This is a genomic window from Plantactinospora solaniradicis, assembly GCF_042658085.1.
Lineage (GTDB): Bacteria > Actinomycetota > Actinomycetes > Mycobacteriales > Micromonosporaceae > Plantactinospora > Plantactinospora solaniradicis.
In genome coordinates this window covers 385096-442766 of sequence record NZ_JBHSPR010000007.1, presented here as the reverse complement: position 1 = coordinate 442766, position 57671 = coordinate 385096, and the positions used below count along the sequence as shown (strand labels likewise).

General features: G+C 71.3%; 47 protein-coding genes and 1 riboswitch (2 of these 48 only partly in view). Of the genes, 25 read left to right on the top strand and 22 right to left on the bottom strand.

Annotation, left to right across the window (positions count from 1 at the left end):
- From ACFP2T_RS08015 to ACFP2T_RS07980, 8 genes are all read right to left on the bottom strand, one after another.
- Positions 1–844, bottom strand: partial view of a carbohydrate ABC transporter permease gene (locus ACFP2T_RS08015; protein WP_377419246.1) — the 5' portion only. 83 nt of this gene lie to the left of the window's left edge; only the first 844 of its 927 coding nucleotides appear in the window; it begins with the start codon at positions 842–844; its stop codon lies off the left edge, out of view.
- 28 nt (positions 845–872) lie between these two features.
- Positions 873–1577, bottom strand: a complete 705-nt coding sequence (locus ACFP2T_RS08010) for a glycerophosphodiester phosphodiesterase (RefSeq protein WP_377419245.1) — start codon at positions 1575–1577, stop codon at positions 873–875.
- A 299-nt stretch (positions 1578–1876) separates the two neighbouring features.
- Complete coding sequence (locus tag ACFP2T_RS08005; protein ID WP_377419243.1) at positions 1877–2683, bottom strand: inositol monophosphatase family protein; 807 nt, start codon at positions 2681–2683, stop codon at positions 1877–1879.
- A gap of 14 nt (positions 2684–2697) precedes the next feature.
- A complete protein-coding gene (locus ACFP2T_RS08000; protein WP_377419241.1) occupies positions 2698–3702 on the bottom strand; it encodes a 2-hydroxyacid dehydrogenase in 1005 nt (334 codons plus the stop codon).
- Between the two features lie 4 nt (positions 3703–3706).
- A complete protein-coding gene (locus ACFP2T_RS07995) occupies positions 3707–5176 on the bottom strand; it encodes an FGGY family carbohydrate kinase (RefSeq protein ID WP_377419939.1) in 1470 nt (489 codons plus the stop codon).
- Positions 5151–5939, bottom strand: a complete 789-nt coding sequence (locus ACFP2T_RS07990; protein ID WP_377419239.1) for a DeoR/GlpR family DNA-binding transcription regulator — start codon at positions 5937–5939, stop codon at positions 5151–5153. Before ACFP2T_RS07990 ends, ACFP2T_RS07995 begins: the two co-directional genes overlap by 26 nt.
- A 76-nt stretch (positions 5940–6015) precedes the next feature.
- Positions 6016–6729, bottom strand: coding sequence for a histidine phosphatase family protein (locus tag ACFP2T_RS07985; protein WP_377419237.1), 714 nt, complete (start codon positions 6727–6729; stop codon positions 6016–6018).
- Positions 6726–8225, bottom strand: a complete 1500-nt coding sequence (locus ACFP2T_RS07980; protein ID WP_377419235.1) for an FGGY-family carbohydrate kinase — start codon at positions 8223–8225, stop codon at positions 6726–6728. Before ACFP2T_RS07980 ends, ACFP2T_RS07985 begins: the two co-directional genes overlap by 4 nt.
- Positions 8226–8525: 300 nt before the next feature.
- Positions 8526–8643: riboswitch (guanidine-I (ykkC/yxkD leader) on the top strand.
- 48 nt (positions 8644–8691) lie between these two features.
- Here ACFP2T_RS07980 and ACFP2T_RS07975 point away from each other — a divergent pair.
- The 4 genes from ACFP2T_RS07975 to ACFP2T_RS07960 are packed head-to-tail and all read left to right on the top strand — an operon-like array spanning position 8692 to position 12510.
- Complete coding sequence (locus ACFP2T_RS07975; RefSeq protein ID WP_377419233.1) at positions 8692–9846, top strand: agmatinase family protein; 1155 nt, start codon at positions 8692–8694, stop codon at positions 9844–9846.
- Positions 9843–10850: an ABC transporter substrate-binding protein gene (locus ACFP2T_RS07970; RefSeq protein ID WP_377419231.1), complete on the top strand. Its 1008-nt coding sequence runs from the start codon at positions 9843–9845 to the stop codon at positions 10848–10850. Before ACFP2T_RS07975 ends, ACFP2T_RS07970 begins: the two co-directional genes overlap by 4 nt.
- On the top strand, positions 10850–11740 hold the full coding sequence (locus tag ACFP2T_RS07965; protein ID WP_377419229.1) for an ABC transporter permease: 891 nt from the start codon (positions 10850–10852) through the stop codon (positions 11738–11740). The genes ACFP2T_RS07970 and ACFP2T_RS07965 overlap by 1 nt, the downstream gene beginning before the upstream one ends.
- On the top strand, positions 11737–12510 hold the full coding sequence (locus ACFP2T_RS07960) for an ABC transporter ATP-binding protein (protein WP_377419227.1): 774 nt from the start codon (positions 11737–11739) through the stop codon (positions 12508–12510). The genes ACFP2T_RS07965 and ACFP2T_RS07960 overlap by 4 nt, the downstream gene beginning before the upstream one ends.
- An 18-nt stretch (positions 12511–12528) precedes the next feature.
- Here the strand turns inward: ACFP2T_RS07960 and ACFP2T_RS07955 are convergent, their stop codons facing one another.
- Both ACFP2T_RS07955 and ACFP2T_RS07950 read right to left on the bottom strand, forming a co-directional pair.
- Positions 12529–13020, bottom strand: a complete 492-nt coding sequence (locus ACFP2T_RS07955; protein WP_377419225.1) for a beta-class carbonic anhydrase — start codon at positions 13018–13020, stop codon at positions 12529–12531.
- A gap of 168 nt (positions 13021–13188) precedes the next feature.
- On the bottom strand, positions 13189–14256 hold the full coding sequence (locus ACFP2T_RS07950) for an SMP-30/gluconolactonase/LRE family protein (protein WP_377419223.1): 1068 nt from the start codon (positions 14254–14256) through the stop codon (positions 13189–13191).
- A gap of 254 nt (positions 14257–14510) precedes the next feature.
- On the opposite strand from ACFP2T_RS07950, the gene ACFP2T_RS07945 reads away from it, so the two are divergent.
- A complete protein-coding gene (locus ACFP2T_RS07945; protein WP_377419221.1) occupies positions 14511–15806 on the top strand; it encodes a sulfite oxidase in 1296 nt (431 codons plus the stop codon).
- Positions 15807–15854: 48 nt separating this feature from the next.
- On the opposite strand, the gene ACFP2T_RS07940 is transcribed toward ACFP2T_RS07945, so the two are convergent.
- Positions 15855–17105, bottom strand: a complete 1251-nt coding sequence (locus ACFP2T_RS07940) for an exo-alpha-sialidase (protein WP_377419219.1) — start codon at positions 17103–17105, stop codon at positions 15855–15857.
- A 135-nt stretch (positions 17106–17240) separates the two neighbouring features.
- Positions 17241–18401 (bottom strand): low temperature requirement protein A, encoded by a 1161-nt coding sequence (locus ACFP2T_RS07935; protein ID WP_377419217.1) that lies wholly within the window; start codon positions 18399–18401, stop codon positions 17241–17243.
- A gap of 294 nt (positions 18402–18695) precedes the next feature.
- On the opposite strand from ACFP2T_RS07935, the gene ACFP2T_RS07930 reads away from it, so the two are divergent.
- From ACFP2T_RS07930 to ACFP2T_RS07920, 3 genes are all read left to right on the top strand, one after another.
- Positions 18696–19796 (top strand): cellulose binding domain-containing protein, encoded by a 1101-nt coding sequence (locus ACFP2T_RS07930; protein WP_377419215.1) that lies wholly within the window; start codon positions 18696–18698, stop codon positions 19794–19796.
- A gap of 129 nt (positions 19797–19925) precedes the next feature.
- Positions 19926–21263 (top strand): SWIM zinc finger family protein, encoded by a 1338-nt coding sequence (locus tag ACFP2T_RS07925; RefSeq protein ID WP_377419213.1) that lies wholly within the window; start codon positions 19926–19928, stop codon positions 21261–21263.
- On the top strand, positions 21260–23812 hold the full coding sequence (locus ACFP2T_RS07920) for a DUF6493 family protein (protein ID WP_377419211.1): 2553 nt from the start codon (positions 21260–21262) through the stop codon (positions 23810–23812). Before ACFP2T_RS07925 ends, ACFP2T_RS07920 begins: the two co-directional genes overlap by 4 nt.
- Positions 23813–23848: 36 nt before the next feature.
- Here the strand turns inward: ACFP2T_RS07920 and ACFP2T_RS07915 are convergent, their stop codons facing one another.
- On the bottom strand, positions 23849–25222 hold the full coding sequence (locus tag ACFP2T_RS07915) for a TrpB-like pyridoxal phosphate-dependent enzyme (RefSeq protein WP_377419209.1): 1374 nt from the start codon (positions 25220–25222) through the stop codon (positions 23849–23851).
- A 174-nt stretch (positions 25223–25396) separates the two neighbouring features.
- On the opposite strand from ACFP2T_RS07915, the gene ACFP2T_RS07910 reads away from it, so the two are divergent.
- On the top strand, positions 25397–26533 hold the full coding sequence (locus ACFP2T_RS07910; RefSeq protein ID WP_377419207.1) for an MFS transporter: 1137 nt from the start codon (positions 25397–25399) through the stop codon (positions 26531–26533).
- A 191-nt stretch (positions 26534–26724) separates the two neighbouring features.
- On the top strand, positions 26725–28485 hold the full coding sequence (locus ACFP2T_RS07905) for a substrate-binding domain-containing protein (protein ID WP_377419205.1): 1761 nt from the start codon (positions 26725–26727) through the stop codon (positions 28483–28485).
- Positions 28486–28549: 64 nt separating this feature from the next.
- Here the strand turns inward: ACFP2T_RS07905 and ACFP2T_RS07900 are convergent, their stop codons facing one another.
- Positions 28550–29851 (bottom strand): asparaginase, encoded by a 1302-nt coding sequence (locus ACFP2T_RS07900; protein WP_377419203.1) that lies wholly within the window; start codon positions 29849–29851, stop codon positions 28550–28552.
- Between the two features lie 242 nt (positions 29852–30093).
- On the opposite strand from ACFP2T_RS07900, the gene ACFP2T_RS07895 reads away from it, so the two are divergent.
- The 5 genes from ACFP2T_RS07895 to ACFP2T_RS07875 all read left to right on the top strand — a co-directional run bounded on the left by ACFP2T_RS07895 (position 30094) and on the right by ACFP2T_RS07875 (position 34108).
- Complete coding sequence (locus tag ACFP2T_RS07895) at positions 30094–30669, top strand: RNA polymerase sigma factor (RefSeq protein ID WP_377419201.1); 576 nt, start codon at positions 30094–30096, stop codon at positions 30667–30669.
- Complete coding sequence (locus ACFP2T_RS07890; protein ID WP_377419199.1) at positions 30666–31577, top strand: anti-sigma factor family protein; 912 nt, start codon at positions 30666–30668, stop codon at positions 31575–31577. Before ACFP2T_RS07895 ends, ACFP2T_RS07890 begins: the two co-directional genes overlap by 4 nt.
- A 111-nt stretch (positions 31578–31688) precedes the next feature.
- On the top strand, positions 31689–32384 hold the full coding sequence (locus tag ACFP2T_RS07885; protein ID WP_377419197.1) for a hypothetical protein: 696 nt from the start codon (positions 31689–31691) through the stop codon (positions 32382–32384).
- Positions 32381–33181, top strand: a complete 801-nt coding sequence (locus ACFP2T_RS07880; protein WP_377419196.1) for an ABC transporter permease — start codon at positions 32381–32383, stop codon at positions 33179–33181. The genes ACFP2T_RS07885 and ACFP2T_RS07880 overlap by 4 nt, the downstream gene beginning before the upstream one ends.
- A gap of 30 nt (positions 33182–33211) precedes the next feature.
- Positions 33212–34108 (top strand): ABC transporter ATP-binding protein, encoded by an 897-nt coding sequence (locus ACFP2T_RS07875; RefSeq protein WP_377419194.1) that lies wholly within the window; start codon positions 33212–33214, stop codon positions 34106–34108.
- 21 nt (positions 34109–34129) lie between these two features.
- Here ACFP2T_RS07875 and sigJ read toward each other — a convergent pair whose 3' ends face one another.
- Both sigJ and ACFP2T_RS07865 read right to left on the bottom strand, forming a co-directional pair.
- Positions 34130–35065 (bottom strand): RNA polymerase sigma factor SigJ, encoded by a 936-nt coding sequence (gene sigJ, locus ACFP2T_RS07870; RefSeq protein ID WP_377419192.1) that lies wholly within the window; start codon positions 35063–35065, stop codon positions 34130–34132.
- 10 nt (positions 35066–35075) lie between these two features.
- Positions 35076–36266: an NAD(P)/FAD-dependent oxidoreductase gene (locus ACFP2T_RS07865; protein ID WP_377419937.1), complete on the bottom strand. Its 1191-nt coding sequence runs from the start codon at positions 36264–36266 to the stop codon at positions 35076–35078.
- A gap of 115 nt (positions 36267–36381) precedes the next feature.
- On the opposite strand from ACFP2T_RS07865, the gene ACFP2T_RS07860 reads away from it, so the two are divergent.
- Positions 36382–37317 (top strand): hypothetical protein, encoded by a 936-nt coding sequence (locus ACFP2T_RS07860; protein WP_377419191.1) that lies wholly within the window; start codon positions 36382–36384, stop codon positions 37315–37317.
- Between the two features lie 31 nt (positions 37318–37348).
- Here the strand turns inward: ACFP2T_RS07860 and ACFP2T_RS07855 are convergent, their stop codons facing one another.
- Positions 37349–37567, bottom strand: a complete 219-nt coding sequence (locus ACFP2T_RS07855) for an NUDIX hydrolase (protein WP_465264257.1) — start codon at positions 37565–37567, stop codon at positions 37349–37351.
- A gap of 133 nt (positions 37568–37700) precedes the next feature.
- Positions 37701–38462, bottom strand: a complete 762-nt coding sequence (locus ACFP2T_RS07850; protein WP_377419188.1) for a hypothetical protein — start codon at positions 38460–38462, stop codon at positions 37701–37703.
- 311 nt (positions 38463–38773) lie between these two features.
- On the opposite strand from ACFP2T_RS07850, the gene ACFP2T_RS07845 reads away from it, so the two are divergent.
- The 3 genes from ACFP2T_RS07845 to ACFP2T_RS07835 all read left to right on the top strand — a co-directional run bounded on the left by ACFP2T_RS07845 (position 38774) and on the right by ACFP2T_RS07835 (position 40530).
- On the top strand, positions 38774–39088 hold the full coding sequence (locus ACFP2T_RS07845) for a hypothetical protein (protein ID WP_377419186.1): 315 nt from the start codon (positions 38774–38776) through the stop codon (positions 39086–39088).
- On the top strand, positions 39088–39543 hold the full coding sequence (locus ACFP2T_RS07840) for an Imm1 family immunity protein (protein ID WP_377419184.1): 456 nt from the start codon (positions 39088–39090) through the stop codon (positions 39541–39543). Before ACFP2T_RS07845 ends, ACFP2T_RS07840 begins: the two co-directional genes overlap by 1 nt.
- Positions 39544–39672: 129 nt before the next feature.
- Entirely contained in the window at positions 39673–40530 is an 858-nt protein-coding gene (locus ACFP2T_RS07835; RefSeq protein ID WP_377419182.1) for an SPFH domain-containing protein, read from the top strand.
- A gap of 234 nt (positions 40531–40764) precedes the next feature.
- Here ACFP2T_RS07835 and ACFP2T_RS07830 read toward each other — a convergent pair whose 3' ends face one another.
- A complete protein-coding gene (locus ACFP2T_RS07830; RefSeq protein WP_377419180.1) occupies positions 40765–41511 on the bottom strand; it encodes a TetR/AcrR family transcriptional regulator in 747 nt (248 codons plus the stop codon).
- Here ACFP2T_RS07830 and ACFP2T_RS07825 point away from each other — a divergent pair.
- From ACFP2T_RS07825 to ACFP2T_RS07805, 5 genes are all read left to right on the top strand, one after another.
- Positions 41469–42233, top strand: coding sequence for an SDR family oxidoreductase (locus ACFP2T_RS07825; protein WP_377419179.1), 765 nt, complete (start codon positions 41469–41471; stop codon positions 42231–42233). The two genes, ACFP2T_RS07830 and ACFP2T_RS07825, sit on opposite strands and share 43 nt — an antisense overlap.
- Positions 42234–42512: 279 nt before the next feature.
- Positions 42513–43376, top strand: coding sequence for a DUF4394 domain-containing protein (locus tag ACFP2T_RS07820; protein WP_377419177.1), 864 nt, complete (start codon positions 42513–42515; stop codon positions 43374–43376).
- 140 nt (positions 43377–43516) lie between these two features.
- Positions 43517–51397 carry an SDR family NAD(P)-dependent oxidoreductase gene (locus tag ACFP2T_RS07815; RefSeq protein ID WP_377419175.1) on the top strand — a complete coding sequence of 2627 codons (7881 nt, stop codon included), beginning with the start codon at positions 43517–43519 and terminating at the stop codon, positions 51395–51397.
- Positions 51394–52845: a tryptophan 7-halogenase gene (locus ACFP2T_RS07810; protein ID WP_377419173.1), complete on the top strand. Its 1452-nt coding sequence runs from the start codon at positions 51394–51396 to the stop codon at positions 52843–52845. Before ACFP2T_RS07815 ends, ACFP2T_RS07810 begins: the two co-directional genes overlap by 4 nt.
- Positions 52833–53780 carry an FkbO/Hyg5 family chorismatase gene (locus ACFP2T_RS07805; protein WP_377419171.1) on the top strand — a complete coding sequence of 316 codons (948 nt, stop codon included), beginning with the start codon at positions 52833–52835 and terminating at the stop codon, positions 53778–53780. Before ACFP2T_RS07810 ends, ACFP2T_RS07805 begins: the two co-directional genes overlap by 13 nt.
- Positions 53781–53791: 11 nt before the next feature.
- Here the strand turns inward: ACFP2T_RS07805 and ACFP2T_RS07800 are convergent, their stop codons facing one another.
- From ACFP2T_RS07800 to ACFP2T_RS07790, 3 genes are all read right to left on the bottom strand, one after another.
- The gene (locus ACFP2T_RS07800) at positions 53792–54598 is read right to left on the bottom strand and encodes an SAM-dependent methyltransferase (RefSeq protein WP_377419169.1); all 807 of its coding nucleotides are present in this window, start codon (positions 54596–54598) and stop codon (positions 53792–53794) included.
- Between the two features lie 104 nt (positions 54599–54702).
- Positions 54703–55578 carry an LLM class F420-dependent oxidoreductase gene (locus ACFP2T_RS07795; protein WP_377419167.1) on the bottom strand — a complete coding sequence of 292 codons (876 nt, stop codon included), beginning with the start codon at positions 55576–55578 and terminating at the stop codon, positions 54703–54705.
- The gene (locus tag ACFP2T_RS07790; protein WP_377419165.1) at positions 55575–56936 is read right to left on the bottom strand and encodes a pyridoxal phosphate-dependent decarboxylase family protein; all 1362 of its coding nucleotides are present in this window, start codon (positions 56934–56936) and stop codon (positions 55575–55577) included. The genes ACFP2T_RS07795 and ACFP2T_RS07790 overlap by 4 nt, the downstream gene beginning before the upstream one ends.
- Before the next feature lie 60 nt (positions 56937–56996).
- Here ACFP2T_RS07790 and ACFP2T_RS07785 point away from each other — a divergent pair, with 60 nt between their 5' ends.
- Positions 56997–57671, top strand: partial view of an aminotransferase-like domain-containing protein gene (locus ACFP2T_RS07785; RefSeq protein WP_377419163.1) — the 5' portion only. 669 nt of this gene lie beyond the right edge of the window; 675 of the gene's 1344 nt are visible here — the first part of the coding sequence; the start codon lies at positions 56997–56999; its stop codon lies beyond the right edge, outside the window.

Sequence of the window (57671 nt, the reverse complement as noted above, 5' to 3'; positions counted from 1 at the left end):
CCGCGGCGGCCGGACCGGCCTGGAAGGCGATGAAGCCCTTGTCGTAGACGTACCAGGAGAGGATCGTGGTGGCCCCGCCCGGCCCGCCGTCGGTCATCACCGCGATCACGTCGAAGGCCTGGAACGACGAGATGATCGTCGTCACCACGAGGAAGAACGTCACCGGGGAGAGCAGCGGCAGGGTGATCCGGCGGAAAATCCGCCACGCGCCGGCGCCGTCCAGCGCCGCCGACTCGTAGAGGTCGCGGGGCAGGTTCTGCAGGCCGGCCAGGTAGACGATGGCGCAGAAGCCGACGTTCTTCCACAGGTAGACGATCATGATTGCCGGCAGGGCCCAGTCGGAGTCGGTGAGCCAGGCCGGTGAGGCGGCGCCGACGAGTTCGAACAGGAACCGGGACAGCCCGTAGTTCGGGTCGAAGATGAACAGCCAGGCCAGTCCGATCGCGGCGCCGGAGAGCACGTGTGGCGCGAAGACCACGGTCCGGACCAGTCCCCGGCCGCGCAGCCGCTGGTTCAGCAGCACCGCCACCGCCAGGCCCAGGACCAGACTGCCGCCGACCACCCCGACCATGAAGTACGCCGTGGTGCCGAGCACTCCGACGAACTCGTCACCGGTGAAGAGGTCGACGTAGTTGTCCAGCCCGACGAACCGCTTGACCGGGGCGATCATGTCCCACTCGGTCAGGCTCAGGTAGGCGTTGTAGACCACCGGCCAGTACGAGAAGATCCCGATCAGCAGGAAGTTGGGCGCGACGAAGGCCAGGAAGAGGGCGTACTCCCGCAGTCGCCGGATGCGTCGGGCCCGGGCCACGGATCGCGCGGCGGTGTCGCCAGCAGTCGGCACCGGTCTTCCCTCCCCGGGTGCCGTCGAGTCACTCACCGGCCGGTACGGGTGCGGCGAGCCGGAGCAGGGCGTCGATGTCGTCGCTGACGATGCCGTCCACTCCGTACGCGTACGCCGCGGCCAGGTCTGCCTCGGCGACGAGCGGGCCGACCCACACCTGGTAGCCGCGTTCCCGCATCGCCGGTACCCCGCAGGCGTCGGCGACCCGCCAGCGCGGGCCGAAGTACTGCGGGCGGAGCGCGTCCAGCAGTTCCTGCGGCACAGGCGCGGGTTCGGTCCAGTCCAGTCCGATCAGCGCGTCCGGCTCGGCCGCGCGCAGCCGGGCCAACGCCTCCCGTCCGCCGGACCGGGCCGCCACGAAGATGGCCCGCTCGAAGGCGTCGCCGTGCCGGCGCAGTTCCCGGACCGCCGGCTCGACAACGTCGTCGGTCTTCAGGTCGACCAGGAAGGACGTCCGGGGGAAGGCGACGAGCAGTTCGTCCAGAGTGGGCACCCGGTAGCCGTCGGTGCCGGCCGCCCGCACCTGCGCGAGAGTCAGGTCGGCGATCGCCGCCGGTACGTCCCACAACCGGTCCAGCCGGGCGTCGTGCAGCAGTGCGATGTGGCCGTCGCGGGTCAGTCGCAGGTCGAACTCGAGCGTGTTCGCGCCCTTGTCCACCGCCGACTGGAACGCCGGCATGGTGTTCTCGCGGTGGGCGAGCGGGTCGCCCCGATGCGCGATCGTCAGGAACATCGAGCCTCCTCGGGATGACCGGCGGCAACCCACCGCTCTTAACGCCGTAGAGCGTTGCTATCACGACGTTGTTAACACATACCGTCGGTAGTTAACACGATCGGAACCGGCGGGGCAAGTGCGGGATCGAGGCTGCGGAGCAGGCAAAAACGGAGCGGGTGCGGTCGTGTGCGCAGTGCGACGGGTGGCGGTACAGGACTGGTACCGGCTACCAGTGCACCGAGGAGGATGTTAAGAACCGGCCATCGGCCGTTAAGAGTGGTGCCGGAGGATTCAGTCCGCGAGACCGCGTACCAGGGTCAGGATCTCGTCCAGCACGGTGGCGCGGCGGCGATGGTGGCCGTCGCGGCGAGGCTGTGTTCGCTGCCGTCCCGGTCCACCGTCCGGGCCCCGGCCTCCCGGGCCAGCACCACCCCGGCGGTCACGTCCCACGGGTTGTTGGAGAACATCACCAGCGCGTCCAGCCGGCCCGAGGCCAGCCAGGCGAGGTCCACCGCGGCGGTGCCGAGCATCCGGACCCGCTGGGCCCGGGACACCAGCGCGGCCGTCATCGCCAGCCGCTCGCGGTTACGCCCGGCCGCGCCGCTGCCCACCGCGTAGTCGCCGATCGCCACCAGCGCCTCGTCCAGCCGCGCCGGCCGGTTCGCCGAGATCCGCTTCCCGTCGGCGTACGCGCCCGCACCCTCGACCGCCCAGTAACGCTGGCCGAGCAGTGGCAGGTCGATCACGCCGAGAACCGGCCGCCCGCCCCGGAGCAGTCCCAGCGACACCGCCACCAGCGGCAGGCCGTGGACGAAGTTCACCGTCCCGTCCACCGGGTCGAGTACCCAGACCAGCTCGGCGTCGGGATCCAGCGCACCCTCCTCCTCGCCCACGAACCCGATCTGCGGGGTACGTCGGCGCAGGTACTCCCGGACCGCCCGCTCGACCGCGAAGTCCACCTCGGAGGCCATGTCCCGTTCGCCCTTGGCGGTCAGCGCACCGGGCCGACCGCTCCGGACCAGGTCGGCGGCGAGGTCCACCGCGGCCGTGGCGACGGGCAGCAGCGCGACGAGTCCCCCGCCGGTCCCCGCCTCCGCCCCGATCGTCGATCCAGGGTCGGTCACGGGCTCGGGATCGGTCACCGGTTCCGCTCGGCGAGGTAGTCGGCGACGGCGTCGGCGGCCTGGGCGGCGGCCCGCTCGGCGGTCTGCCGGGTGGCGCCGGCCAGATGCGGGGTGAGCACCACCCGGGGCGCGGTACGCAGCCGCGAGCCGGTCGGCAGCGGCTCCGCGTCGAAGACATCGAACCCGGCCCCGCCCAACTGCCCCGACTCCAGCGCGTCCACCACGGCGTCGTAGTCGAGCAGACCGCCGCGCGCGGTGTTCACCAGTACGGCGCCACGGGGCAGCAGGGCCAGCTCCTTCACCCCGATCATTCCGGCGGTCTCCGGGGTCAACCGGGCGTGCAGGCTCAACACCGCCGAACGTTCCAGCAGCTCGGCCAGCCCGACCGGGCTCGCTCCGTCCAGGGTGGCCGGATCGGCGTACGGGTCGTGGACCAGCACCTCCGCGTCGAAGGCCCGCAGGATCCGACCGACCCGGCGGCCGATCGCGCCGTAGCCGACCAGCCCGACCGTGCTGCCGGCCAGTTCGGAGCCGACCTCGTCCAGCGCGTACAGATCGCTGCGCCAGGCACCGTCCCGGACGCCGGCGTGCCGGTCGGGGATCTGCCGCAGGGCGGCCAGGATCAGCGCCACGGCGTGCTCGGCCGCGGCGATCGCGTTGCGTCCCGGCGTGCTCCGGACCCGCACGCCGGCCTGCGCCGCGGCCGCCAGGTTGACGTTGACCGGGCCGCCCCGACACACCACGACCAGCCGCAGCGCCTCCGCCGCGCCCAGCACCCGGGCGGTGAACGGTCCCATCTGGGTCACCGCCACCTCCACCCCGGCCAGCGCCGCGATCAGCTCGTCCTCGTCACCGGACGCCTCGTCCACCTCGGCGATCCGGCCGAACGGGACGTGTGGCCAGGGCAGCGTCAGCGTGCGGGCGGTGAACACCGGGCCGATCCGCGCCCGCAGCGCGTCGGTGACCAGGTCGGGCGTCACGAAGTGGTCGCCCGCGATCAGGACGGGGGTGGTGGTCATGGGTTCACCTTTCGCTCCACGCGGGACGGGCCTGCGTGATGTGCTCCAGATAGCGGGCGTAGCCGGCCTCGTACCGGTCCCGTGCCGGGTCGTCCGGCTCGTACCGCCGGCCCGGCGGATGCCAGCCGGACGCGTCCGGATCGGCGCCACCGACCACCGACAGCGCCGCCAGTGCCGCGCCGCGTGCCCCGATCTCCTCGCCGGCCAGCACCCGTACCGGTCGGCCCAGCGCGTCCGCGAAGATCTGCGCCCAGCGGGCCGAGCCCACCCCGCCGCCGCAGGCGGTGAGTTCGCCGGTCAGTTCCGCGGCGGTCAGGCAGTGCCGGGCGCTGTACGCGATGGCCTCGCAGGTCGCCCGGACCAGGTCCGCCGGCTCGGTGCCCAGGTGCAGGCCGTCCATCCGGGCCCGGGCCCGGGGCGCCACGAACGGCGCCCGCTCACCGGCCTCGGCGAAGAACGGCAACACGGTCAGCCCGTCGGCCCGGCCCCGGGCCAGCAGCTCCGGCAGGTCGGCGACGGCCGCGCCGACCAGCCGGAGTACCCAGTCCAGCGCGGCCGTGCCGACCATCGCGGGCAGGGCCCGCAGCCACCGGTCGGGCTCCCAGGTGTTCAGCGTCAGGCCGCACGGCTCGCCGGTCGTGTCGACCTCGTCCCGGAGCACCTGGCAGGCGAGGGTGGTGCCGACGATGAGCAGTCCGGCGCCGACCGACCGGACACCCGCGCCCCAGGCCGAGGCAGGCAGGTCGTAGGGCGCGGCGATCACCGGCAGGCCGACCGGCAGGCCGGTCCGCCCGGCCGCCGTCGCGGCCAGCGCGGCGTGCGGGGCGTCGTGCACGGGTGCCAGCAGGTGCCGGCGGTGCGCCAGGCCGCACGCCGTGATCAGGTCCTCGTCGTACCGCCGGGTGCGGGGGTCGAGGAACGGGGCGGAGGCGTCGGACGGGTCCGTGGCCCGCAGCCCGGTGAGCCGCTGCACGACCATGTCCTTGCAGTACGCGGCGGTGGCGGCGCGGTCCAGTGCGGCCGGCTCGTGCGCGTCGAGCCAGGCGAGCAGCGGTCCCGAGGCGCCCGGAAACGGATAGTTGCCGGTACGCCGGTACGCGACCTCCAGCAGCCCGTCCGCCGCCCAGCGGTCCAGGATCGGCGTCGACCGGGCGTCCAGCCAGGAGATCGCCGGCCGGATCGGGTGACCGTCGCCGTCCACCAGCCACAGCCCGTCGCCCTGCGCGGTGACGCCGAGCGCGGCGACCGGCCGTTGTACCCGCTCCCGCAGTTCGCCGAGCACCGCCAGCACGGACTCCAGCACCTGGTCGGCGTCCTGCTCGTACCGGCCGGGGCCAGCCCGGTCGAGTACCGTGGGGCGGGCCGCGCGGGCCAGCGCCGTCCCGTCCGGACCGAAGGCGACCGCCTTGGTGACCGTGGTGCCGACGTCGACGCCGAGCACCACGGGTTCACGCGATGTCGTACCGGACACCATGTTCACGCATCTCCGACAACGTCTCCTCCGGGGCCTTGGCGTCGGTGATCACCAGATCGAAGTCGCGCAGCGGTGCCAGCCGGTGCAGCGCGGCCCGGCCGAGCTTGGTGTGGTCCACCATCAGCACGCTGCGCTGTGCCGCGCGGATCATCGCCCGTTTCACCAGGACGATCTCCTGTTCCTGGTGGTACGCGTACCCGCCGGAGACCGCCGAGGTGGAGGCGAACAGCAGGTCGACCCGGAGGGCCTCGATCGCCTCCACACATGGCACTCCGAGGAACGAGTCGTGCGTCGGGTAGTACTCGCCGCCGAGCGCCAGCAGCCGTACGCCGCGTACCCCGGAGAGCAGCTTGATCGTCTCCAGGAAGTTCGTGATCACGGTGAGCGGCCCGGCGTCGTCCTCCAGCAGCCGGGCCACCTCCAGGGTGGTGGTGGAGTCGTCGAGCATCACCGCCATGCCCGGTTCGATCAGGGCCCGTGCCTGGCGGGCCAGGGCCAGCTTCTCCTCCCGGGCGGCGCGCAGCCGGAACGACACGTTCGACTCGAAGACGCTGGACGGTTGGGCGCTGACGCCGCCGCGGAACTTGCGGACCACGCCCTGACGCTCCAACTCGTCCAGGTCGCGGTGGATGGTCATCAGGCTGACGTGGAACATCTCGGCCAGTTCGGTGGCGGAGACCGAACCGTGCTGGAGCACGTGCTCGGCGATCTCCACCTGCCGTTGGGCGGGCCGGCTGCGCTCGGGCGAGTCAGTAGCACTCATGCCGGCACTCCGCTTCGCTGCGTGCCGTCATGAGGCACCTTCGCCCTGAGCTGGCTGATTCGCTCGCTACGCTCGTTCATGTTGTCCTCTGGTCGGCGTCGTCGTGGTGGTCGGGATCGTCCCATCCTCGACACAACGGCACGTTGTAGGCCAGCACCGCCACCGGCTCGGCGGGCAACCCGGTCGGGCCGGTTGGGCCGGTCGCCGGACCGTCGGCCGGCACCGGGAACCGGAGTGTGGTGGTCGCGACCGGATCGAGCACCGGCAGCCGGCGGCGGTACTCCGCCAGCGGCACTCCGAGCACCGCACACGTCACCAGCCGGATCAGCGTGTTGTGCGCGACCACCAGGATCCGGCCGCCGGGATCGGCCACGGCCAGCGCGGTGAGCGCGTCGAGAGCCCGGGACACGGCCTGGACCGGCGCCTCACCCCCGGGAAAGTGGTCGGCCGCCGGATCGGCCTCGAACCGGGCCACCACCTCGGGGTCGGCGGCGCGCAGCTCGGCCAGGGTGCGGCCCTCGGCAATGCCGAAGTCGAGTTCCCGCAGCCGTGGCTCCACCACCGGAGACAGGCCGGTGGCCTTCGCGGTCGGGGCGGCCGTGTCCCGGGCCCGGCCCAGCGGGGAGCAGACCAGGCCGGTGAACTCCTGCCGCGCCGCCCACCGGGCCAACCGCTCCGCCTGCTGCTCGCCGACGGCGTCGAGCGGTACGTCGCTGCGTCCGGCGTACCGGTTCGGATGGTGCCAGCCGGTCCGGCCGTGCCGGGAGAGCACCAGCGTCGTACGGGTCACGACAGCTCCTTGGCGTAGGTGGCGAACTCCTCGTCGACGTGCCCCCGCACGGCGAGCGCGTCCACGAACCGGGCGTACGGCTCGGCGAACCGCCCCCGGGTGCCCGGCCGGGGTGCCAGCACCCGGGCGACCCGTACCATCCGGCGTGCCGTCGCGGTGAGATTGTCGTCGCCGGCCGCCGCCAGCACGGCCATCCCGAACGCCGGTTCGGCGGTACGCGGCAGGGTCACCTCCCGGCCGAGTACGTCCGCGCGCAGTTGGCACCAGTACCGGCTCCGGGTCGCGCCGCCGGTCAGCGAGAGCGGGCCGGTGACGTCGGCACCGAGTCGGCGGAGGTGGGCGTAGCAGAGCCGTTCCACGTACGCGACGCCCTGGAGCACGGCGGCGTACCGGTCCGCGTCGTCGGCGAAGGTGCCCACCTCGAAGGGCTCGGCGGCGGGCCGGACGAACGGGAACCGCTCGCCGGGGGACCGGAGCGGATAGACCAGCCCGCCGGCCGGTTCGTACCCGGCGGCGGCCCGGTCCATTCCGGCCCGGTCGACGCCGGGAAACCTCGCCTCCAGGGCACCGGCACCCACGTTCGACGCCCCGCCCGGTAGCCAGCCACCGTCCGGGTGCCGGTGCGAGTAGACCGCGCCGACCGGATCGGTGAGCCGGACCGGGGTGACGCCCTTGAGGACCAGCGTGGTGCCGAGCACCGAGTTCCAGCTTCCGGCGTCCAGCGCCCCGGCCGCGATCTGGGCGGCGCAGCCGTCGGTCATGCCGGCCCGGACCGGTACCCCGACGGGCAGCCCGGTGTGGGCGGCGCCGGTCGGATCGAGGGAGCCGATCCGGGTTCCCGGCCGGACCACCCGGGGCAGCGTGTCGGAGGGTATCCCGAGCGTGTCGAGTACGCCGGTCGGCCAGCCGCCGCCGTCGGGGTCGTACCCCGTCTTGAGCGCGGTGCTCCAGTCGGTGGCCACCGGGGACCCGGTCAACCGGGCGGCGAGGTAGTCCCCGCAGTGCCGCAGGGCGAGCCGGCCGGCGGTGAGGTCGGTGCGAAGCTCGGCCGGGCCGTGTCGGAGCAGCCAGAGCAGTTTCGGCAGGGCCCAGGACGGTTGGGTGGCGTACCCGAGCGCGGCCCAGACGTCGGTGCCGGCTTCCGCGACGTCCTCGGCCTCCCGCTGGGCCCGGGCGTCGTCGTACATCAGGGCCGGGGTCCGGGCCGCACCGTCCGGTCCGGCCAGCAGGAAGGTGCCGGAGGTGCCGCAGATCGCCAGCGCGCCGACCCGGGTCGGTTCGACGTCGCGCAGGGCCCGCCGGAACGCGGTGCCGAGCGCGGCCCACCAGTCGGTCGGGTCCTGTTCGTGCCGATCGCCGGTCCGCCGGCTGGTCAGGGCCTGCGATCCGTGCCCGGCGACGGTGCCGGCGCCGTCGACGAGCAGGACACGCAGGCTCTGGGTGCCGACGTCTACGCCCGCCCAGAGTCGCCCGGCGGCCGGCTGGTGTTTTCGCATCGAGGATTACCGCCTCCACGGCCAGAGCAAATGAACAGGCGTAGACGTTAACTTAACATCATGGTTGCCTCGACAGCCACCCCGCCAGGCCCGGCCGAGCCCGCTTTGAGCGGGGAGTCTGGCCCTCGCTGCGGCCCGAGCAGCCGTCATGCTTCCGGTAGAGTCCTTGATAACTTAACGATTAGAGTGTTAACTAACATCGCGCGCGGGGTGACCATTGGACGCGGCCGATACCTGCCGGCAACGGGCGGGCAAAATGCGGGAAACGCCGGCGCCTTACGTTTCGATGCGACTCATCCATTGAGGCGCGCCTAGGGTTCCGCCGCCCCGGCAACGGGACGGGACTGGTCCGAGAGGCGCAGGCGGAGCCGGCGGCGCTGTCGGTGCCGTTCCACGGCGGGACAAAAGCCCGGGAGACAGCCACCACCCGGCTGTTCCCGGCCGGGTGACCTTTCCGGAGGTGCCCATGGGCTTCGCGCACCACCATCACGGTCAGCCGGACGGGCAGACCCCGCCGCTGCACGACAACTACGGCCCCGAGGCCCGCTACGCGGTGCAGCGGGAGGCGGAACTTCCCACCACCAGGTGGGAGGCGGAGGTCGAACGCGGACTGCGACTCGGGCTGCCCGGTGCCGACTCCATCGTGGACCGCCGGATCCCGACGTTCTCCCGCGGCGAGTTGCCGCACTTCGCCGGCATCAACACCTTCCTCAAGGCGCCCTACGTGGAGGACGTCACCACCTGCGGCGAGTACGACGTCGCGGTGCTCGGCGCCCCCTTCGACGGCGGTACGACGTACCGGCCGGGGACCCGGTTCGGCCCGCAGGGCATCCGGAAGATCTCCGCGCTGTACGGGCCCTACAGCTTCGAACTCGGCGTCGACCTGCGGGAGTCGATCACGATCGCCGACCTCGGTGACATCTTCACCATCCCGGCCAACATCGAGAAGACCTTCGACCAGATCTCCAAGGCGGTCGGCCACGTCTACGCCTCCGGCGCCTTCCCGGTCGTGCTCGGCGGCGACCACTCGATCGGCTACCCGACGGTGCGCGGGGTGGCCGAACACCTGTCGGGCAACCTCGGCATCATCCACTTCGACCGGCACGTCGACACCCAGGAGACGGATCTCGACGAGCGGATGCACACCACGCCGTGGTTCCACGCCACGGACATCCCCAACGTCCCGCCGAAGAACCTGGTCCAGATCGGCATCGGCGGCTGGCAGGCGCCCCGGCCCGGCGTGAAGGTCGGCCGGGAACGCGGCACCACGATCATGACCGTCACCGACTGCGTCGAGATGGGAATCGAGGCCGCCGCCGAGAAGGCGCTGGAGGTCGCCTGGGACGGCGCCGAGGCGGTCTGGCTCTCCTTCGACGTCGACTGCCTCGACGCCGCGTTCGTTCCCGGTACCGGCTGGCCCGAACCGGGCGGCTTCCTGCCGCGCGAGGTCCTGAAGTTCATCCAACTGATCGCCGAACGACCGCTCGCCGGCATCGAGGTGGTGGAGTGCTCCCCGCCGTACGACAACGCGGAGATCACCTCGCTCATCGCCACCCGGGTCATCTGCGACACCCTCGGGTGCCTCGTCCGCGCCGGTCATCTGCCTGGGAGAAAGCCATGAGAAGACGCCACCTGACGGAACTCCTGGCGGTCGCGGCGTGCGTCGTCGTACTGGCCGCCGCGGCGGCCTGCGGTGGGGACGGCGGGGCGGGGGCGGGTGGACCGGCCACGGTACGGCTCGGCTTCAGCGCCTGGCCGGGGTGGTTCCCCTGGCAGGTCGCGCAGGAGAAGGGGCTGTTCAAGGAGAACGACGTCACCGTCGAACTGACGTACTTCGACAGCTACACCGACAGCCTCCAGGCGCTGAGCACCGGCAACCTCGACGCCAACAGCCAGACCCTGAACGACACCCTCTCCTCGGTCAGCGGTGGGGCCGGGCAGACGATCGTCCTGGTCAACGACAACTCGACCGGCAACGACCAGATCATCGCGGCTCCCGGCATCAACAGCGTCGCCGACCTGCGTGGCAGGAAGGTCGCCGTCGAGCAGGGCACCGTCGACCACTACCTGCTGCTGCTCGCCCTCGAGAAGGCGGGTCTGACCGAACGGGACATCACGCTCACGCCGCTGCTCACCGATGCCGCGGCGGCGGCGTTCGTGGCCGGACAGGTCGACGCGGTCGGGGTGTTCGCGCCGTTCACCACCACCGCGCTCGGGCGTTCCGGAAGCCGGGCCATCGCGACGTCGAAGGACTTCCCCGGCGCCATCCCCGACCACCTCGCCTTCGACACCGCGTTCGTCTCCGAGCATCCGGACGAGGTGCAGAAGGTCGTGCAGACCTGGTTCGACACCCTTGAATGGATCACCGCGAATCCGGCCGAGGCGGTGACCATCATGGCCCGCCGGGGTGGGGTCAGCGAGGCCGACTACCAGACCTACAACGCCGGGACCACCATCTTCACCCGGGAACAGAACCTCGCCGCGTTCACCCCCGGCAGCGACCCCACCCACCTGAACCACCAGGCCGACCAGATAGCCGAGTTCCTGGTCAAGACCGAACTGGCCCCGGCCAAGCCGTCCCTGGACGGGCTGCTGGAGCCGAAGTTCGTCCAAGCGGTGACCTGATGGCACGCCTCGCCGAGCCGCGTCCGCCCGGGGGAGTGGCGCCGGAACGTCCGCCGACCGCCCGGCAGCTCTTCGGCTCGCTGCCCCGCCGCCGTCCCTCCGGCCCGCCGGGAACCGTACTGGCGCTGCGTACCCCGTTGCCCGGCCGGATCCGCACCGTCCTGGTGCTGGCGTCGGTGGCCGTACCGCTGCTGGCCTGGCTCGCGCTCGGTGCCAGCGGGGCGGTCGACCCGCGGTTCCTGCCGGCACCGGGCGCGGTCTGGACGGCCGGCGTCGAGATGGCCCGCAGCGGCGAACTCGTCACCGACGCCTGGGCCACCGTCCGGCGGATCCTCTACGGGTACGGGCTCGGGGTCGCGGTGGCGGTGCCGCTCGGCGTGGCGATGGGCAGCTTCACCGCCGCCCGTTCGGCGCTCGAACCGGTCAGCGGACTGCTGCGGTACCTGCCCGCCGCCGCGTTCACACCGCTGCTGCTGATCTGGCTGGGCATCGGGGAGTCCCCGAAGATCGCGCTCATCTTCATCGGCACGGTCTTCTTCAACATGCTGATGGTCGCCGACGCGGTCCGGCAGGTGCCGCTGGACCTGGTCAACGTGTCGTACACGCTCGGCGCCCGCCGGGGCGAGGTACTCGGCAAGGTGATCCTGCCGTACGCCCTGCCCGGCATCGTCGACGCGGTACGGGTGAACTTCGCCGCCGCCTGGGGTCTGGTCGTGGTCGCCGAGCTGGTCAACAGTCAGGAGGGGCTCGGCAAGCGGATCCTGCTCGCCCAGCGCTTCACCCAGACTGACAAGATCTTCGCGATCCTCGTGGTGATCGGCCTGATCGGGGTCACCGCCGACGTGGCGCTGCGGATCACCCGGGACCGGATCAGCAGGTGGGTGCCGTGACCGGGCTGCTCGAACTCGTGGGAGTCGGCCGGGAGTTCCAGCGACGCGGCCGGGCCGTACCCGCACTGACCGACATCGACCTGCGGGTCGCCCGTACCTCGTTCGTCTGCGTGGTCGGGGCGAGCGGTTCCGGCAAGTCCACGCTGCTGTCCCTGGTCGCCGGGCTCGACCGGCCGTCGACCGGGGAGATCCTGCTCGACGGCAACCCGGTGCTCGGGCCCGGCCCAGACCGTGGCCTGGTGTTGCAGAGCGGGGCCGTCTACCCCTGGCGGACGGTCGAGCGCAACGTCGCGTTCGGCCTGGAACTGCTCCGGATCGACCGGGCGGAGCGGGCCCGACGGGTCGCCTGGTACCTGGAGGAGACCGGGCTGACCGCGCTCCGCTCGGCCCTGCCGAAACAGCTCTCCGGCGGGCAGCGCCAACGGGTCGCGATCGCCCGGGCGCTGGCCTGCGAGCCGGACGTCCTGCTCCTCGACGAACCGTTCGGCGCGCTGGACGTGCAGACCAAGGAGGACATGCAGCTCTTCATCCGGCGGGTGTGGCGGGACACCGGCACGACAGTGCTGATGGTCACCCACGACGTGGAGGAGGCCGTCTTCCTCGGTCAGCGGGTGGTGGTGCTGGCCAGCGATCCCGGGCGGATAGCCGCCGACATCACGCTGGAGTTGCCCGAGGAACGCGAGCTGGCCATCAAGCGGACACCGGAGTTCCTGGAACTGCGGGCCCGGGTCGAGGACCTGGTCCGGACGTTCCACCACGACACCGGATAGCCGGGACCTCGGTCGCGGTCAGCTCACCTCGCGCAGCTTCCCCGTCTCCACCTCGTAGACGAAGCCGCGCACGGAGTCCTTGACCGGGATGAACGGGTCGGCCAGAATCCGCCCGATCGACTGGCGGACATCGGCCTCCAGGTCGGTGAACGCCTCTGCGGCCCAGGCTGGCTTGATCCCGAGCTCGGCCTCGATCGACGCCTTGAATCCGTCGTCGGTGAAGGTGAGCATGCCGCAGTCGGTGTGGTGGATCAGGATGATCTCCGTGGTCCCGAGCAGTCGCTGGCTGATGGCCAGGCTGCGCAGTTCGTCGGCCGTGACGACTCCGCCGGCGTTACGGATCACGTGCGCGTCGCCCTCGGCGAGCCCGAGCAGCCCGTACGGGTTGAGGCGGGCGTCCATGCAGGCCAGTACGGCGACGTGGCGGGCCGGCGGCAGGGGAAGGTGACCCTTGTCGAAGGTGGCGGCGTATCGCTCGGCGTTGCCGAGCAGTTCATCGGTGACGCTCATCGTGCTGCTCCTCGACTGGACGGGCGCGGGCAGGGGTCCGCGCGTCAGAAGAAGAATACCTAACCTATCGAGTGAATAGGAATATCGATCGAACATCGGGGATGCCCCGGTCCCGAACGACGAGGCGGCCGGCGCCCCCGATCGGTCATCCGGGGCCGGCGCTTCCGGTCAGGCGTTCGGGGGTGGCGCGGTGGGAAGGTCGAACGCGGCGACGGCACCGCCGTGCAGGCTGCCCAGCCACACGGTCCCGCCGTGCTCGCGTACCCCGGTGACCATCGAGAAGCCCGCGACGGTCGCCTGCAGGTCGTGCACGACCCGGCCCTCGGCGTCGAGGGCCTGTACCCAGGCGGTGTTCGCCGGCTTGGGTTGTAGCGACTCCGGCAGGGCCCAGACCACCCGGCGCAGGGCCGGGGATCTCGGCGAGAGCAGGTCCAGCAGCGTGTTGCGCGGTGACCCCATCGCGATCCAGAGCAGGCCGTCGCTGCCCCGGGCCAGGTTGTCGGGAAACGCCGGCAGGTTGTCCACGAGTCGGTCGACCTTTCCCGCGTCCGGTCCGGTCAGCCAGACCCGGGTCAGCCGGTACGCGCCGGTCTCGGCCACCACCACGTACGACTCGTCGGCGGCCAGCGCCACGCCGTTGGCGAAGTGCAGCCCGTCCAGTACGACGTCGTGCCGCCCGTCCGGGCCCAACCGGAGTAGTCGGCCGGTGCCGGAGTGCTCGAGCAGGTCCGCCTTCCAGTGCGGCAGTGCGAACCGCTGGGTCGAGTCGCTGAAGTAGATCGACCCGTCACCGGCCACGGCCGCGTTGTTGCACAGCCGCAGCGGGGCGTCCCCGATCGGCGTACCGGCGGCGATCAGGGTCTCCACCCGGCCGGTGGCGGAATCGACCCGGAGCAGCCCGTGCGTGGCGTCGCAAACTATCAGGCGACCCTCCTGGTCGACCTCGATGCCGAGCGGCCGTCCGTTGGTCTCGGCGACCACCTCCGGGCTCGCGCCCTGCCGGGGTGCGCCCTCGTGATCCGGGCCGGTGTCGCCGGTCGTCAGTCGGATCAGGCGGCCGTCGGCGAGGCCGGTGTAGACCTGTCCGGCGGAGTCGACGGCGACGTCCTCCGGCCCGTGGCCGGGAACGGTCCGCAGTCGTACCGGCGGCATCGGGAGGTCGCCGTTGCTTCGTCGGGCCCGGGCGGGTGCCGGTGCCGGTTGCCACACGACGGGATCGATGCGCGGTCTGGCCATGCCGCATGCTATCGGAATGGGTTGGATCGCTCTGTCCACATAGAAGGAAGGAGCGCGGCCGTTCCATCGTGGTGGGCACGGCGGCCGGTCCGGATACCCCGGGCGGATCTCCGCCCGGGGTTGGATCCGCCGATGGCATGATCTCCGGTCTCGCGCGGGGAGCCGATGGTCCTATAGCCTATAAGGACTATGGGAGAAGTAGGCTGCCTTGGGTCGGCTGCGGTGAGCCGCCCGTCCGCTGAGGGGAAGCTGACATGGACCGGAACGGGTTGACGGACGAGGGTGCCTACGACCGGCTGCGGCTCGGGCAGTGGCTGCGTGGCGAGGCTCGGGGTGACGGAGTGTCCCGACGTGACCTGATGCGCCTGGCGGCGGGTGTCGGAGTGCCGCTGGTGGCGTCGCAGCTCGCCGCCGTACCGATGGCGTCCGCCGCGCGGGCAGCCCAGGCACCGGCGGCGGCCGGGCCGATCCTGAAGCCACTACCGGCCGAGCTGTTCCAGGTGCACGGCACCAACGCCGAGACGCGGTGGGAGGCGCTGTTCGGTCAGGGGTACCTGGTCCCGATCGACCGGTTCTTCGTTCGCAACCACACGCAGACGCCGGTGCTCGACCCGGAGAGTTGGCGGCTGCGGTTGTTCGGCGCGGGACTGGCCGGTGCGCCGACCGCGGCCAATCCGGTCGAGTTCAGCTACCGGCAGTTGCGGGCCCTTCCGGCCCGCACCCTGACCGCCTTCGTGGAGTGCGCGGGCAACGGCCGCAGCTTCTTCACGAGCCAGCAGGGCCAGCAGGTCTCCGGCACCCCATGGAAGCTGGGTGCGATCGGGGTCGCCCGGTGGCGCGGGGTGCCACTGTCCACCGTGCTGCGTATCGCCGGGCTGACCCCGGCGGCGGTCGACGTCATGCCGCAGGGGCTGGACTCGGATTTCGTCAGCGGGGGAGTGAACCTCGGTCCGGTGCGCCGTCCGCTGCCGGTGGCCAAGGCACTGCGCGACGTGCTGCTGGCGTACGAGATGAATGGTGAACCGCTGCCGCCGGATCACGGGGCCCCGGTCCGGGTGGTGGTGCCGTCCTGGATCGGGATCTCGTCGATCAAGTGGGTCGGCCAGATCGAGGTGTCCGACGGCCCGCTGTTCTCGCCGTGGAATACCCAGTTCTACCGCCTGATCGGGCCGGACTATCCGCCGGAGGGCACGCTGCTGGGTCCGCAGGTGGTCAAGAGCGCCTTCGAACTGCCCTGGGACGCCCAACTCGCGGCGGGGCGGCGGCACGTGCTGCGCGGCCGGTCCTGGTCGGCGAACGGACCGGTGCGGCAGGTCGTCGTGAGTACCGACGGCGGTGCGTCGTGGTGTCGCGCCCGTCTGGTCGGCGCTACCGTCGACAAGGGCTGGCAGCGGTGGGAGATCTCCTGGAAGCCGCCGGCCTCCGGGGCGTACACCCTGCGGGCGCGGGCCACCGACGTCACCGGAGCAAGCCAGCCCGAGACGGTGCCGCACAACACCCAGGGCTACCTGTTCGGCGCTGTCGTGCGGCATCCGGTCACCGTGGCCTGACGGACCGGCGGCAGATCAGTACGCCGTCCGACGCGGGCGAGTTCAGTGTCAGTTGTTGGGGCCGTTGAGGATCCAGGAGAGGTTGAACCGGCGCCAGACGATCGCCCGGTAGGAGTTCGCCCCTGATCCGTCGTTGAAGAAGTCGGTTTCCACCAGCGCACCGATCCGGAAGTCGGCCGTCTTGGTCATGCTGGAGTAGCCGCCCTCGTAGCCGACACCGGCGACGGGTGCGTCGCTCAGCTTGCGGCCGTAGTTGAACTTGCCGGCGTCGGCGTCGTAGCTGATCCGCACCCGCATCTCCCGGCGGCTGGTGGTCGACGCCGAGTTGAGGAAGACGGTACGGGCCGGCGAGTCGGTGTTGTAGAGGAGCACCGAACCTTCGCACTGCGGGTCAGGCAGGCCGCCGTCGGCGGTGAGGGAGCCGAACCCGCTCAACGTGCCCCGGCCGACCCAGCGGTACGTGCCGGAGTCTGGCCGGTCGTTGCGGTACAGGTTGCCGTTGGGGGTCTGGGCGATCGTGCCCTCGTTTCCCGCGCCGGTCAGTGGCTGGTACGACCAGGTGCGGTTGCCCGGGCTGCCCAGGCCGATGATGTTGCGACCCTTCGCGGGGATCACCAGCTGTCCGGTGGTGAGCTTGATTCCGATACCGGGGCCGACCGCGTCCCACGACCAACCGTTCGGCGTCAGTTGTGCGGTCATGTCCTGAGGCTGGGACCAGGTCGCGCCGTCATTGGTGCTGGCGACCAGGTAGAGGCGGCGCCGGCCGGCCTCGGTGGAGTCGATCTTCTTGGTCAGGGAGCCGTCCGGCAGTGCCTCGCCGCCCCTCAGGCTGCGGTCGCCCGCGTTCCAGGACAGGAAAAGATAGATGGTGGCGCCGTCCACGACCGCGGTCGGGTTTCCCCAGGTCCCGTTCCCCGAGCCCACCACCTCCTTGAGGGGCTCCCAGTCGCCCGGCGCCGCTCCGTGGTCCGTCGTGGTCTTCGTGCGCTTGTAGACGAGGTTGATGTCGCCGTGGTCCCGGTTGTTGTGCCGCCGGCCCTCGGCGAAGGCCAGGATCCGGCCGGTGGTGGTCCTGACGACGGCCGGAATCCGGAAGGAGTGGAAGCCCACCCCGCTGGACAGCTTGTCCGGCGAGGACATGTTCGCACTGCGGAACAGCGGAAACACGGCGTGGTACTGGGCGGCGTCCTTCGCGGGATCGTCGACCGCCGCTGCGGCCGCGCCGGTCGGCGGAACGACTGTGGCGACAGCGATGCTCGCGATCACCATGATGGCGGTGGCTCGGCACCTCAGGTTCACGTCGACCTCCCCAGGTCCGGACGCGGCAGGTCCCGGACGGTACCCACCGCCGTTGAACGGCAGGTAAATAACCTACGCTTTCAGTGATCGGAAGGTAAGATAGCTACAAATTCTCGGCAGAGTGCGCGCCGTCGGCTACCGGTCCGAGGCGTCGTGCCGTCCCCGCCAGGCGTCGGTGAGGGTTATCCCGAGCAGGATGCCGACGCTGGCGATCACGACAAAGATCGGTGCCAGCGGTGTCAACGCCGGCGCCACGCCGATCATCAGCACCAACCAGCCCACCCGTGATCGCGAGATCCGGCCGAGGAGCGCGTACTCGAAGATCACCCGGCCGAGGACGAACAGGGCCGCGCCGCCGACGACGAGGGCGACCCAACTCGCCCGTGGGGTTCCGAAGGGGTGCCGAAGGACGAGGTCCACCCCGGCCGTCATGGCGATCACCCCCGCCACCAGGACGGCGTAGATGTAGGACGCGAGGCGCACCGCCCGGAGCGGATGCTTGTGCACCGCCCTCGCGACGAAGAGGTCGGTGCGGAACACGTAGATCTGCCACAGCAGCAGCGCCGCGCTGATCGCCGCGAGGAAGACGACGACCCGGGCGGTGCTGAACTCCGCGACACTGAGCTTCAGCGTGGACGCCAACACCAGGTCGCCGATGATCAGGATGGTGATCTGCTGGTACCGCTCGCCGAAGTGTGAGCTCAGCCGTTCGTACTGGTCGAGCGGCACCCGACCCAGCCTGGGTGTCGGGTAGCGCAGCGCGGCGGAGACGTAGTCGACCACGAGCGCCCCGGCCCACAGCGCGGCGCGCCAGGCCGGATCGACGAGCCCGCCCGCGAGCCACAGGACTCCGGAGAGGACGAACCAGAACAGGAACCGCTCCACCCGGACCTGTGCGAGGTGACCGCGCAGCGCGCCGATCAGCAGGACTCCCCGTACCACGTGGATGCCGACGTAGGCGCCGGCGAAGAGGAGACCCTGTGCGCCGAAAGCGTTGGGTATGGCGGCCGTCATCAGGCCCACGCCGAACATGGTGCTGGCGATCACGCCCCGGATCACCCGTCGACGAGGATCGAAGAAGTCGGTGGCGAGCGACGTGACCGACCAGGTCCACCAGGCGGCCAGCAGCAGGATCGCGTTCTGCCCCACCCCGCGCCAGGTCAGGTCGCCGGCCAGGTGCATCGACAACTGCGCGAACGTGGCGACGTAGAACACGTCGAAGAGCAGTTCCAGCAGCGTCGACCGATTCGACGAGCCGGGGTCGCGCAGTAACCCGGCTGGGCTCGTGCTCGTCATCGATCAGCCGTTCCTGCCCTCGTCACAGCCACTCGCGGCCGGGCCGCTCCGCGCGCCCACGGAGGCGGTGACGTTCCCCAGATTAGGCCCGCCCGCGCGGCCGTACGCCCGAAACGTCGGAATTCGTGCCCGGCCGACGACCCGCCCCCGACTCGCGCGCGTCCGGGGAAGGCATCGATGACTGTCGTAATCCTGCCGGGGGTGGCAGGATGGCAATAGTTCGTATGGTTACCCAACTAACTCCCACCGACTCCGTCGCGGGAATGCGCGACACGACACGACCAGGAGGCCCATATGAGATCCATCCCGCGCGGGAACCTGGGACGAGGGCTGCGCGCCGGCCTCGCGGCCGCGGCCACGCTGCTGCTGGGCATCGGCATGACGGCGGTGCTGAGCGCGCCGGCCAGCGCGGCCACCGGCTGCCGGGTGAACTACACCGTCAACCAGTGGTCGGGCGGCTTCAGCGCCAACGTCGCGCTGACCAACCTCGGCGACCCCCTCAACGGGTGGACGCTGGCGTGGAGCTTCCCGAACGGGCAGACCGTCACCCAGGGTTGGGGCGGCCAGTTCAGCCAGAGCGGCAGCCGTGTGACGGTGACCAACGCGTCGTGGAACGCCGGGCTCGGCACCAACGCCACCGTCACCCCCGGCTTCAACGGCACCTGGAACGGCACCAACAACCCACCCACCTCGTTCACCCTCAACGGGGTGGCCTGCACCGGTTCCCCCTCCACGGGGCAGCCGCCGACCAGCAGCGGCCCCACTCCGTCGCAGCCCAGCGGCGCCGCGTGGACGTCGTCCGACCAGTGGGGGACGTGGACCAACGGCGGGTACACGCTCTACAACAACATCTGGGGCAGCGGCGCCGGCACCCAGACCATCTGGGCCAACTCGTACAGCAACTGGGGCGTCACCGCCAACCACCCGAACACCGGCGGGGTGAAGTCCTATCCCAACGCGACCCGGAACGTGAACCGCAACCTCAGCGCGATCGGCAGCCTGACCAGCAATTTCAACGTCACGGTGCCAAGCGGCGGGGCGTACGCGAGCACGTACGACATCTGGGCCAACAACCACGCGTACGAGATCATGCTGTGGATGAACAAGACCGGCCCGGTCGGCCCGCTGGGGTCGCTCCAGACCACCGCGTCGGTCGGCGGGCACACGTGGCAGATCTACCGCGGCTCGAACGGCGCCAACGAGGTCTTCTCGTTCATCCGCACCAGCAACACCAACTCGGGAACGATCGACATCCGCGCCGTGCTCAACTGGATCCGCAACGCCGGCTGGTACGGCGACGTACTGGTCGGTGACGTCCAGTTCGGTTACGAGATCACCTCGGCATCGGGCGGACTGAACTTCACCACGAACAGCTTCTCGGTGTCGTACAGCTGATCCCGCCGGCCGGCCCGGCACGCCGCCCGCGGATGGGCGGCGTGCCCGGCCGGCCGTGGCGCGGATGCGGTGCCGAGCGGAGGCCGACCAGCGCGGCGATGTCGGTCGGCCCGCGTACCATCCGCAGCCGTGAACGCCGTTGCGACGTACCGGTATCTCGGCTCCTCCGTGCTCCGCCCCGATGGTCTCGCCCTACAGACCAGTGGCGGGCCGGCGGCGAATCCACGGTTCTTCTCCGGATTCCTCACCACACCCCGGGCGGCCGCCGCCGGTCTGCTCGCCGTCGCCGAGGTCGCCCGCACCCGCTACCACCGGCCGGTCGCCTCGGCCAGCCTGGACCCGGTGGTGACCGGCAGCCGCGACCGGCTGCGCTTCGAGTCCTTCTCCGGCTGCTGCGGCGTCTACGCCCGGCTCGACGCACTGCCGGCCGGTATCGACGGCGACATCGTCGCGCACGGCACCACCAACGTCGACGTCAACCCGCCGCTGCGGGAGGCGCTCGCCCGGGTCGGCGGGATCGATCCGCTGCACCTGTCGGTCGGGCCCGACGACCTCACCGTCTCCACCATGGACGGTACGGTCGTGGAGAAGAAGGTCCCGCTGCCGGCCCGCTGGTTGCGAGGCTTCGCCGAGGTCCACGTGCTCGCGGCGACCTTCGCGCCCCGAGCCGAGATATCCGCCGCGGAAGCCGGTGCGTTTCTGCGTCGACTGCCTGGCGCCAGCGACCGGTCGGTGCTCTGGGCGGTGCCAGCCGGCCGGTCACTGCGGCTGACCGCCCGACCGGTAGCGGGCGCCGTCTGCCTGACCGGCGCCGACCGCCTGGCCGCGCTGCGCGGGATGCTGCGCCACGCGAAGACCCTCCGGGCGTACGGGCCCGCCGTCACGGCCGGCTCCCCGCCGCTGCCGAGCACCTGGGAGCTGGACACCGGAGAGCTGCGTCTGTCGCTCACGCTCTCCCCGGAGCCCTACCGGGGCTTCTCGGGCGAGGGGGCGACCCTGACCGCACTCGCCGGAGACGACGTGGTCGACGATGCCGACCTGATCGGCGTCCTGCTGTCCTGGGACTCGACCATCGAGGTGGACGCGCTCTCCGCGGCGGCGGGGATCGACGCCGACCGGGTCCGCGCCGCGCTCGCGCAGCTCGGCACGGCCGGCCGGGTCGGCTTCGACGTCGCGCAGGGGGCGTACTTCCACCGGGTGCTGCCGTACGACGCCGGCCGGGCCGAGCGGGACAACCCACGGCTGGTCGGCGCGCGGGCGCTGGTCGACGCCCACGCGGTGGAGCGCGACGGCGCGGCGGCCACGGTACGCAGCGGCGACCAGGTCTACCGGGTACGCAGCCATCCCGACGGCCGGTACAGCTGTTCGTGCCCGTGGTGGGCGAAGCATCAGGGGCAGCGGGGGCCGTGCAAGCACGCACTCGCGGTCTCGATCGTCGACGGTTCTGCGGAGAGGGCCCGGTCGTGACCACCCTGTTCGACCTGATCACCAAGGGTTCGGTCGTCGAGACCGGAGCATGGCTGGCCGGTCTCGACGAGCAGCGCCGCCGCCAGCTCGGCACCGAGCTGCTGGCGTACGTCCGGCGGCGCCGGGACAACTGGTGGGGCGGTGCCGAGGGGACGGCCCTGGCGGTGGCCGCCGTCGGCTGCCTGCCCAGCGCCGCCAAGGCGGCCGAGCTGCTCGGTCGCCGGTCGGTGCGGCTGGACGAGAACGCCGGGCCGCCGGTCGTCGACGCGGCCCGGGACCGGGGTGTCGACTGGCTGCCCGACCTCGCCCGCCGGCTGGCGGACCGGCTGGTCCGGACCGACCTCGACGGCAACTGGTCGTTCGTCGCCCACCTGGTGGTCGCGGAGAAGACACCGCCGCCGACCGGGGACATGTTCGTCGAGGGCTGGCTCGACTCGCTGGCCTGGCCGACGCAGCGGCTGCGACCGTACCCACTGATCGACCGGCTGCGCGCCGACCCGTTCCTCGACGCGATGCTGCCCCGGCTCTTCGAGGTCGACGGCATCGGCACCCGGATGGCGTTCCAGGACCTGAAGACCCGGGAGCCGCTCGCGTTGCCGCACACGCTGATCCGGCTCGCCGCGCAGGGGCGGCTGGACCGGACGGTGCTGCTGAACGGCTGTGTCGACCGGCTGCTGCGTGGTGACCGTCCGGCGGCGCTGCGGCCGTTCAGCGTCCTGCACGACCTGCTCGCGCCGACCCCGGGCGAGCGGACCGACCGGCGCGCCGACTACCTGCGGCTGCTCGCCGACGCGCCCGGCCCGGTGGCGTCGATGGCGCAGAAGGCGTTGCGGGGATTGGCCGACGTCGAGTTCGAGGCCGTTCTCGACGCCTCCCGGGCCGTGCTGCTCCGGCCGGAGAAGGCACTGGTACGCGGCCAGCTCGGCTGGTTGGACCAGCTTGCCCGGCAGCGGCGGGACCGGGCGCCGGAAGTGGCCGCCGTTCTCGCCGAGATGGGCGAGCACCCCGCCGTGGAACTCCGGGACCGGGCCGCGGCACTGGCCGCGAAGCACGGTGTCGTACCGGCACCCGTCGGCGTCGTGGTGCACGCGGGCGACGACCTGCCGGCACCGCCGGCACCGGCTGCGGCGCCACCGCCGATCACCGACCCGGACGAGCTGGCCGAGGAGGTTGCCACCCTGCTCAGCACCCGGATCACCGCGTTGCCGCTGGAGCGCATCCTGGACGGGGTGGTCCGGCTCGGCGGCGCCGACCAACCCCGGCTGGCCCAGGTGTTGACGCCGGTGCTGGACCGGCACCGGCAGCAGCTCGAGGAGCACCGCTGGGATCCGTCCTGTCTGCACGGTCAGCTCGGCAGCCTGTTGCGGGCCGACCTTCCGCCGGCCGAGGCCAGTGCCCTGCGGAGCTGGTGGAGCGGTCTGCTCGGCGCGGCCCGACAGTCCCAGGTGACCGATCCCCGGGTCGCACCCGCACAACGTCTGCTGCGGGTCCGGATCGCGGAGATCGGTACGCAGCTCGGCCGGACCCGACCCGTCGGCCTGCTGGCGGCGCCCACCCGGGCGTCCGGCGTCCTCGACCCGGCCGTGCTCTACGACCGGCTGGCCGCCCTGGGCGACCAGGTGCCCTGGCACTGGGACCTGACCCAGGCGCTGCTGCGGCTACCGCCCGTCGTCGACGAGGCGTTGGCGGACCGCGCCGCCGCGCTGGGTACGCCGGGAGGTGGTCGGCTCGCCGCCTGGCTGCGCTCCGGCGGGCTGCCCCGGCCACAGTCCCAGGTCGTCACGGTGCGGTTCCAACGGAGCACCTCGTACTACTTCGGAGACTCCAGCCTGGCCGCCCAGCGGGTGCAGGTCGAGCTCAGCCCACCGGAGACACCGCCTGCCGGCCGCCGCCACGCCGAGCGGTTCGACGATCCGCTCGGACTGCTCGGTGGTCGGGTGGTGCGGTTCCCCGGCCACTGCGCCGACTGGTCACTGCTCTGGCCGGCGGTGCTGCCCGGCTACCGGGAGCTGGTCGCGGCGTACGCGCTGACCGACGTCAGCAGCGCCGCCGATCTGGAGGTCCAGGGTGCCGCAGGCGTCCTGCCGCTGATCGCCGAGTGCACCGGACCGGGCGGCGTGGCGCTCGACCTCGCCCTGGCGTACGGGCTCGGTGCCCGGCACCGGTCCGACCGGGCCGCCGCCGTCGACGCCCTGCTGCTGCTCGCCGCCGCCGACGACCTCGACGCCGGGGCCGTCGGCCGGCAGGTCGGCGATCTCGGCGCGGGTGGCATGCTCACGCTGACCCGGTGCGTCGAGCCGCTCCGGGACGTGGCGATGGCGGGCGCCCGGCTCAGCGTCTGGCGGCTGCTCGCCGCCGCGTTGCCGGCGTTGCTGGCCGCGCCGAAGCCGCCCCGTGGCATCCCGGACCTGCTCACGCTGGCGGCGGAGACGGCGACCGCGACCGGGGTGCGGATCGAGGTGCCCGGGTTGGCCGAGGTCGCCGCCCGGCGCGGATCCAGCCGGCTGGTGGCGGAGGCCCGCCGCCTCGCCACCGCACTCGATCGCTGACCGGCCGGTCGGCCTCCTGTCCGACCGCCGTTGGGGTCAGGGCCGGCCGTCGGGCACCGCCGGCAGCCCGGACACCGAGGTGGCGAGCTGGGCCTCGGACAGCTCGTGGTCGTCGAGGTCACCGGCGAGATACGCCCCGTATGCGGCGAGGTCCAGGTGCCCGTGTCCACACAGGGCGGTGAGGATGACCTTCTCCTCGCCGGTCTCGCGGCACCGGAGCGCCTCCTCCACGCAGGCGGCCAGCGCGTGGGTGGGCTCGGGCGCCGGCACGATCCCCTCGGTCCGGGCGAACCGCACGCCGGCCTCGAAGCACTCCCGCTGGCTCTTCGCGACCGCCTCGATCAGGCCCAGCTCGTAGATGTGCGAGATGAGCGGGGACATGCCGTGGTAGCGCAGCCCACCGGCGTGGATCGGATCGGGAATGAAGTCGTGTCCCAGGGTGTGCATCTTCATCAGCGGCGTCATCCCGGCGGTGTCGCCGAAGTCGTACGCGTAGACGCCCCGGGTCAGCGACGGGCAACTGGCCGGCTCGACGGCGCGGATCGTGACGTCCAGCCGACCGGCCAGCTTCTCCCGGAGGAACGGGAAAGCGAGCCCGCCGAAGTTGGAACCACCGCCGGTACAGCCGATGATCAGGTCAGGGGTCATCCCCACCTTGCCGAACTGCGCGATCGCCTCCTCGCCGATCACCGTCTGGTGCAGGAGTACGTGGTTGAGCACGCTGCCCAGTGCGTAGTTGGTGTCCGGGTTGCCGGCGGCCACCTCGACCGCCTCCGAGATCGCGATGCCCAGCGAGCCGGGCGAGTCGGGCTGCTCGGCCAGGACGGCACGACCGGCCCCGGTGAGTTCGGACGGCGAAGGGTGGATCACGCCACCGAAGGTCTCGATCATGATCTTGCGGTACGGCTTCTGGTCGTACGAGGCGCGTACCTGCCACACCTCACAGTCCAGGCCGTACTGGGAACAGGCGAAGGCCAGGGCGGTGCCCCACTGGCCGGCTCCGGTCTCGGTGGTCAGCCGGCGGATCCCGGCCCTGGCGTTGTAGTACGCCTGTGGCACCGCGGTGTTCGGCTTGTGCGACCCTGCCGGCGAACCACCCTCGTACTTGTAGAAGATCTTCGCGGGTGTGCCGAGCGCCTTCTCCAGCCGGTGGGCCCGGTGCAGCGGGGAGGGCCGCCACAGCCTGTAGACGTCCAGGACCTCCTCCGGAATGTCCACGTACCGCTCGGTGGTGACCTCCTGACGGATCAGGTCCATCGGGAACAGTGGCGTCAGATCGTCCGGTCCGATCGGCTGCAACGTGCCCGGATGTAGCACCGGCGGCGGTGGGGAGGGCAGATCGGCCATGATGTTGTACCAGCGCCGTGGCAGTTCCGCCTCGTCCAGCAGGATCTTGCTCGGTTCACCCATGACCTCGAATTAGACCTGATCGTCGACGACGAATCCATCGACCATTCTGCTGGCCCGCCGTGCCACAATGGCACACACTCCAAGGAGGGCTGATGGACGACTCGGACATTGTTCGTTCGTCATGACGTTCGACCACCGGTGAGGACCACGACCCGGCGAGCCGCCGTGTGGCCGATGGTCGCACTCTCCGGACTCTTCTTCGTCAACACCTTCCTCTCGGCCGCGCTCGCCCCGCGCTACGCGGAGATCGTGTCCTCGCTCGGGCTGTCCGCCGAGGGTCTCGGCCTGGCCCTGCTCGGACAGGCGGTCGGCCTCACCGCGATCATGCTCGTGGTGGCGCCCCGGCTCGCCGACCGATACGGTGCCCGCGCGGTCGCCCGGCTGGGAGCCCTGTCGTTGTGCGTCCTGACTCCGTTGATCGGTCTCGCGGGCTCGTGGACGGTGTTGCTCGGCGCGTTCGTCGCCACCGGAGGGGTCAACGCGTTCCTGGACCTGGGGATGGCCCGGTCGGCCACCGACGCCGAGAAGCGGACCGGCCGTACGCTGATCACCTTTCTGGACATCCCGGCCGCGGTGGGCTCGCTGCTCGGCGCGACCGCGGGCGCGGCGACGGCCGGACGGACCGGGATCGTCGAGTACGCCATCGCGGTCGGGATCGCCGGCTGCTTCATCGTCTTCGCGGTGTGGCGGTTCCTGCCCGCCCCGGCGCCCCGGCCCGCCGGCCTGCCCGAGCAGAGCCAGAAGATCCCAATCGTCGCCCTGTGCGTCCTGGCGGCAGCCGGTCTGGGGATGCAGCTCGCCGTGATGGACTGGGCGAGCCTCGTCTACCGCGAACTGGGTGCCGCGCCGACGATGTACGGCATCGGAAACGTGGCGTTCATCGCGGGCGCGACCGCCGTCCTGCTGGTCTGCGGCCCGCTGGCCGACCGGTTCGGTCCGCCCGCCGTGCTGCGGGTCGCGGCCGTGGCGGGCATCGTGGGAATGGTGGCCGCGACCCTGTCGACCTCGATAGTGGTCGTCACGGTTGGTCTTGCCCTCGCCGGTGCGGGGCTGATGCCCGCCCACCCGCTCGCGTTGAGCGCGGCGGGGCGCGGGTCCGTCAAGAACCAGGCGCGGGTGATCGGGGCCAGTTACCTCGGGATGGCCGTGATGCGGCCGGCTGTCGGCGGGTTGTCGACAGTCACCAGCGTCCAGGTGGCGCTGGGGCTGTCGACCATCGCCCTCGGCGTCGTCGTCCTGGTCCTGGCGCCGAGGGCGCGGAGAAAACCCGCCCTCATGGCCGAGGCCGGCCGAGTCGGGGAACGCAGGTGATCCCGCCGGCTCCGGGTAGGGGCGCCGGGTCGTCACCCTGTCCCGCCCGCACCGCGTCCCCTGTCGTCGTCGCTACTATGCGCCGCCGGCTGGCGACATAAGGTAGCGAAACTCTGCGAAAGCGCGCTTTTCTGGAGTTTCGGCCGGACCTGGCTGGCCACAACGGGGTTCGGGTGTCCAGTATTGAGCCCGTGTCTGGCCGCCATCGCATACGTAGACGTTTCCGTGGGGCAGGCGCCACCGCCGTTGCGGTGGCGGTTGTTGCCGTCGTGTCCGGGGTTTCCCTCGGCTACCAGCAATTGGCTGGGGCAGGCTGCACGAGTCAGGCGAAACTCACGGTCGCCGCGGCCCCGGAGATCGTCCCTGCCGTGCAATCCGCCGCCGCGTCCGGCGTAGAACAGGGCGGAACGCTCGGCGGTGTCTGCGTGACGGTCTCCGTCACCGCGGTCGACCCGGCGGACGTGGCGGCCGCGCTCGCCACCGCGCACGGGGTGGGCCTCGCCGGGGTGGGGCAGGGCAACGGCACCACTGTCGTCCCGGACGTATGGGTGCCGGACTCCTCGACCTGGCTGCTGCGGCTGCGTACCGCCGCACCCGGATTCGTATCGACCGACGGCGCCTCGATCGCCCGCAGTCCCGTCGTGGTGGCCATGCCCGAGCCGGTCGCCTCCGGCCTCGGCTGGCCCAACAGCACGCTCACCTGGGCCGACCTCCTGGAGAAGATCACCACGGGCACCGGACTGCGCACCGGCATCGTCGAACCCACCCGGGACGCGGCCGGCCTGTCCGGGCTCATGGCGCTCGGCGCGGCGGCGGGTACGGCTGGCGCGAACGCCCAGGAGGCGACGACCGCGACGTTACGTGCGGTGGCGACCGGCCGCTCGGCGCTCCGAAACGATCTGCTGGCCCAGTTCCCCCGGTCGAGCGACGTCGGGGCGATCAGCTCCGGGTTGCGGCTGGCGATGCTGTCGGAGGAGGACGTGATCGCCTACAACGCGGCCAAGCCACCGGTCCCGCTTGCCGCGCTGTACCTCGATCCGGCGCCGACACCACTGGACTACCCGTTCGCGGTCATGTCCGGAACCGATCCGGCCAAGGTCGCCGCCGCCGACGGGCTGCATCAGGCGCTGAGCACGGACCGCTTCCGCGACAAGCTCGCCGCGCAGGGACTGCGCGCCTCCGACGGCACCTGGGGCACCGGTTTCTCCGCGCCGACCGGCGCACCGAGCCCGGCCGGCGGGTCGCCATCGGCGTCGCCGAGAGCGGGCGGCGCGGCGCCGACCAGGGCCGACCCGGCCGTGGTCGACCGGGCCCTGTCCACGTGGTCGGCAATCACGGCGCCGGGCCGGATGCTCGCCGCGATCAACGTCTCCGGCACCATGCGGGGCCGGGTGCCCACCGCCGGCAACGCGACCCGGATGCAGGTCACCCTCCAAGCGGCCCAACGCGGCCTGGGACTGTTCAACGACGACTGGGCCGTCGGCCTGTGGGTCTTCTCCACCCGACTCGACGGGGCCAAGGACTACCGGCAACTCGTGCCCATCGGAGCGCTGTCGAGCCAACGGAGCCAGCTGGTGGGCGCGTTGGCGGAGATCAAGCCCGAGCAGAACCGCGACACCGGCCTCTACGACACCATTCTCGCCGCGTACAAGCAGGTGCAGGACGGCTGGCAGGCGGGCCGGGTCAACTCCGTCGTCATCCTCACCGACGGCATCGGCAACGACGACCCCAACGGTCTCTCCCTGGAGAGCCTGATCAGCAAGCTCAACGCGCTCAGGGACGACGCGCAGCCGATCCAGCTCATCATTTTGGGGATCGGTGACGCGGTCAACCGGGAACCGCTCGACCAGATCACCAGGACCACCGGTGGCGGTGTCCTCATCGCCGAGGACCCCGCAAGGATCGGTGACATCTTCCTCAGGGCGATCGCGCTCCGTCCGGCGCCACGCTGAACCGGCGCGGTGGATCGGCGGGTGCCGGAAACCCGAAGGCTTCCGGCACCACGCCTGCGGCCGGTCAGTCGCGCGGGTTGCCCTTGGGTACGGTGTTCCACTCGGGGTTGCCGAGCGTGGTCACCCAGTCCCGCACCTTCGGTACGTCGTTCGGTGCGAAGGCGAGGCTGAGCATGAGCAGCAGCCGTGCCTTCTGCGGCAGCAGGTCCTCCCCGGCGATGATCGGCGAGGTGGTGCTGCCGCCGTAGACCGAGCCGGAGCCGGTCCGCGTCGTGCTGACGAAGGCGACGCCCTTCGCGGCGGCGGCGGTCCGGGCGGTGCTCTGCGCCGAGGAGAGGCCGCCGGCTCCGGTGCCCGCCGTGACGATCCCCTTGACGCCGGCGTCGGCGAACGCCGTGATCGCCTCGCCGCCGGCCTGCTGGTAGCCGTAGACGATCTCGACCCGGGGCACCGCGGCCGGCGCGATCTTCGACAGGTTGAACGGGGTCATCCAGCGCTGTTTCGCGTCGCAGTTGTCGACCCGGGCCGGCGCCCGGCCGACCTTGATGTTGGGTCCGTCGATCCAACCCAGTACGCCCAGTTCGCGGGTCTGGAACGTGTCCATCCGGTAGGAACTGGTCTTGGTCACGTCCCGGGCGGCGTGGAACTCGTCGCCGAGCAGCAGCACCGTGCCGTAGCAGTAGGTGGACTGGCTGGCCGCCAGCACGATCGAGTTGTAGAGGTTGGCCGGGCCGTCGGTGCCTATCACCTGCGGTCCGTCCGGGGTCACCGCCGCCCAGGGCCGCATCGCGCCGGTCATCACCACCGGCTTGCGGTTCTGCACGGTCAGGTCGAGCCAGTACGCGAACTCCTCCATCGTGTCGGTACCGCTGGTCACCACGACCCCGTCGGAGGTCTTCAGCGCCGTCTCGACCGCCAGGGTGAGCGCGTGGAACTCGGCGATCGTGTAGCCGCCGGAGCCCTTGTTGCCGAACTGCACGGTGGAGACGTCCGCGACCTGCCCGATCTCGGGTTGCAGCCGGGCGACCATGTCCCCGATCGCGATCCGGCCGGACTGGTAGTCGGTGAAGCTGCTCCGCGAGGTGGCGACGCCGGAGATCGTGCCACCGGTGCCGATCACCGTGACCTTGGGCTTCCTGGCCTTAGCCGCCGCCACCGCCTGGGTGTACGCGACGCTGCGGATCTCGGTCGGTCCGGTGACCGCCGACACCGCGCCGGTGATCGGTGGCAGGGCCAGCGCCGCCGGCTCCGGGGAGCGCTGGACGAGCGTGACGACGGTGGCGGTGAGCGCCGCGGTGAGCACCGGAACGAGTACGGCGGTCAGCCGCCGGGGCGTGGGTCTGAGTCGGGCTTTCAGGCTGGACATTGCGACCTCCAGATGAGGATCGGGGGTACCGGGCATCGTCCGAGTCGGGGTTTTCCTGGTCGTTACATGATCATTTCCCGCAGTCGCATTCCGGAACGTGTCCGAACCACTACCGGTCAGTCGATCCGCTAGGAGGAGCTTTGTCTACTTCGTCCCGCCGTCGGCGGTACCACACTGTGACCAGCCGCACATCTTGCCCCGGATGCTGAACCTCGACCGGTCGACGGGATACCCAGGACGGGATGGACGACGTCGACCGGTCTTTGCTGCACCGGGTGGCCGATGGTGACCAGCGAGCCTTCGAGGAGCTGTACGCCAGACACGGCCAGCCGTTGCTGGCGTACGCCCTGGGTCTGCTCGCGGACCGGGGGCGGGCCGAGGAGGCGTTGCAGGACACCTTCCTGGCCCTCTGGCGGGGCGCCGACTCATTCGAGGCCCGGTCCACGGTGCGTACCTGGCTGTTCGGCATCTGCCGGCGGCAGGCGCTGGGCCGGATCCCGGGCCACCGTCCGGCACCGTTGCCGGTGGAAGCCGCCGCCGAGGTCCCGACCGGCGAGCCGGGACCGGAAGCGGTGGCGCTGGCCCGGGCCGACGCCCGAGCGGTCGCCACTGCCCTGGCCGGACTGGCTCCCGCCCATCGGGAGGTACTCGACCTGGCCTTCGGCGCCGGGCTGGCGCACTCCGAGATCGCCGAAGTTCTCGACATCCCGGTCGGAACCGTGAAGAGCCGGCTGTTCCACGCCCGCGCCGTTCTCGCCCGGGCACTGCCGGTCGACTCCACCATGGCCAGGGTTTCCGGAAGGGAGGCAGCGCGATGACGCACCCGGGAGAGCAACTGGCGGCCTTCGTCGCCGGGACGTTGCCGGACGAGCGGGCCGGGCAGGTCGCCCGGCACCTCGCGGAATGCCCCGGCTGCGCCGAGGAGGCGACGGCGTGGCGACGGATCGCGGGAGCCGTCGGCGAACGGGCGGCGGCGGTCGCCGTACCCCCGGCCGGACTGTTCGACGCGGTGCTCTCCCGGCTGTCGGAACGGCGTCGGACCACGTCCGTACCCCGGTATCGGGCTGTGCTCGGCACCGCCGCCCCGGCCCGGGCGGTGCGGATCCTGGCTCACCAGCGACGACTGATCGACCGCCGCATCTGGCCGGTCGCCGGGTTGGTGCTCGGGCTCGGGACGGGCCTCGCGGCGTGGGCTCCGCCGGGATCGTCCGGCTCGGTCCTGGCCATCGTGATGCCGCTGGTCGCGGCGTTGGGACTGGCCACCGCGTGCGGCAGCGGCCAGGACCCGGCGGTCGAACTGGTCGCGGCCAGCCCCACCGGAGTACGCGCGGTGCTGCTCGCCCGGCTCACCCTCGTGCTCGGGGCGATCCTCGCCGCCGCCTCGGTCGCCTCGCTCGGCCTCGCCTGGTTCGACGCCGGTGGGCCACTCGGGTTGTTCGCGGCCTGGCTCGGGCCGATGGCCCTGCTCTCGGCCATCAGCTTCGCGCTGTCCGTGCTGTGGCGACCGGCGATCGGCATCGGGGTCGCGATGACACTCTGGGCACTGCGGATGCTGGCCGGCGCTGGCTCCGGCTCCGGCTCCGTCGACGGGGCGGTGGACCGGCTGGTCGAGTTCCTGTGGCAGACCAGCGGGCCGATGCTCCTGGTCGCGGCGCTGCTGGTGGCCGGCACGATCGCGGTGGTGCCGTACCTGCCCACCGCTCCGGTCCGGGCGTACGGACGATGAGCCGGCGGGGACGGCGGCCGAGAAACTGTGGCCCGGCTCACTCGTCGAACCGGTGAACCCCGGCCGTGGTCCGTCCCACCCAGATACGTGAAAGCTCAACTCCTGCGACCGATGCCGGCGCACCGCATCCCGATCTGGCGGTACGAGTCGCGCCGGGCCGGCTGGGCGGCCGGCGCGGCACCCCCGGCGGCGCTGCTCGTCACCGCCGTGATGGCGCTGCTCGCCCGTTCCGGCGGAGCGGGGCACGACCAGGTCGGTCAACTCCTGCTCACCGGCCTGGAGGCGATCCTGCCGCTGACGGTCGGCATGGCGGCGGTGACCATCGTGGCCCGGGACGGCTGCCGTGAACTGCAACTCTCGCTGCCCACCCGGTACGCCAGCACGCTCGGCCGCCGGCTCGGGGTGCTGGGGCTGGTCGGTGCGGCGTGCGCGGTCACCTTCTCGGCCGGACTCTGGCTGTTCGGCTGGTGGACCGGGCCGGGCATCCTGGCCTCGCCGCTGGTCTGGGCCCCGCCGATGCTCTGGCTGACCGGCCTGACGGTGCTGCTCGGCATACTCGGCCGCAGCGTCGTACTGGCCACCAGCGTGGTCTCCGCGCTGTGGCTGGGCGAGCAGATGTTCGCGGGGCCGTTCACGACCCTGGACTTGACCCGGCCGTTCTACCTGTTCACCACCAGCCGGCTGGGAGCCGGGGAGGACTGGCTGACGAACCGGCTGGCGCTGGTCGGCTCCGGCCTGCTGTTCGTCGCGGTCGTCGTACTGCTGCTGCGTCGGCCCCATCTGCTGTTGACCGAGGAAGAGGAGTGAACGGCGTGTCGGAACTGCTCGCGGTCGGCCGGTACGAGTTCCGGATGCAGGCCCGTAAGCGCTCGCTGTGGGTGGCGATGCTGCTCCTGGCCGCAGTGATCGCGTTGACCCAGGGCGACCGTGGTCCCCGCTACACCCAGGCCGGCGCCCCGGCGGGCGAGGTGATGGCGGGTTGGGCGCTGCTCTTCGGGATCGTCGTCCCGATCGGATTCGGGATGGTGCTGGCGGACCGACTGGTCCGGGACCGCCGGCTGGGCACCGCCGCGCTGCTGGAGAGCCTGCCCGTCGGGCCGAGGGTGCTGCTGGCCGGCAAGTACCTCGGCGGCCTCGCCGCCACCGCGCTGCCCGCGCTGCTGGTGATGCTCGTCGCCGGTGGCTACGAGAGCCTGCACCGGGGTGACCCGCTGATGCTCGGCTGGGCGGTACTGGCGTTCGGGCTGATCATGCTGCCCGGCCTGGCCTTCGTGGCCGGGTTCGCCCTGGTGAGTCCGCTGGTGATCTCCGCACCGCTGTTCCGGGTGCTGTTCGTCGGCTACTGGTTCTGGGGCAACATGCTCCCTCCGGCGTTCCTGCCGTCGCTGAGCGGAACTCTGCTGTCGCCGATCGGGGACTACCCGGTGACCTGGCTGACGGGAGAGACCGCGCTGTACGCGGGCGTACCCGGATGGCTGTCCTTCCTCCGCCCCGAACCCAACGGCGTCAGCGTGCTGCTCAGCGTCGTACTCCTCGTCCTGGTCGGCCTGATGCCGCTGGTCCTCGCCGGCACCGTGTTCTCCCGCCAACGCCGTACGGCCTGATCTTTCTTCTCCGAAGGGTTCTGCTTCGACATGGACATCCAGACCACCGGCCTGAGCCGGCGCTTCGGCAAGGTCACCGCGCTGCACTCGGTCGACCTGTCCGTTCCCGGCGGCATGTACGGGCTGCTCGGCGCGAACGGTGCCGGCAAGACCACCCTGATGCGGATCCTGGCCGGCGTGCTGCCGCCCGGCGGGGGAGAGGTCCGGGTCGGCGGCCACGACCTGACCACCGGCGCCGGCCGGACCGCCGTCCAGCGCCGGCTCGGCTACCTACCGCAGGACCTCGGCCTGTATCCCGACCTGACCCCGCGCGAGTTCCTGGACTACGTCGGCCTGCTCAAGGGCCTGGACGACACCCGGGCCCGGCGCCAACAGGTCGACGAGTTGCTGGAACTGGTCGCGCTCTCCGACGTGGCCGGGCGCCGGATGAAGGGCTTCTCCGGCGGCATGCGGCGACGGGTCGGCATCGCCCAGGCACTGCTCGGCGATCCCGCCCTGATCGTGGTGGACGAGCCGACGGCCGGGCTCGACCCCGAGGAGCGGGTACGGTTCCGGACCCTGCTGGCCGGGCTGGCCGGGCACCGTACCGTGCTGCTGAGTACGCACATCGTCGAGGACGTGGCGCAGACCTGCCAGCACGCCGCCGTGATGGCGTCCGGTCGGGTGGTCTACACGGGCACGGTGCCCGATCTGGTCCGGGTGGGTGAGGGGGCCACCTGGGAGGTGGTCACCGGTACCGGCTCGCCGCCGCCGGCCGGGGTCGTGGTTTCGGCGATCAGCCGGACCGACGGTACCCATTACCGGGTGATCAGCTCGACCCGGCCGAGTGCGGACGCGATCCCGGCCGCACCGTCGCTTGAGGACGGTTACGTCGCGCTGATGCAGAGGTCGGCCGTGCCGGCAGGGCCGGCAACAGCCACCAGTTAGAGCCGCCTCCGGTGCATCCGGTCACCACGATTCGATGAGCGGGGCACCGTGCTCGCGCCGCCGCCATTCCTCGGTGAGGCGGCCGAGCCGGTCCGGGTTGGCCATGCCGCGCACGACCGCGACCTTGCCGTCGCGGACGTCCAGGACCACCACGCCCACGACCCGATCGTCGAACGCGGCGACTATCGCGGGCGAGCCGTTGATCACGCCGGCATGCATCGCAGGGGAGCCACCGGCCAGCTTCCGCTTGGCCGGAGTCGGCCTGAAGGCGGCTTGCATGGCGGTGGCGATCCGCTCGGGGGCCGAGTACCGCAGCAGTTTCCTGGCCTGCCCGGCGCCGTCGGAGATCCCGGTCGCGTCGTCGGTGAGCAACGCGATCAGCCGTTCGGTGCGGCCCGAGGAGGCGGCGTCGACGAACGCCTCGACGATTCGGCGAGCGGAGGCGGGGTCGACTTCACTGACCGTACGCTCGGCGGCGATGCGGCGCCGGGCCCGGTGGGCGTGCTGCTGGCTCGCGGACTCGGTGATGTCGAGGATCTCGGCGATCTCGGCGTGGCTGTAGGAGAAGGCCTCGCGCAGGACGTAGACGGCCCGCTCGACCGGCGTGAGGCGTTCCATGAGCGTCAGCACCGCCAGGGTCACCGATTCGCGCTGCTCGACGGTGTCGGCCGGGCCCAGCATCGGGTCGCCGTCGAGCAGCGGTTCGGGCAGCCAGTCGCCGACCGCGCGTTCGCGTCGCATCCTCGCCGAACGGAGCCGGTCGAGGGACAGGTTGGTGACCACCTTGGTCAGCCACGCCTCGGGGACCTCGATGTGTTCCCGGTCTGCGGCGTGCCAGCGCAGGAACGTGTCCTGCACCGCGTCCTCGGCGTCGGCGGCCGAGCCGAGCAGGCGGTACGCGAGCGAGGCCAACCGGTCCCGGTTGGCCTCGAAACGCGCCACGGTGGCGGTATCCATGCTGGTCACCCTAGTGAGCGACCGCCTCGGCCATGCGGTAGCGCGCGGTGGTCAAGCGGTGCCTGCGGGTCGGCAGTCCGTAGGTCGGGTACCGCACGGCCCATACGCTGCCTCTGAGCACGGCCGCCTTGGCATGCGCGGCCGGACGACCGCGCAGGGACCAGGACTTCGATCGCGCGTCGCCGCCGACCAGTTGGAAGATCGCGTCCTTCCCTCCGAGGCTGATGCAGTTGCCGAGGTACGCGAGCGAGGTCTTCGAGATCCTGTGACCGGTGAGGTCGCCGATGATCGCGGCCGTCGCCTGCATCCTGGTGAATCCCGCCGAGGCGCAGGACATCGGCAGCGGCCGACCGTTCTCGCCGATGATGTAGGCGCTGTCACCGGCGGCGTAGACCTCCGGATGCGAGACGGACCGCATCATCCGGTCGACGATGACCCGGCCGTCGTCTTCGACGTCGAGTCCGCTCGCGGCGGCGACGGGGTGCACGGCGAAGCCGGCCGCCCACACGGTCGCGCCGGAGGCGAAGGCGGTGCCGTCGGCGGCGACGGCGCCGGTCTCCTCGACCCGCTCGATGGTGGTGTGCTGGTGGACGGCGATGCCGAACCGGTCGAAGGCGCGCAGCAGGTGACGGCGGCTCTTCGGGCTCAGCCAACCGCCCAGCTCGTCGCTGGTGGCGAGGGTGACCCGGAGCCCGGGCCGGGATTCGGCGATCTCGGTGGCGGCCTCGATCGCGGTCAGGTTGCCGCCGACGACCAGCACCGTCCCGTCCTCGCCCAACTCGTCCAGGCGCCGGCGCAGGCGCAGCGCGGCCGGCCGTCCGGCGACGTGGAAGGCGTGTTCGTGCACGCCCGGAACGCCGTGGTCGCCGACGGTGCTGCCGAGCGTGTAGAGGAGGGTGTCGTACTCGATCCGGTCCGTGCCACCGTCGTCGGTCACGGTGACCGTCCGCCGCTCGGCGTCGACGGCGGTGACGCGCGCCAGTCGCAGCCGGATGCCCGTGCCCGCGAACATCTCCGCCAACCCATGGCGGGGCAGGTCCTGACCGGCGGCGAGCTGGTGCAGCCGGATCCGCTCGACGAAGTCGGGTTCGGCGTTGACGACGGTGATCTCGAAGTCGTCGGGGTGCAGGTGGCGGGCGAGGTATCCGGCCGCGGAGGCTCCGGCGTATCCGGCCCCGAGGACGGTGATGCGGTGCCGCATGTTCTTGCTGCCGTCTGTTCGCATGCCCTCTGAACGGGACAGCACCGGGATTCCTGACAGGGCTCGACTATGGCGTGGGTCACCATGACCTGAGCGGCTGTGCCATCCTCGGGAGATGGCGGATCTCCGTACCGGTGAGGTCCGCGGCGATCTGTCCCTGTCACCGGTGATCCTGCACGCCACCGCATCCGGGGGCGTCTCGGCTGCGGCGGTGTTCGGCGCCGGGCTGTACCTGACCGACCGGGACTGGGGTTCGTCGATCGGTCCGCTTCTTGTCTCCTTCGCCGTGGCCCTCTGCGCCATGGTTGTCATCGCCGTGCTGTCGACGGTGGCGCGATGGAGGTTCGGCCTGGGGCGCGGCGGCTCCGGCGGCCATTGGGTGCATGCGATCGTGCCGATCTTTCTGACGATCCTCGTCCCGCTCGGGGTGGCGTACGGAGGGCCGGTACGCGACCGCTGGGAGACCAGCGCGTGGTGGGCGGTTGCGGCACTCTGCGTACACCTCGGTCTGGCTCTGGCAAGCGCACGACGGTTGTCTGGCCTGGTCAGGGTGGGCGCGGTGGTCGGCCTGGCCGCGTTGCTGGCGGCGGTTGTCGGCGTCGAGCGGATCAGCCAATTCCGGTGGCGGATCAACGACTTCCGTGCTCTCGGTGTGCCGCTGGTCGTCCCGGAGATCCCCGGCTTCCAACTGGTGCAGGCGTACCCCGGCCGACCAGGCATCCGGGAGCTCTTCCTCCTGCTCTCCGACCGTCCGGACCGGCCGTACGAGGGTCGCCACGTCTACGGCATCGTCCATCGGTCGCGGCCCGCTGATCTGCCCGACCCAGGAATCTGTTGGTATCGCTCCGAGGACAGGTTCGTGTCCGAGGACACCCGCGTGACCCTGTGCCTGGCGGAGGACAGGTTTGCGCTGACCATGTGGTCGGGTTCGACGACCGGGAGCCTGACACCGTTGCTCCAGCAGATCACGCATCGACCGGTGTCGGCGCGGCAACTCGCCCGGTTGCCGGGAACCGGCTCCGGGGGCACCGGCCCGTGGGCGCCGGACTAGGCGGTACCGGACTGGGCATTCGTCCTGACTGTCATCTGTCGGGATTCGGCTCCGTTGTCGTATGCAGGTAGCGCGATCGTCCATCACGGATGGCAGCGATCGCCTGATCAAGTCGATTCCAGACGTACGGCCTGAGCATCGTCGCCGCCTCCTCCGAGGAGCAGAATCGGAAGGCGTGGATCTCTTGATCGAGAATCCTCAACGAGGCGACCTGCCCGTCACCGAGGACTCCGCCGTCGAACACGAACATGAGACTGTCATCCCACGGACCGTGGGGCGCGACCCAGTCGACCACCAACAAGGTCCCCGCCGTGAGGTCGAGCCCCAGTTCCTCACGTAGCTGTCTGATGGCGTTCGATCAGAACCATGATGGAAGGCGCCCACTATGGCTCGATCTGACGTTGTCGGATATGGGCCGTGGCGAGGTTTCCGAGAACAATAGCGCGAGACTTCTCGCGCTCACGCAAAGCGAAAGACGTGGCTTCGAGAATGACCTGAGCCATCCGTGGTTCCCCGAGCGCGAGGTAACAGGAACCTGCCATCCTGTTGAACTGCTCGGCCGCCACCAGTTCGCGGGCGGGGTCGGCAGTCTCCATCCTTTCGAGTCGATCTTCTGCCTGGGTGAGCGCGTGCTCGCATGCAGAGCGCTCGCCCATCATGGCATTGGCTTCACCGACGTGCAGCATGGCCAGGCCGGCCAGGGCGTAGCTACCGACGTCGCTCGCCAGTTGAGCGGCGTGCGCGGCATGAGTCAGGCCACGCTTCGGGTCGCCGTCAGCGTAGAGCGCGACGAAGCCGGCCCGAAGCCGCGCGTGCGCCTCATGAAGGACATCGCCGTTCTGTTTCGCGATAGTGACTGCCTGGTCGTAGTACTTCATCGCCGTCCGGCGGTCCCGACGCTGCGATGCATCCCAGACGAGTTGTCCCATCAGCGTCGCTGACGTCGCCTGTACGGTGCCCAATGCTCGCCGTACCCCGCCCGTGGAGACATAGGAATGAAGGAAAGTGACTTCGCCGTGCAGTCGCCCCACATCAGGTAGCAGTGATGTGGATGGTGTGGTGTCGTAGGTATCGGCGAGCGTGTCAAGTTCCTGGCGAAGGTAGGCGACGGCCGCGAGATTCGCCGTCCGTGGATTCTTCAACACGTACGCGAGACGATCACGCCGTCGTGTGTGGCCTCCTCGACGTCCTCAAGCAGTTGGGTGAGTTGCTCCAGGGACACCTGAAGTGCGTCGGCGAGACCCGCCGTATCCACGGCTGAGGCTCGCACGCTGTGTCGCCGCACTTCTGATCGAGACGCTGTTCGTACGGCCCGGGGCGGGTGCTGTGGCCAACGGCTTCCGCGCAGTACGGCGTGGTGGCTGCCCCCGCTCGTCCCGGTGCCGATCCAAACGATGTCGAGCGTCGGAGGGGACACGGATGAGGTGTTCGGGAGCCGCCCGGAGGGCGGGGTCGGGTGGTGTTGCGGTCGGGGCGCTGGTGGGCGTACCGCCGGATGGTGGTGGTCGACGGTGAGCGCGGTGTGTCCGAGGCTGACCTCGATGGAGATGTGCAGGTGTCGGACGAGATGGCGGCGCACTTTCGGGACACGATGCTGGCGCACGCGAATGATCCGGAATCGGGGGCGTGCATACGGTGCGGGCGGAGTCGGTGTGACGAGTGGCGCTGGGCCTACGAGCGGCTGGTTCTCGCCGGTCGGCTCGACGATCTGCCGAAGCCGGCCGGAGCGGGCGACGACGCCGGCACTGCTGCTGGTCCGGGTGGTGCGTGATGGTGGCGATGGTGTGGGGTCGGGGTAGCTGGCGAACGGTGGACGGCATCGCCGAACTCGACGCGGTACTTGCCGATCTGGCGGCGATCTCGGCGAGGCCACAGGTGGTGGGGTTGTATCCGCCGAGGTTCCTGGAGCCGGACTTCTCCCTGGACGAACTGCTCGGCCTGCCGTCGTTGCAGCTCGGGATCGGGCACCCTGCCCGAGGGTTTCTGCTCTGGCTCGGTCCGGGGCATGGCCTGGGCTACGAGGTGGAGTTGCCGCCGTGGCCGAGTGGGGTACGGGAGATTGAGTTCGACCACGGGGGCGAACCGGTCTACTGCGGGCCGTACCGCGCGGCCGTGACTCCGGCCGCTGTCCGCGACGCAGCCCTGGAGTACGCCGCCACGGGTGCCCGGCCGGGTCGGGTGCTCTGGCGCGACGACTCGGCCGCTGAGCAGCACTCGGTCGATTAGGTGTGCACCGGGTAGCGGCGTCATGGCCGGCCACCGACGACTAACCGAGTTGATCGCTCTCGTTACACTGCGGATCACGGAGCAAGATCACCCCGGTTCCGCTCCGGAGCCAGAAGAGGAGATGCTGTAATGCCAGCGCTGTTTGTCTGCGCTCTCGTCCTTTTCGCCGCCGCCGTCCTGGGCGCGATATACAGCGTGTTTGCACCGCGCGGCACGAAGGGCCAAGTCCTGGGCGGTTCGGTGGGCGTGGCATTGCTCGCAATCGCTCTTACCATCGGCTCCTCGGCGAACTCCATCCCGGTACGCAACGTCGGCATCGTCACCTCCTTCAACAAGCCGACCGGAGAAATCACCGGCAGTGGCCTGAAGTGGGTCTCTCCGTGGGAGAAGGTCGGCGAGTGGGACGCGAGTCGGCAGAAGTACGACCACATCGGTGGTAACAACGCTGTAGCCGTACGCACCGGAACCCTCGCGAATGCGGGTGTCGAGCTGCTCATCGAGTGGCAGGTACGGTCGGAGAACGCCCCTCGGCAGTTCATGGACTACAAGGGAGACTTCGAGGCGTTCCGGGGCCAACGGGTCGGCGTCCAGCTCGACGGAGCGGTCAACGACGCCTTCGCCAGTTACAACCCGCTGGCCAACATCGACGCGAAGACCGGCAACCTCAACGTCGACCTCAAGCCGTTCGCCGACAAGGTGCAGACCTCGGCGCAGAGCCGGCTCGGCGAGGACATCGAAATCCTCTCCGTCACCATCATCCGGGTCAACCACGACGAGAAGACCGAAGCCAACATCAAGGTGTTCCAGGACAAGTTGGCGCAGGGCCGAAACCTCGACCAGGACCTGATCAACGCGGAGAAGCAGAAGGCGATCACCGAGAAGAACGCCCAGGTGGACAAGATCACCCGTTGTCTCGAAATCGCCGAGAGGACCGGCAGCAGCCCGGGGCTGTGCATCAACCCGGGAATCGTGACCGGTTCGAAGTGAGACGTCGCCGACGAGGTCCGTCAACCGGCCGTCGTACGCCGTGACGTGATGTGCGTCGTGTGACAGCCAGACCTCAGTACCCGGATCGGATATCAGCAGTGGGGCGGTCGGCAGTGCCGGCCTGACAGCCCACGGCCGGTCGGTCGCCGTACCAGATGGCGACCGACCGGCCGTTTTCGTGCGTTGGCGGTGCCGTCGGAAGAGGACGTTCTGGCGTGCCCCGGTGGGTCCTTCTCACGCGTCCGGGCCGGTGCCGACGATGTGGTCGCCGAAGGCGGCGGCGAGCGCCTTTGCGATCAACTCGGGCAGCTCGGTCCGTCCGTCGTCCTCGGCCCAGCGCATCACGGCCGTGTGCATGGCGGCCAGGCACGCGCTGGCCGCCGCCTGGGTGCGGAAGGCCGTTTCCGGATCGGTCGCATCGTCCGCGAGGGCTTCGACGATGGCCTGCTGAAGGGCGTAGTGGTTGTCCAGGTGCTTGGCCCGCAAGGCCGGCGTCGAGATCATGAGCCGGAGGCGGGCAAGGAGGAACTGCCCGTTCGCGGTCAGGTCGGCTCCGTGGCGGCCATCGGTCAACGTCGTGGCGGAGTCGATGAGCGCGTTGCCGATGCGACGGACCAGGGGCTGCGCGGCGGACGACGCGGCGATCCGCTCGGCGACCAGCCGGCCGTGCTGGTCGACGAGCACGAGGTCCTCCTTCGTGGGGAAGTGCCGATACACGGTCATGGGGGACACGCCTGCGGCCTCGGCGACGTCGGTCACGGTCGTGGCGTCGAAGCCGCGCTCGGTGAACAGCCGTACGGCGTGCCCCTGGATCGTGCGCTGCGTCTCAGCCCGCCGTTGCGCTCTCAGCGTTGAATGCTGCTCGGTCACGTGGTAGACACTACCGCAGTGGTAGTCACTAACAGTTCGGTAGTAACTAACATCGTGAGGTGGTTGGCATGAGTGATCTGACCGGCAGGACGGCCTTGGTGACGGGGGCATCGCGGGGCATCGGGCAGGCGATCGCGACCCGGCTGGCGGCGAAGGGGGCGATGGTCATCGTGCACTTCGGCACGGACAAGGACGGCGCGGCGGGGACGGTCGACGAGATCGAACGTGCCGGTGGAACCGCGCTCGTCGTCCGGGCGGAGCTGGGGGTGGATGGCGACGTCGAGACGCTCTTCGCGGGAGTCGAGGCCGGCCTGGCCGGGCGGCCGCTCGACATCCTCGTCAACAACGCGGCGGCTGCGCCCGCCGGCCCGCTCGGCGCCACGACGCGGGCGGAGTTCGACCACCTCTTCGCGGTGAACGTGCGAGCGCCGTACTTCATCATCCAGCGAGCATTGTCACTGCTCCCCGAGGGTGGCCGCATCATCACGATCTCGTCCGTGGCGACCCGGATGGCCAACCCCACCCAGACGTCCTTCGCGATGACCAAGGGCGCGGTCGAGACGATGAGCATGACCCTGGCCAACCAACTCGGGGTACGAGGAATCACGGTGAACGCGGTTGCCCCCGGCGCCACCCGGACCGCGACCAACGGATCGTTCTTCGAGGCGCCGGGTCTGGCCGAATTCATCGTTGGAACGACGGCGCTCGACCGGCTGGGCGCGTCCGACGACGTCGCCGACGTGGTCGCGTTCCTCGCCTCCGACGCCGCGCGCTGGATCACCGGTCAGGTCATCGACGCGAGTGGCGGCCTGTTCCTCGGACCGCGCGTCTGATCACAGACATCGACTGCTGAAAGTTGCCCCTTCAGTTGGCCTCCAGTTGGCCCCCAGTTCCGCTGAATAGCTTATGAGAGCAGGCCAGACGGGTCATCGGATGAATGCCCCGAAGGCCGCAGGCGGGCTCGGAAGCGGTGAGGGGCGTCGCGGCGTGGGCGGCTCGCGGTGGCGGATGCGCGGGGGAACGAGCCCGTCGATGGTGGGTGCCTTGGGGGACCGGCCGCCCGTGTTCGACCGGACAGTCCGGTCGAGCAACACAAGTTGGGGAGGAATCCGATGGAAAAGCGCGTCCGAAGAGGGATCGCCGCAGCCATTGCGTTGGTGTCGGCGACGGCGGCAGTCGTGGTCGGAGTCGCGGGCAACAGTTCGGCCGCGAGCGCCGGGCTACAGGCGTACGGGATCACGGCCAATGGGCGGCAACTGCTCGCGTTCACCACCGACGACCCCACGGTGAACAGTTGGGTCAGGAACGTGACGGGGCTCAGTGTCGACACCGCCCTGATCGGGATCGACTTCCGGGTACAGGACGGTCTCCTGTACGGCGTCGGCAACTACGGCGGCGTCTACACGATCTCGATCCCTGGCGCGGTCCTCAAGAAGGTCTCCCAACTCAGCGTTGCGCTGCACGGGACGATGTTCGGGGTGGACTTCAACCCGGCGGCGAACCGGCTGCGGGTGATCAGTGACACCGGCCAGAACCTGCGGCACAACATCAACGACGGTTCCACCGCCGGCACCACAGTGGTGGACAAGGGCCTGACCACCCCGCCGTCGACCGCGGCGGCTACCGGGGTCACCGCCGCCGCGTACACGAACAACGACCTGAACTCCGATACCGCGACCACGCTGTTCGACCTCAACACGGTCTCGGATCAGGTCGTCATCCAGTCACCGGCCAACGACGGTCTGCTGGCCCCGACCGGCCGGCTCGGCCCGGACGCGGGCCCCAACGCGGGGTTCGACATCTACAGCGACCTGGTCAACGGCAAGACCGTCTCGCTGACGGGGTTCGCTGTGCTGATGCTCACGGACGGCTCGGCCACGTTCGCCACCGTGGACCTGCTCACCGGGGCCGCGAGCATCGTCGGGGAGTTCCCGCTGCCCGTCGCCGATGTCGCCGTCGAACTCGACGTGAGCTGACACCCGCGTAAGTCGACCGATGACGATGAGCCCGCCCCGGTGCCCACCCCGGGGCGGGCGTCGCCGTCCTCAGCAGCACGTCTGTATCGGCACTAACCCTTCGCTACGTCCGCTTGCGGCCGAATGCCAGGATCGTGACCATGCGGGATCTGCGGGACCACGGGGTCGAAGAGCAGAAAAGGCACACTCCGCCGGCCGGGTGGGACGTCATCCGGCCGGTACCCCGACTGTTGCGGGAGAACGCCCGGCGGTACGGGGACCGGACGGCGTTCGCGGACGGTCGGCGTGTGGTGACGTGGCGCGGAATCGAGCGGCGGAGTGCGCGCCTCGCCGCCGGACTGGGCGTCCCGCGTGGTGCCCGGGTCGCGTTCTGTCTCGACGGCGGCGTCGACCTGGTGGAGGTGCTCTTCGCATCGGTACGGGCCGCGGCGGTCGGTGTTCCGATAAGTCCACAGTGCACGTCTGGCGAGTTGGTGACCTTGCTCGCCGACTGCCGACCGGCGGTACTGGTGATCGACGAGCGGCGGCTCGGCCAGGTTGTCGGGCTGACGGCGGGACGTCGTCCGATCCGGCTCGTGGTGGCCGGGGACGGGCCGCTGCCGCCCGGCGTGCTGAGACTGAGCGACCTGGTGGACGGTGCCGACGGCCCCGAGGAGGAGCCGGGCGGAACCGCCCCGGACGACCTGGGTCTCGACGAACCGGCTTTCATGCTCTACACCTCCGGAACGACCGGCGCGGCCAAGGGCGCGGTCTCGACCCAGCGGGCCGCCCTGTGGTCGGCGGTCACCTGCTACGGGCCGGTGCTCGGACTGACGTCGGACGACCACCTCCTGTGGCCACTGCCGATGGCACACAGCTTCGCCCACTCGCTCTGCGTGCTGGGCGTCACGGTGGCCGGCGCGAGCGCGCGGATCGTCGGACGGGCCGACCCGGCGACGGTGGCGCGGCTCATCGCCGAGGAGAAGCCGACCGTCATCGCCGGAGTGCCGACGACGTACCGTCAGTTGCTGGACGCCGGGCCGCCGGCCGCGTCGGCGCTGCGGATCTGCCTGACCGCCGGGGCGGTCAGCGACCCGGCGCTGCGGGCGGACGTCGAGACGATGCTCGGCGCCCCACTGCTGGACTGCTACGGCAGCACCGAGACCTGCGGCATGATCGCGGTGGAGCCGGCGGTGGGACCCCGGGTGAGCGGTACGAGCGGTCCGCCCGCCCCCGGTGTCGAGGTGCGGCTGGTCGCTCCCGCGACGGGCCGACCGGCGGCGCCCGGCGCGGACGGTGAGGTCTGGGTCCGGGGCCCCAACCTCATGCTCGGGTACCACGAGCGGCCGCAGGCGACGGCGGAGGTCCTGCGGGACGGGTGGTATCGCACCGGTGACCTGGGCCGGATCGACGACCACGGACACCTGAGCGTGGTCGGACGGGCCAGCGACCTGATCATTCGGGGCGGTGCCAACGTGGACCCGGCCGAGGTCGAGCAGACGCTCCAGGGCATGCCCGGAGTACGCGACGCCGCTGTCGTCGCACGGGCCCATCCGCTCCTGGGCGAGGTCCCGGTGGCCTTCGTGGTGCCGGCGGACCAGACCACCGACCCGGCCGGCCTGCTACGGGAGTGCGCGAAGGCACTGTCCGCGCACAAGGTTCCGGAGGAGATCGTCTTCACCCCACTGATCCCGCGTACCGCATCCGGCAAGCCCCGGCGCCGTATCCTGCGGGAGGCTCTCGCGGCCGGCTCGTCGCCCGACCCGGCCCGGATCGCGGGCCTGACCCCGGGGGAACGCCGGGCCGCGCTGGCGGAACTCGTCCGTGCCGAGGTCGCGGCGATCGCCGGCCCGGTCGTCGAGATGACGACGGCGTTCGCGGACCTCGGCATGACGTCGATGGGCGCCATGACGGTGTGGCACCGGCTCAGCCTGCGTACCGGCCTGCGGCTGCCGACGACGATCATGTGGGACCATCCGAGCCCGGCGGCCCTGGTGGCGTACCTGGACACCCGGTTGGCCGGTGCCGTTCCGGTGACGGCCACCCCGCGGCCGAGACCCGTGACCGAACCGGTCGCGATCGTCGCGGTCGGCTGCCGGTACCCGGGCGGCGTGCGTTCGCCCGAACAGTTGTGGCGGCTCGTCGCCGACGGCGTGGACGCCACCAGCGACTTCCCCACCGATCGCGGCTGGGACGTCGAGGCCCTCTACGACACCGACCCGGACCGGATCGGGACGACGTACACCCGCCGGGGTGGCTTCCTGCACGACGCGGCGGACTTCGACCCGGCGTTCTTCGGTATCTCGCCCCGGGAGGCCCTCGCCACGGATCCGCAGCACCGGCTGCTACTGGAGGTCGCCTGGGAGGTGTTCGAACGCGCCGGTATTCCCGCGCCGAGCCTGCGCGGCACCGACACCGGGGTGTTCGTCGGGCTCATGCACGGCGACTACGCGAGCCGGGTGGCCACGCACGAACTGGAGTCGCATCTGGGCATCGGTTCGGCCGGCAGCGTGGGATCCGGGCGGATCGCCTACGTGCTGGGGCTGCGCGGCCCGACGATGACCATCGACACGGCATGCTCGTCGTCGCTCGTCGCGATGGACCTCGCCGCGAAGGCGTTGCGGACGGGTGAGTGCTCGTTGGCCCTTGCCGGTGGCGCGACGGTGATGGCGACGCCACGGCCGTTCATCGCGTTCAGCCGACAACGGGGGCTCGCCCCGGACGGCCGGTGCCGCTCCTTCGCCGCCGGCGCCGACGGCACCGCGTGGGCCGAGGGAGCCGGGCTCGTCCTGCTGGAACGCCTCGACGACGCGCGTCGCAACGGCCACCCGGTGCTCGCGATCCTGCGCGGGAGCGCGGTGAACTCCGACGGCGCCTCGAACGGTCTCACCGCGCCCAACGGCGAGGCGCAGCGGGATCTCATCCGCATCGCACTCGCCGACGCGGGACTGCGCGGCTCGGACGTGGATGTCGTGGAGGGGCACGGCACGGGCACCCGGCTCGGCGACCCGATCGAGGCGACCGCCCTCCTCGCCACGTACGGGCAGGACCGGAACGATCCGGTCTGGCTGGGTTCGGTGAAGTCGAACCTCGGACACACCCAGGCGGCGGCGGGCATCGCCGGGGTGATCAAGATGATCGAGGCGATGCGTCACCGGCAACTGCCCCGGTCGCTGTACGCCGACGAGCCGTCACCACACGTCGACTGGACCGCCGGGGCGGTACGGCTGCTCGACGCGGCACGGCCGTGGCCCGCCGACGGGCGGCCACGACGGGCGGCGGTCTCGTCGTTCGGCATCGGTGGGACCAACGCGCACGTGATCCTCGAGGAGCCACCCGCCGGGGTCGCGCCGTCGACCGCGTCGTCGGCCGTACCGTCGACCGCGTCGTCGGCCCTACCGCCGGCCGTACCGTCGACCGTGTCGTCGGTCGCGCGGGAGTCCTTCTGGGACGCCGCGCCCTGGCTGCTCGGCGGCGCCGACGAGGCCGGGCTGCGGGCGTACGCTGGCCGGCTCGCCGAGGCGCCACCCGAGGCGTCCCCGCTGGACGTCGGGTACTCGTTGGCCACCGGGCGGGCCGCGCTCGGACACCGGGCGGCGGTACGGGCCGGTGACGTCGCCGGCCTGCGCGACCTCGCTCGTGGGCTACCCAACGCCGACGTCCGGCGGGCAACCGCGCGACGCGACCCGCGCCTGGCGTTCCTGTTCACCGGGCAGGGCGCGCAGCGGCTCGGAATGGGACGCCAGCTGGCGGCGGCCTTCCCCCGGTTCGCCGAGGTCTACGACGAGGTGTGCGTCGCGTTCACGCCCCAGCTGGACAGGCGGCTGCGGGACGTGGTCGACGGTCCGGACGCCGAGTTGCTGGACCGCACGGACTACGCCCAGCCGGCCCTGTTCGCGTTCGAGGTGGCGCTGCACGCGTTGTACGACGCGTGCGGGGTCCGCCCCGATCACCTTGCCGGACACTCGATCGGCGAACTCGTGGCCGCGCACGTCGCGGGCGTACTGTCCCTGCCGGACGCCGTGCGGCTGGTCGCGGCGCGGGGGCGGCTGATGGCCGCCCTGCCCGCCGGCGGAGTGATGGTCGCCGTCCGGGCCACCCCGGCCGAGGTGGAGAAACTCCTCGAGGAGGCCGGCGGTCAGGTCGGTCTGGCCGCCGTCAACGGCCCGGAGTCCGTGGTGCTGTCCGGTGCCGCGGATGCCGTGGCAGGGCTGGTCGCACGGCTCGGGCGCCGCTCCAACCGGCTGCGGGTGAGCCATGCGTTCCATTCACCGCTGCTCGATCCGATGCTGGCCGACTTCCGGGCGGTGGCCGAGTCGGTGACCTACCACCGGCCCTCGGTGCCCGTGGTGTCCGGGCTGACCGGGCGGTCCGACCCGGACGCGCTCGCCAGTGCCGACTACTGGGTCCGGCAGGCCCGCGAGACGGTTCGGTACGCCGATGCGGTGGCCTGGCTGGACGGTGCGGGGACGTCCGCCTACCTCGAGGTGGGGCCGGCCGCGGTCCTCGGAGTTCTCGCGCAGCGGTGTGTCGCGGCGGACTCGGACGCCGTCTTCGCGTCCGGTATCCGGTCCGGAACTGCCGAGGTCGCGGGTGTCCTCGACGCGCTGGCGACGCTGCACGTACACGGCGTGTCGGTGGACTGGCAGGTGGCGTACGCGGACAGCGGCGCCGACCGGTGCGACCTGCCGACGTACCCCTTCCAGCGCCAGCGTTACTGGCTGGACGGCACCCCGCCGGCCGGTACGGCGGCGCACCCGTTGCTCGGCGACCCGCAGCCGGGCGCCGACGGACCACAGGTCCGGCACTCCGGTGTGCTCTCCGCCTTCCGCCAGTCCTGGCTCGCGGACCACGTGATCGGAGACGACGTCGTCGTGCCGGCGGCCGTGCTCGCCGAGTTGGCGTTTTGGGCGGCAGGCGCGGGGGAGACGGCCGTCCGGCTGGCCGAGTTGACGATCTCCGCACCGCTGGTGCTGTCCGGTCCACTGGACGTCCAGGTCGTCATGGAGGCACCGGACGGGACCGGCGACCGCTCGATGACCATCTGGGCCCGCCCCGATGGTTCACCGGAGCCGTGGGCCCGGCATGCCACCGCCACCAGCACGGCCCCGACCGGTCGTGCCCCGACGGCACCGGCCGACTGGCCGCCGCCCGGTGCCGGGCCGGTGACCGTCGACTACGAGCGGCTCGAGGCGGCGGGATTCGGCTACGGGCCGGCGTTCCGGGCGGTCACCGCGCTGTGGCGCGACGGCGACGTCGTCCATGCCGAACTGTCCCTGCCACCGGGGGAGGCCACCGCCGGCCGGTACGGCCTGCACCCGGTACTGCTCGACGCGGCTCTGCACGCCAGCCTGCTGGCCAACCCGACGGACAAGCTGCGGGTACCGTTCACGCTCCGTGGCGTGGAGTTGCACGCCACCGGAGCCACCGCGGCGCGGGCGACGCTGTCCCCGATCAAGCCGGACGAGGTGCGGGTCACCGTCACGGACCAGCGGGGTCGGCCCGTTGCCACGATCGACTCGCTCGTCACCAGGGAGGTCGAGGTGGCGAGCGCGGTGCGCGCGACGGCTCGGCGGGCGTTGCACCGGGTGGACTGGGTGCCGGCGCCGTCGGCCGGGGACAGCGGCCCGTACGAGCTGTTCCGCCCCGCCGCTCCCGCCGACCGCGACGCTCCCGCCCGGGTACGCCTGCTGCTCGACAGCACCCTCGCCCGCCTCACCGACTGGCTCGCCGCCGACCGGCCGGGACGCCTCGTCGTGGTTACCGAACGCGCCACCGGACCCGATCCGGATCCGGCCGCGGCGGCGGTGTGGGGTCTGGTCGGCAGCGCCCAGTCGGAGCATCCCGGCCGCTGTGCCGTTGTCGACGTGTGCGGGATGCCCGAGTCGGACGAAGCGCTGGACCGGGCGGCCGCGTTGGCCGAACCACGGCTCGCGGTCCGGGGCGGAACCATCCTCGCGCCACGGCTCGCCCGCTCGGATGCCGCCGAGGGCACTCCGCCGGCCCTGGACCCGGACGGCACGGTACTGGTCACCGGCGGCACCGGAGCCCTCGGCGCGATCCTGGTCCGTCACCTCGTCGCCGAGTACGGAGTCCGCCACCTGGTACTCGCCAACCGGCAGGGGACGGTTCCCGCCTGGGTGGACGAACTCCCGGCACGGGTGAGGGTCACCGCCTGCGACGTCGCCGACCGGTCGGCGGTCGACGCCCTGGTCGCCTCCTGCGGGCCGGACCTGACCGCCGTGTTCCATCTCGCCGGCGTCCTCGACGACGGCGTCCTGACCGCCATGTCGGCGCAGCGGATCGCTGCCGTACTGGCGCCGAAGGCGGACGCCGCCTGGCACCTGCACGAGGCCACCCGGGGCCTCGATCTCGCGGCGTTCGTCACGTACTCGTCGGCGTCCGGCGTGCTCGGCCGGCCCGGTCAGGCCAACTACGCGGCCGCGAACACGTTCCTGGACGCGCTGGCCGGACACCGTCGCGCCCGAGGGTTGCCCGCGCAGTCGTTGGCGTGGGGCCTCTGGTCGGTCGACGACGACGCCGGGGGAATGTCCGGGCAGGTGGCGACGGACGCGGCCCGGCGGCAGTTGACCGACGGCGGCATCCGCGCGCTGACCCCGGCGCAGGGCATGGCGCTGTTCGACCGGGCGATGCGCAGCACCGAGCCGGTGCTCGTGCCGGTCGTGCTGGACGTGCGGGCCCTGGCCGGTGTCGCCGTGCCGCCGATCCTCAGCGGCCTGGCGCCGGTCGCCCCGGCGGGGACTTCCGGGGCCGGGGCCGCCGACGCGGAGGTCGGCGCCTGGCGAGAAACCCTTGCCGGGCTGCCGGCAACACGCCGCGAGGCAGCCCTGTCGACGTTGATCCGGGCCGAGATCGCCGCCGTTCTGGGTTTCCCGGACGTGGCGTCGTTCGCCGCGGACCGGCACTTCGGCGAACTGGGCTTCGACTCGCTGGCTGCGGTCCAGGTCCGTAACCGGCTCAGCGCATTCACCGGGGTACGGCTGGAGGCGACGGTCGCCCTGGACCATCCGACCCTGGCGGAGCTGACGGCGCACGTGTACGCGGTCCTGGCCGAGACCCTGCCGACGACGGAGGCGGGTACGGAGGACGAACCGACGCCCGAGACGGGTACGGAGGACGAACCGACGCCCGAGGCGGGACCGGGCCACGGGCCGACGGCGGAGGAGCCGGTCCGAACGGAGCGGTTCACCGCGATCTACCGTCGGGTCATCCGCGACCGGGGCGCAACCGAGGCGATGGCGCTGCGGTACCTCGCCTCGTACGGGCTGCCGACGTTCGGCATGGACGAGAGGGGACAGCATGCCGTCGCGCCGGTGCGCCTGGCTGCCGGTGACCCGCACCGACCGGTTCTGCTGTTCTTTCCCGGCTATCTCACCCTGGCCGATCCGACCCCGCACGGCCTGGCCCGGGCTCTCGACGGCGAATTCGACCTGCACATGCTCGCCAACCCCGGCTTCGGTGCCCGTCGCGACATCCCGGACAGCGTCGCCACGCTGGCCCGGCTGCACGCCGACACGATCCGTGCGCTCGCCGGCGACAGGCCGGTCGTCCTCGTCGGGGAGTGCACCGGCGGCGGGGTCGCGCACGCCGTCGCCGGGCAGCTCGCGGCCGATGGCATGCCGCCCGCCGCCGTGGTCCTCGTCGACACCCATCACGGGGCCACCGCCCGGGACGACAGACGGTCGCTCGCGCTGGTGGCGGCGGACGGCAACCGCCCGGAGGAACTCTTCCACGGCTACTTCTCGGACGCCACGATGATTGCCGGCGGCGCGTACGTGCGGATCTTCGACGGTTGGCAGCCCGATCCCTCGCCGGTGCCGACGCTGCTGCTGCGCGCCGCACCGACCCGGGAGATGCTCGACGCCGATCCCGACGGGGACTGGCTGCCGCGCTGGCCGTTACCGCACCGGTCCGCCGACATCCGTGGTGATCACTACACGGTGTTCGGCGACGATGCCGACACGACGGCCGCTGCCATGCGTACCTGGCTACGCGACGTCTCTCAAGGAGGACTCGGATGACCCAGACCTACGACGTGGTGGTCGTCGGTGGCGGCCCGGCCGGATCTACCGCCGCGACCGTTGTCGCGATGCGCGGACACCGGGTGCTGCTGCTGGAGAAGCAGACGTTTCCGCGGTACCAGATCGGTGAGTCGCTGCTTCCCTCCACGGTGCACGGTCTGTGCCGGATCCTGGGCGTGGCGGACGAGGTCGCACGGGCCGGCTTCACCCTCAAGCGCGGCGGCACGTTCCGATGGGGCCGCAATCCCGAGCCGTGGCAGTTCTCGTTCGCCATGTCGCCCCGGCTGCCGGAGCCGACCTCGACGGCCTTCCAGGTCGAGCGCTCCCGGTTCGACGAGATCCTGCTGCGCAACGCCGCCCGCGTCGGCGTCGACGTCAGGCAGGGATGCCAGGTCCGTGGGGTCCTGGAGGCCACGGACCGGGTCCGGGGCGTCGAGTACGAGGCCGCCGACGGCACCCGGCACACCGTGGACGCCCGCTACGTCGTCGACGCCTCCGGCAACACCAGCCGGATCCACGGCCGGGTCGGTGGATCCCGGACCTACTCCGACTTCTTCCGCAACCTTGCCGTCTTCGGCTACTTCGCCGGTGGGCAGCGGTTGCCGGAACCGAACGCCGGCAACATCTTCTGCGCCGCCTTCGACGCGGGCTGGCTCTGGTACATCCCGCTGCGGGACGATCTGACCAGCGTCGGCGCCGTCATCGCCGAGGAGCACCGGGCATCCGTCCAGCGCGATCCGACCGCCGCCTGGCGCTCCATGATCGAGAGGTGTCCCGAGGTCGCCGACAAACTCGTGGGCGTGCCGACCGCCACGGAGCCGCCGTACGACCAGGTGCGGGTCCGCAAGGACTACTCGTACTGGAAGCGGTCCTTCTGGACTCCCGGCATGGTGCTGGTCGGCGATGCCGCGTGCTTCGTCGACCCGGTGCTGTCCTCGGGGGTGCACCTCGCGACCTACGGGGCACTGCTCGCCGCACGGTCGATCAACGCCTGCCTCGCCGGCACCGTTGCCGAGGAGCGGAGCTTCGCCGAGTTCGAGGCCCGGTACCGTCGTGAGTACGGCGTCTTCTACGAGTTCCTGGTGTCCTTCTACGACATGCAGCGCGACGAGCAGTCGTACTTCTGGCAGGCGAAGAAGGTCACCGCCGTGGACGCCACCGAGACCGCCGCCTTCGCCGAACTCGTCGGCGGCCTTCTGCCGGGTGAGACCGGCGTCGGGGTCCGGTTGGCCGACGCGTCGGCGGACCTGGATCGCGCGGTCGACCGGTTGGCGACCGCCGACGACCGGCGCAACCCGCTGTACACGTCGCGGACCGTCGGCGAGACCTTCCGGCAGGGCCGCAACCTCCAGGAGGAGGCCCTGTACGGAGCACCCCTCGACGACACCGAACCGCCGGTTCCGAACGGTCTCGCGTTGGCGAAGGACGGGCTCGCTTGGATCGCCTGAGATGCCTGTTCGGTGACCCGGCCGCTGTGCCGCACCCGCTCGGTGTCGTCCGGTACGGCACGGTCGCGACAGCACCGTCGGTCCGGTCCGGGACGCCGACCGTCGACCTGCACCTCGTCCGGGACCCCGCGCAGGCCGTCACCGAGGTCTGGACCACCGACCGGCCGGTGAGCGTCGGCTCCCGCGACGGAATCGCCTTCGGCCACGACGGGAGGTACGTCTTCTGCGCGGGCCGGGTGCCGGCCGCGGCCCGGTACGCCCCGGGAGTCCGGCAGGCGTACCGCCGTGCCTTCGGCCTGCTGGTCGACCTCGGATACCCGTACGTGGTCCGGATGTGGAATTTCGTCGGCCGGATCAACGAGCCCAACGCCGACGGGCTGGAGATCTACCGTGACTTCTGCCGGGGGCGGGCGGAGGCCTTCGACAGCTCACCCCTGCCCCGCGACACACTGCCCGCCGCCACCGGCGTCGGCGCCCACACCGAGGGTGTCACGTTCTACCTGCTGGCCCGCCGCGCTGCCGGGCACGTCGCCGTCGAGAACCATCGCCAGGTCCCGGCCTACCACTACCCCGACCGGTACGGGCCCCGGCCGCCCAGCTTCGCCCGAGCGAGCCGGCTGCCCGACGGCGAGCTCCTCATCTCGGGCACCGCCAGCATCCTCGGCCACGCGACCGTCCACCCGGGAGACGTCGTGGCCCAGTGCCGCACCACCCTGGCGAACCTCGCGACACTCGCCGCCGACCTCAGTGCGTTGCAGGCCGTCAAGGTGTACGTCCGACACACTGGTGACCTCGACGCGGTACGCCGGCTGTGCACCGAGGTGTTCGTCGGTGACGTCGCCTACCTCGTCACCGACCTGTGTCGCACCGACCTCCTCGTAGAGATGGAGGGGATGTCCCCGCGCGTCCGCCGTCAGGTCTCCGTGCCGGTGTGACGCGGGACCGCTCAGGGCTTGCGCGCGACGCCGCCGTACCCGTCCACCGCCTCGGTGGCGGTGTCCGACCGCCACTGCGAGATCGACACCACGCCCGGTTCCAGGAGTTCCAAGCCGTCGAAGCACCGCTCGATCTGTGCCGGGCTGCGCAGGATGTAGGGGACCGCGCCGGTGTCGTCGTAGCCCTGCTGGGCCTCGTCGAACCCCTCGCTGGTGTTGGTGCTGTCCCACAACACCAGATAACTCCCGGAGGGGACGGCGGCCATCACCCTGCCCACAATGGACCGCACCTCGTCGTCATCGGCGACGTGGCCGAGGACTCCCATGAACATGACCGCGATCGGCTGGCTGAAGTTCAGGATGTTCCTGGCGTCGGCCACGATCCGCTCCGGTTCGTGGAAGTCCCCGTCGACGTAGCCGGTGACACCCTCCGGAGTGGTGTTGCTGAGCAGGGCGCGAGCGTGTGCCAACACGAGCGGGTCGTTGTCCACGTACACGATCCGGGAGTCCGGGGCGGCCCGCTGGGCGACCTGGTGCGTGTTGTCCATTGTCGGCAGTCCGGTGCCGATGTCGAGGAAGTTGCGGATGCCGGCCTCGGTCGCCAGGTGGTGTACGGCACGGATCAGGAAGCGCCGGGACTGCTTGGCCAGCGGCACGATGCCCGGGAAGTGCGCCTTGTAGGCGTCCCCGGCGGCACGGTCCGCCGCGAAGTTGTCCTTACCGCCCATCCAGTAGTTCCAGATCCGCGCGGAGTGCGGCACCCCGGTGTCGAGCGCTTCCGACCGTGACTGCTGCTGGGTCGTGCTTTCCTGGGTCACTTGGCCGTCCCCGTAATCTCTGTGGCGGGCGGGAGGTCTCCACCGTAGACCGGACGACACGTCCGACGCACCATCGGCCCCGCCGGTTCCCACGCGGGCGTGGATCACACTCCGCACAGCGCCTCGGCCAGCCGGCGATACTGCTCGCGGGGCAACCGTCGCCGGTCCGGCCGCGGCTGGTCGGTATCTTCCGAGAGCACCTGGATGGCGACATGGTCCGCGCCCGCCTGATGATGCTCGCGGACGCGGCCGACCACGGTCGCCATGTCGCCCCAGGCGACCACGGCGTCGACCAGGCGGTCGCTGCCGCGACCGGTCAGGTCCTCCTCGGTGAAGCCGAGTCGACGCAGGTTCGCCGAGTAGCCCCGCTTGCTCAGGTAGAAGTCGAGCGCCTGCCGGGCGATGCTGCGGGCCCGCCCGGGGTCGGCCTCCAGCACCACCTTCAGCTCCGGCGCCAGCAACGGCCCGACCCCCAGGGCGGCTCGCGCCTGGCGGGTGTGCTCGACGGTGGTGAGGAACGGGTGCGCGCCGAGGCTGCGGGCGGCGGCGAGAGCGGTCATCCGCGGTCCGACCGCGCCGAGGACCCGGTCGCCGGCCGAGCACCCGGACGCATCGAGCTGGTCGAGGTACTCCACCATCATCCGGTACGGCGACAGCAGCCACTGACTCGGCTCGCGCGGACCGTTGCCCAGCCCGAGCAGCAGCCGAGCCGGATGCCTCGCGGTCAGCTGCGCGTGCCGCGCGGCGACCTCCTCGACGGGATGCTGCCAGATGTTGACGATCCCGGTGGCCACGGTGATCCGTGGCGCCGCGTCCAGCAGCGACGACGCGACGTCCATGATCGTCGGTCCGTTGCCGAGCCAGATCGCGCCGAAGCCGAGGGCGTCCACCTCGGCGGCGGCCTCGGGCAGGCGCGCACCCTCCTGGATCCACAGCCCCAACGGCGCCCACAGGCCGACACCGCCCAGCTGGACCGTCACGCCAGCACCTTTCGCAGCACGTCGAAGACCCGCTCCTCGTCGCGCTCACCGGTCCGCCAGTTGCTGAACGCGATGCGCAGTCCGGGCCTGCCGGCGTAGACGGTGGGCGTCAGGAAGGCCTCCCCGGTCTCGGCGACACTGCGGAACACCGCACTCGCGTCGCCGTCCACGGTGAAGCAGACCACGTTGAGCCGTACCGGGGCGAGCAGTCGCACTCCGGGCAGGGTGGCCAGCCGGGCGCCCAGCCGGCGAGCCGACGCGATGTTCCGCTCGACGATCTCCCGATGCCCGGCGAGGCCGTACGCGGTCAGCGAGAACCAGGCGGGTAACGCCCGCATCCGCCGGGAGTTCTCCGGGGTGAGGTGCACGAATTCGGGCTCCTCGGCCGGAGCGCCGAGATACGCCGCGTCGTTGTGGAACACGCTGAGCTGTAGGTCCTGTCGGCGGGTGAACTGGACCGCCGCGTCGTACGGAACGTTGAGCCACTTGTGCAGGTCGACGCAGACGGAGTCGGCTTCGGCGAGCCCGTCGACCAGGTGCGCGTGATCCGGGGACAGGGCGGCGAACAGCCCGAAGGCGCCGTCGACGTGCAGCCAGAACCGATGGTCGCGCTTCAGCGCGGCGATCGCCCGCAGGTTGTCGAAGTCCGCAGTGTTCACCGTGCCGGCGTTGGCCACCACGATCGCCGGGCCCTGGCTCAGCGCGGCCGCCAGGGCGGACACGTCGACCGCCTCGCGGCCGGGCAGCACAGGCAACTGGTGTAGCTGCTCCCGGCCGATGCCGAGGATGGAGAGCGCCTTGTAGATGCTCGAGTGTGGCGAGCCGGACAGCACCCGGATCGCCGGAAGGGCCTGCGTACCCGCCTGCGCGACGGAGATGCCGTACTGCTCGCCCAGCCATTCCCGGCCGATTGCCAGCCCCACGACGTTGGACATCGTCGCGCCGCTGACGAAGGCGCCGGTGTGGGTGCGGGTGAGGCCGAACAGCTTGCGCAGCCAGTCGAGGGTCTCACGTTCGAGATCCGGTGCGGACGAGTCACCGTCCGACGCCACGTTCTGGTCCAGGGTACTGGTCAGCCAGTCGCCGGCGACGGAGGCGGGGGTGGCGCCGCCCGTGACGAATCCGAGGTACCTCGGCCCCGCGCTGCCGGACAGGCCCGGTTCCCACCGCTCGGCGAACCGGGTCAGCGCGCCCTCCAGCCCGATGCCCTCCACCGGCAGCGGATCGGCCGGCCGGGTGTCGGGTGGTCGGGCCACCGGACGTGCGTCCAGCCCGGCCAGGAGCCGGGCGGCGTACCCACGGGTGGACTCCAGCAGGTCCGGTAGGCGTTCCAGGTCGTCGGCCAGTCTCGTATGCATTGGCGCACCGTAGCCGGGCCGGGCGCGCGAAGTCCTGGTCCAATTCTGTATAACTGGACCATGTCGTTCGTCGCAAGCATGGGCCGGTGGCGCCAGGAGGGCATGAGCCTCGCGCAGTGCGTCGACGCGGCGGTCCGCGGCGCGGTGCTGGACGGCCGGATCCCGGTCGGCACCCCACTGCCGTCCGAACGGGTGCTCGGCCGGCAACTGGACATCAGCCGGGGCACCGTGGTCGCCGCGCTCGCGTTGCTGCGGGAGGGCGGCTGGGTACGGACGCGGCACGGCAGCGGCAGCGTCCTGTGCCTGCCGGCCCACCTGACCACCCGTACCGCACCCTGGTCACTGGACCAGGGCGGCGATGGCGTGGAACTCGACATGAGGCTGGCCGTGACCGCCGCCCCGCATGCGCACTATCTGGCCGCGCTGCACCGGGCGGTGGAGCGCTGCGCGCCCCAGCTGTGCGATTCCGGCACCCCGGATGGCGGCCTGCCCGGCCTGCGGGCGCTGCTGGCCGGGCAGTACACCCGCGAGGGCCTGCCGACCACCCCGGAACAGATCCTGGTCACCTCGGGTGCGACGGCGGCGCTGATGCTGCTGGCCGATCACTTCCACGACCGGCGCCGCCCGTTCGTCGTGGAAAGTCCCACCTATCCGGGCGCCCTGGCCGTGTTACGCCGGCGCCGTACGCGGTTGGTGTCGATCCCGGTCACGGCCCAGGGCTGGGAACGGCCCACG

What these genes read in the sequence shown, in the direction of transcription:
- ACFP2T_RS08010 (WP_377419245.1), bottom strand. Translation starts at nt 1,577, where the DNA reads ATGTTCCTGACGATCGCGCATCGGGGCGACCCGCTCGCCCACCGCGAG.
- ACFP2T_RS08000 (WP_377419241.1), bottom strand. Translation starts at nt 3,702, where the DNA reads ATGACCACCACCCCCGTCCTGATCGCGGGCGACCACTTCGTGACGCCC.
- ACFP2T_RS07995 (WP_377419939.1), bottom strand. Translation starts at nt 5,176, where the DNA reads ATGGTGTCCGGTACGACATCGCGTGAACCCGTGGTGCTCGGCGTCGAC.
- ACFP2T_RS07990 (WP_377419239.1), bottom strand. Translation starts at nt 5,939, where the DNA reads ATGAGTGCTACTGACTCGCCCGAGCGCAGCCGGCCCGCCCAACGGCAG.
- ACFP2T_RS07980 (WP_377419235.1), bottom strand. Translation starts at nt 8,225, where the DNA reads ATGCGAAAACACCAGCCGGCCGCCGGGCGACTCTGGGCGGGCGTAGAC.
- ACFP2T_RS07975 (WP_377419233.1), top strand. Translation starts at nt 8,692, where the DNA reads ATGGGCTTCGCGCACCACCATCACGGTCAGCCGGACGGGCAGACCCCG.
- ACFP2T_RS07970 (WP_377419231.1), top strand. Translation starts at nt 9,843, where the DNA reads ATGAGAAGACGCCACCTGACGGAACTCCTGGCGGTCGCGGCGTGCGTC.
- ACFP2T_RS07965 (WP_377419229.1), top strand. Translation starts at nt 10,850, where the DNA reads ATGGCACGCCTCGCCGAGCCGCGTCCGCCCGGGGGAGTGGCGCCGGAA.
- ACFP2T_RS07955 (WP_377419225.1), bottom strand. Translation starts at nt 13,020, where the DNA reads ATGAGCGTCACCGATGAACTGCTCGGCAACGCCGAGCGATACGCCGCC.
- ACFP2T_RS07950 (WP_377419223.1), bottom strand. Translation starts at nt 14,256, where the DNA reads ATGGCCAGACCGCGCATCGATCCCGTCGTGTGGCAACCGGCACCGGCA.
- ACFP2T_RS07945 (WP_377419221.1), top strand. Translation starts at nt 14,511, where the DNA reads ATGGACCGGAACGGGTTGACGGACGAGGGTGCCTACGACCGGCTGCGG.
- ACFP2T_RS07935 (WP_377419217.1), bottom strand. Translation starts at nt 18,401, where the DNA reads ATGACGAGCACGAGCCCAGCCGGGTTACTGCGCGACCCCGGCTCGTCG.
- ACFP2T_RS07930 (WP_377419215.1), top strand. Translation starts at nt 18,696, where the DNA reads ATGAGATCCATCCCGCGCGGGAACCTGGGACGAGGGCTGCGCGCCGGC.
- ACFP2T_RS07915 (WP_377419209.1), bottom strand. Translation starts at nt 25,222, where the DNA reads ATGGGTGAACCGAGCAAGATCCTGCTGGACGAGGCGGAACTGCCACGG.
- ACFP2T_RS07910 (WP_377419207.1), top strand. Translation starts at nt 25,397, where the DNA reads ATGGTCGCACTCTCCGGACTCTTCTTCGTCAACACCTTCCTCTCGGCC.
- ACFP2T_RS07900 (WP_377419203.1), bottom strand. Translation starts at nt 29,851, where the DNA reads ATGTCCAGCCTGAAAGCCCGACTCAGACCCACGCCCCGGCGGCTGACC.
- ACFP2T_RS07895 (WP_377419201.1), top strand. Translation starts at nt 30,094, where the DNA reads ATGGACGACGTCGACCGGTCTTTGCTGCACCGGGTGGCCGATGGTGAC.
- ACFP2T_RS07890 (WP_377419199.1), top strand. Translation starts at nt 30,666, where the DNA reads ATGACGCACCCGGGAGAGCAACTGGCGGCCTTCGTCGCCGGGACGTTG.
- ACFP2T_RS07885 (WP_377419197.1), top strand. Translation starts at nt 31,689, where the DNA reads ATGCCGGCGCACCGCATCCCGATCTGGCGGTACGAGTCGCGCCGGGCC.
- ACFP2T_RS07875 (WP_377419194.1), top strand. Translation starts at nt 33,212, where the DNA reads ATGGACATCCAGACCACCGGCCTGAGCCGGCGCTTCGGCAAGGTCACC.
- sigJ (WP_377419192.1), bottom strand. Translation starts at nt 35,065, where the DNA reads ATGGATACCGCCACCGTGGCGCGTTTCGAGGCCAACCGGGACCGGTTG.
- ACFP2T_RS07865 (WP_377419937.1), bottom strand. Translation starts at nt 36,266, where the DNA reads ATGCGGCACCGCATCACCGTCCTCGGGGCCGGATACGCCGGAGCCTCC.
- ACFP2T_RS07860 (WP_377419191.1), top strand. Translation starts at nt 36,382, where the DNA reads ATGGCGGATCTCCGTACCGGTGAGGTCCGCGGCGATCTGTCCCTGTCA.
- ACFP2T_RS07855 (WP_465264257.1), bottom strand. Translation starts at nt 37,567, where the DNA reads ATGTTCGTGTTCGACGGCGGAGTCCTCGGTGACGGGCAGGTCGCCTCG.
- ACFP2T_RS07840 (WP_377419184.1), top strand. Translation starts at nt 39,088, where the DNA reads ATGGTGGCGATGGTGTGGGGTCGGGGTAGCTGGCGAACGGTGGACGGC.
- ACFP2T_RS07835 (WP_377419182.1), top strand. Translation starts at nt 39,673, where the DNA reads ATGCCAGCGCTGTTTGTCTGCGCTCTCGTCCTTTTCGCCGCCGCCGTC.
- ACFP2T_RS07825 (WP_377419179.1), top strand. Translation starts at nt 41,469, where the DNA reads ATGAGTGATCTGACCGGCAGGACGGCCTTGGTGACGGGGGCATCGCGG.
- ACFP2T_RS07830 (WP_377419180.1), bottom strand. Translation starts at nt 41,511, where the DNA reads ATGCCCCCGTCACCAAGGCCGTCCTGCCGGTCAGATCACTCATGCCAA.
- ACFP2T_RS07820 (WP_377419177.1), top strand. Translation starts at nt 42,513, where the DNA reads ATGGAAAAGCGCGTCCGAAGAGGGATCGCCGCAGCCATTGCGTTGGTG.
- ACFP2T_RS07815 (WP_377419175.1), top strand. Translation starts at nt 43,517, where the DNA reads ATGCGGGATCTGCGGGACCACGGGGTCGAAGAGCAGAAAAGGCACACT.
- ACFP2T_RS07810 (WP_377419173.1), top strand. Translation starts at nt 51,394, where the DNA reads ATGACCCAGACCTACGACGTGGTGGTCGTCGGTGGCGGCCCGGCCGGA.
- ACFP2T_RS07790 (WP_377419165.1), bottom strand. Translation starts at nt 56,936, where the DNA reads ATGCATACGAGACTGGCCGACGACCTGGAACGCCTACCGGACCTGCTG.